We start from the raw sequence: 57671 nt of genomic DNA on the forward strand, positions 1-57671 counted from the left end.
AGTACTCTGAACATAACCCTCACTCTTGTATCCCGCATATCCGGGATTGATATGAAGACCGTTGAACATGTACTGGCTGAACTGGGGCAGCTGCTGCCCCTCAGACAGATTCGGAATTGCCAAAAACAACACCGAAATAAACAAAATACTAAAAATCTTTCCCATCTCTTTCTATCGGTTTATTTGATGAATCAAGACCAGGCAGCATTTCAAATTTGTTTGCCTAAAAGCAGGATAGTTTTACTTGAATTTTGGATTGTTAAGCAGTCAGTAAAAATTCTCCTATTCTTCTTTTTCGGTCTATTCTCTCTAAGTATTTGAAAACCAAAGTTAACAAATGCTTATTTTTGCTGTAAACATACACTTTTTTGATTTTCATGTCAAGCATATTTGAAAAAATATTTTTTATTAAATGCATTTTTTATGTTTTGAAATGCTTTTTAATGGATTTTATTGGGTTTTTACAGCTAAAAAATGACCTGGCGGAGTGTTTTGCTAAATGATTGAATTAAAAAAGGGCATAAAAAAAGGAGCGTTTAGCTCCTCTTCGTTTTACTTAATTTTTCTGTTTTGATTTTTTTGAGGTATTCTTTAACCAACCTCATCCTTTGATTATCTCCCAAAATTCCTTGGGGAATAATCCTTTCCAAACTCCACTGCATAATCTTATTTGTTAGGGTGATGGTAAAATAACGAGTGTTAACACCAAATGGTTTTAAAATTAGGACAATCAAACTAAACAAAAATTTCAAGCTAACAAAATTTGTACTAAATTGAAAGGACAGAATTTTAAAGCATTATCACATATGGAGCAAGTCAGTCAAGAGGTCAAACACACAGGAATCGATGAAGTATTCAATTTGCAAAAGACACAATCCTTGAAAATGCGGCAAAGTCCAGCTATCCAGAGGATTGCCCTATTAAAAAAACTGCAAAACTGGATCAATGAACATCAGGAAGATATAAGGAGAGCCATCTTTGCTGATTTCAAAAAACCCTATCCTGAAATTGATATCAGCGAAATTTTTGTGGTCAGCTCGGAAATCAAACATGCCATCAAAAATCTTGAAACCTGGATGAAACCCAAAAAGGTAAGCACGCCATTGACCATGCTGGGCAGTAATTCCTATATACATTACGAACCTAAAGGGGTTTGCCTGATTATCTCACCATGGAATTATCCCTTTAACCTGGCAATGGGGCCTTTGGTATCTGCTTTGGCTGCGGGCTGTACGGCCATCATCAAACCCTCTGAATTGACCCCGCACACTGCTGCCCTGATCAGAAGGTTGGTGGAAGAAACATTCGACAAAGCCCAAGTGGCGGTCTTTGAAGGTGAAGTGGAAGTTGCCCAACAATTACTTGCCAAACCATTTGATCATATCTTTTTTACAGGTAGCCCATCGGTAGGAAAAATCATCATGAAAGCGGCGGCAGAAAACCTGAGCTCAGTTACACTGGAACTTGGGGGTAAATCTCCAGCTATCATTGACAGGGAAGCTGATATTCAAGATGCTGCAGAAAAAATTGTTTGGGGGAAATTTGTAAATTGTGGCCAAACCTGCATTGCTCCAGACTACATCTTGGTCCAACGGTCAATTCAGCCTGCATTTGCAGAAGCACTAAAAGTTCAGGTTGCAAAAATGTATGACCCCTCTGGCAAGGGTGTAGAAAAGTCGAAAGATTATGCCAGAATTGTCAGCGTCAAACACTTGAAAAGGCTCAAGCATCTCTTGGCAGATGCAGAGCGTAAAGGGGCTCAAATATATTGTGGCGGCTATGTGGATGAGAATGAATGTTTTTTTGAGCCGACCATATTGACTACTGTAGAAGACAATATGGAAGTAATGCAGGAAGAAATCTTTGGTCCCATCCTTCCCATAGTGACCTTTGATGAGTTGGCTGAAGCCATTACATATATCAATGCCAGGCCCAAACCACTGGCGCTTTATGCATTTTCCAAAAACAGTGACACAATCAAGCATATATTTAAGACCACTTCTTCGGGTGGGGCAGTTTCCAATGACTGTGTCCTGCATTTCCTTCAAAATGAACTGCCTTTCGGAGGTGTAAATAACAGTGGGCTGGGTAAGGCGCACGGGCATTTTGGCTTTTTAGCTTTCAGCAATGAAAAAGCGGTCCTACAACAAAGAATAGGTTTTACAGCTTCAAAACCCTTATTCCCCCCATATGGATTTACGGGCAAAAAAATAATTCAAAGCCTCATCAAGTGGTTTTGATGTGAAAATCGAAAAAAAATGGTTCTAAAATTCATTATTCCTTCTCTTCTTCTCTTGACCATGATGCAAGCTAAGGCCCAAAATAGAGCCCGCGATTTTGGTATTCAGATCGGTGTTATGGAACCCGGCTATTATAACAATATTACAGATGTCGCCGGCGTAAAAGTAGCTCATGTAACCAAAATAAAGGGAGAAGATATCCGGACAGGAGTGACTGCCATTTTGCCCCATGAAGGAAATCTCTTTCAGGAAAAAGTCCCTGCAGCAGTTTTTGTGGGAAATGGTTTTGGAAAATTGGCAGGGAGTACCCAAATCGAAGAGTTGGGAAACCTGGAAAGTCCAATCGTACTGACAAACACCCTCAATGTTGCCACTGGCCTCCAAGGAATCATCACATACACCTTATCCCAAGCCGGCAATGAGGCTGTTCAATCTGTCAATGCCGTGGTGGGAGAAACCAATGACGGGTATTTGAATGACATTAGAGGTCAACATGTAAGCATAGAAGACGTGATTGCTGCGATTCAAAATGCCAAGTCAGGAATGGTGGAAGAAGGCAATGTAGGTGCAGGAACTGGTACTGTCGCTTTTGGATTTAAGGGAGGTATAGGCAGCTCTTCCCGAAAACTTCCTGAAAACCTCGGTGGATTTCATGTTGGGGTGTTGGTACAGAGCAATTTTGGGGGTGTGCTGCAAATTGATGGCGTACCTATCGGAAAATTATTGGGCCAATACAGTTTCAAAAATCAATTGGAATCTGCTGATGGATCTTGCATGATCATCGTGGCTACAGATGCCCCTGTAGACGAAAGGAACTTAAAGCGCATGGCCCAAAGGGCTATGATGGGACTTGCGAAAACCGGCGGTATTGCTTCCAATGGCTCCGGTGATTATGTGATTGCTTTTTCAACCTATGAAAAAAACAGGGTAAAGCACAATGAAAAGTCCCTAAATCTGGAAGAAAGATCGCTTTTGAGAAATGATGACATGTCTCCTTTATTTTTAGCAACCATAGAAGCTACTGAAGAGGCCATCATCAATTCCCTCTTTGCAGCAAAAACCATGACAGGCAAAGAGGGAAGAACTGTACAAGCCTTACCATTGGACGAGGTGATCCAAATGATGAAAAACCACAACCGTATACCTTAAATTATAGGGACTCTATATTTTCCAAATAGTAGTCCGCTTGTTTTAGGATTTCTTCCTTGTCTTTCATTTTGGCCCAAGTCCTGTACATCATACCAATCCTGGGATTTTTGGTAAGTTTGTCCTCATGCCTATGGTAAAAATGCCAGTACAAGCTATTAAAAGGACAGGCCTTTTCCCCTGTCTTTTTTTGTTTGTTATAAAAACAGCCCGAACAATAATCACTCATTTTGTCGATGTAATTGGCCGAACTGACATAGGGTTTGGTACCTACAATACCTCCATCTGCAAATTGACTCATGCCTCTGGTATTGGTGATTTCCACCCATTCAATGGCATCAATATAAATACCTAAGTACCAGGCATCCACTTCATCCGGATGAATCCCTGCTAAGAGCATGAAATTTCCAGTAACCATCAACCTTTGGATATGATGGGCATAAGACTTTCCCAATGATTGTCCGATGGCATGCTGGAGACAATTCATCTTGGTATCACCTGTCCAGAAGTATTGGGGAAGCTTTCTTTTGTGTCCAAAGAAATTCATTTCCGCATATGCAGGCATTTTTGCCCAATATACGCCCCTCATGTACTCTCTCCAACCTATGATTTGCCGGATAAAACCCTCCACTTGGGCTATATCTACCGCATCCTGATTTTCCAACCAATACTTTTCAACCTTTTCCACAACTTCCAAAGGAGCAAGTAATTTACTGTTCAACAAAAAGCTCAATCTACTATGAAAAAGAAATGCATCACCGGTAAACATGGCATCTTGATACATTCCAAAATAGGGAAGCAACTTGCTACAAAAATAATCAAGTACCTGAAGCCCTTCCTCACGGGTTACCGGCCATTCAAAGTTCTCTTCTTGAATGTCACCAATGGTAGCTACGCCTTGAGCCCTGAGCAGTTCAACCAAATCTGTAACATCCCTTCTGAAAGTTTTTGCAGGTTTTAATAAAAGTGGATCTTTTAATTTATTTCTATTGTCATGATCATAGTTCCACTTACCTGTCAAAGGCTCTCGCCCATCCATCAAGATATCATACTTTTTCCTCATTTCCCGGTAAAAAGACTCCATCAAATAGGTTTTTTTACCTTTGAAAAATTCTCCTAAAAATTCCCGTGAGCACAAAAAGTGCTCTGTATCATAAACCCTCACTTGGGTGGAAGAATGGGCGGAAAAAATACTCAACTGCTCATCCAACCTATACTCATCCGGCAGTTGGTATTCAAACAGGTCAATATGGTTTTCCTTAATAATACGGGAAAGGTTTTTATCCAAACATTGTTGATTATCAGGATGATCTAGTGTTAAATACAGGACATGATGGCCTTGGGATTCCAACCATTGGGCAAAATTCCTCATGGCCAGAAAAAATCCTATAACCTTTTGGATGTGGTGATTCACATAATCTGTTTCCTGACGCACTTCCATCAGAACATACAACACCTTATCGTTTTTTTGTCGGAACCAGCTGTGCTGCCTGTTAAGCTGATCACCTAAAATCAATCTCAAAATCTTGGGCATAATTAAAGGGACTATTGTCAAATAATCCCTTTCACTGCTGATTGTTTAAAAATAAAAATTTAACCCTAGAAAAATCAATATTTAAAGCAGGGTAGCATGCTTGCCTTTCTCCCGGATTGTTTTGCATCACCCGCCAGGAATGAAAGTCTCATAGAAACTTCATGGGCTCCCCCAGTATTGGCCTGACCCAATTGGGATAAAGTAAAATCATAACTGTATCCTATATCCAAGCCATTCCCCAAAGAAACTCCTAAAAGCCCAATCAGGGATTCATTATTAGGCATGGCATTGCCAAAAGAGGGTAACCCTCGATACCAAAGGCCAAGCACAATGGGTTGTAAATGAATCTGTGCTCCTACATCCAGCTGATTAAATGGGTCCTGATGTTTATAATTAAAAGCCAAAATCAATTCTCTTTGGTTTTGGGTATTATTCATATAATTGCTAGCCCCTCCATTAGACAGATCAAATTTCAATCCTCCATGTGCAGAAAGTTTCATGGGCCACCTGGAAATCTGGTCATCAACAAAAGATACATTAGGTTGTGTGACATGATGAGCTGAAATGCCAAACCATCCAAACTCATTGTTAAACAACATCCCAAAATGATAATCCACATACCTATGCCTGCTATCAGGACCAAATAATTCACCGCTGAAATCTCCAATGGCCCCTGTACCGCGGTCAATCTGACTTCCGAAGACAAATTGGTTGAAATTGGCATCCCGAGAAAAGAAGCTGGCCTGTCCACCCAGACGCAAGAAACTGTTGAACCCCAATTGTAACCTGTAGGAATAGGCCAGGCCCACCTCGGAGGTACTTAGTCCTGCCATGGTTTCATTCATACCGTTCAAGATAAGTCCTACACCCGAATTAAGATTGAAAAAATAGTGATCAAAATATGCAGAATAAGCATTTAGACTGTGGTCCAATCCTGGCCACTGATTCCGGTAATTTACCCCAAAACGGGTCATCTCCGAAGACCCGGCAAAAGCAGGATTCAAAAAAATGGGCGCAGCATAAAACTGGGAAAATTGAATATCCTGAGCCTTAAGCAAGTTGGCTGATAACAAAAAGGTTAATATCAAAAATAATTTCTTCATAGAATTAACGCACTAAAGTCATGGTCCCAGTTTTCTGTACCGTTTCACCGCTGATGGTGGTATATTGAATTTTATACACATAATTACCCCTGGGCAAAAGTTGGCCTTTGTAAGTGCCATCCCAGCCTGCAATCTCCAGTCCTTTGGAAGTATAAAGGTGTTCTCCCCAATGATTAAAAATATCCATTTCAAATTGGGTTAAACCCCTAATTACCGGCTGGAATACATCATTCAACCCATCTCCGTTAGGTGTAAAAGCATTGGGTATAGTGACCCATTCCTCCTGATTCAACACATTAACTGTCCTGCTCTGTAAGGATGAGCAACCATAAATATCATAAGCCCTAAGTGTAACATTGAATTCTCCTGGATTATTGAATATGTGTACAGGGTCTTTCTCCATGGCTTTAGAACCATCCCCAAAATCCCATTCCCAGGCTATAAAATCTTCGGAAATTTCGCTTTCAAAAACCAAAGGTTCCAAAACATGCACTTCTTTTTCAGAAGAAATAGATAACTTCCTTACATTAAAATCTATCCGATTGGCTATGTTGTGGTCAAAAGGAAAGGATACCCTCACTTTTTCACTTACCTTACATCCCGCATCATCAAAAACCTCTACTGTAATTTCTCCAGATTGCCTGAATTCAATCTCTTGCTTGCCCTCTTCTCCATTACCCCAAAGAATGGTATAGGGAGCTTCTCCACCTTGAATGCTTACCCATGCGAAGCCTATTGCTTCTCCGGACTCACAGTCCAAATCCAAGGCTGTTTCGATTCTTGCTGAAAACTCCTGCGGTTGCGCTATTTCAACCACGGTTTCTATGGTACAACCTAAAGCATCGCTTACATTTAAGGTATAGGTACCTCCTTTCAGCCTGTTCAGGTTTTGCGTTTTCGCACCATTACTCCAAGAAAAGGAGTAGGGTGCTTTACCTCCTTTTACCTCAATTTCGATTTCTCCCTCCTCTGCACCAAAGCAATGGTTATGCTCCACCCTGGCGACTGTCACTTCAACTGCCTCAGGAGACTGAACTTCAAAAGATTTTGTGATCGAACAGCCAACTTGATCTTTGACCGTAACTTCATAAGTCCCTCGCTCCAGATCAAAAATATCTTTGGTAGTTTGTCCATTGGACCAGGCAAATGTAAAAGGAGCAGTTCCCCCTGTAACATTCAGCACGATAGACCCTAGAGTACCCTCTGTACAACTTGCTGTTTTGATTTCTTCACTAAGCTCAAGTGATGCCGCATTTGACTTGATTTCAAAACTCAGGGTAGCATCGCAGTTATACATGTCTATCACCCTAACGGTATAATCCCCAGGCAATAATTCTGTGGCCACCAATTCATCCTCCAAGCCATGGCTCCATATGATTTTATAAGGCTCTCCTCTCCCAAAACGAATATTTAGTTTGGCCATTCCATCCGGTTTACCCGAGCAAGTAGCAGGTTCAACACTATCCATTTCAATGATCAATGGAAAGGGGGGCTGAATAACAATTCTTTCTTCATGCCTTTGTCCTTGGCTGTCTTTAATAAAAACAGTGTAGGTTCCTGAGAAAAGATTGTATCTGTTTTGACTCTTATCGTGATTGTTCCATGTAAAGTCATAGGGGGGAACTCCACCTGTAACCTCAAGTATAATATGTCCACGGTCCATGTGGTGACAGAGTGCCAGCTTCCCTGAAACCTTGACTTCTATTTCTCCTGAATCACTCCCTTCCATCAATAAGCCAAGGCTTTGGCTCTTGGTATCATATCCCCAAAATCCGCTTGGCAAAGACATGGCTGTTACCTGATGCTGAAAAATCAGCATCAAACACATAACCCATATTTTCCAATTGCCTGACATGATATGACGTTTGACTTATAGTTTAGCCTAGCATAAATTGCCTTTTAAAACAATGATTTTGTATTTCATTTTTTAAAATAAAATTTTATGCTATTTGAATAAAACAAAACGATATAGCTAACAGTGTTTGTTTTTTATTAATTTATCAAATAAAATATCGAAAAAGCAAGTATTTGATACTCTGAGCAAAAATGAAATTCTACTTAAAAAAGTTTAATTTTTCTCTATATAGTACAATATTCAAATTTTGTTAAGTCTCCTGCTTTTTTTCAGATTTGAAATGCAATAGGACCAAAAATGGTTGTCTGAAAAAAAATTAAAGAAAATACTGTTTTTTGCAGGATTTGGTCCAAAGAGGTATAAAAAAACCGGAAAAGAAACTTTTCCGGTCATCAATTCAAATAAATGAGATCACAAGCCAATATCAACTTGATGCTTGAGGATATCCTCAAAAGTTTCTCTTTCTCTGATCACGTAAGCCTTTCCATGAAGCAATAAGACTTCAGCTGGCCTTAACCTGGAATTGTAGTTAGATGACATACTGAATCCGTAAGCTCCGGCATTTTTGATGGCAATAATATCTCCCTCTTGTACTTCTTTCAACTTCCTATCTGCGGCAATAGTGTCGGTCTCGCAAATGTAGCCTACAATGGTATAAACCCTTTCCGGCCCTTCGAGTTTGGAGATGTTCACTACGCCATGATAGGCATCGTACATCATAGGTCTGATCAGGTGGTTCAACCCGGAATCAACCCCAACAAAAGTAGAGGCAGGGGTCGATTTAATTACATTTACCTTAACCAATAAGTAGCCCGCTTCAGAAACAAGAAATTTACCTGGCTCAAACCAAATTTCGAGATCGGTACCATACTCCTTACAAAATGCTTTAAAGGCTTTGGATACTTTAATTCCTACATCCTGAATATCAGTGGCAATATCTCCCGGTTTGTAGGCCACTTTAAAACCTCCACCAAAATCCAAAAATTTCAATCCTTTAAATTCTCTTGCAGCATCAAACAGTATTTCAGCACCTTTCAAAAAAACTTCTGCATCCAAGATATCAGACCCAGTATGCACATGAAGCCCAATAATGTTAAGGTTATAGGCCTCAACTACCTTCAAAACGTGCTTAAGCTGAAGGATAGAAATGCCAAATTTACTGTCTATATGTCCAACGGAAATTTTGGCGTTTCCTCCTGCCAGAATATGGGGATTTAGCCGGATGCAAATGGGTACTTGATTCCCATAATATGTGCCAAAATGCTCCAACATGGGAATGTTATCAATATTGATCATTACGCCTAGCTCAACCGCCTCCTGGAACTCATCAAAAGATACGCTATTGGGCGTGTACATGATTTCATGCGGCTCAAAACCAGCATGTAGACAAAGTCTAACCTCCTCTATAGACACCGCATCAACACCTGTCCCAGCTTTTTTCATCAATTTCAAAATATTGATGTTTGACAGAGCTTTAGTGGCATATTTGATTTTCAGATTTACAGTAGAAAAAGCATCCTGCAGGCGCTTGACCTGTTGCAGGATCTTCTCTCCATCATATACATAGAGCGGTGTTCCGTAATCTTTGGCCAGCGCAGCAAGTCCTATGCCCTGAATTTCATATCGATTGTCCTTGATTTCCATGAATTGTATCTTAAACCGCAAAGATAAGGATAGCAAGCCAATAAAAAAGGGAGATATTGATCTCCCCTTTTTGCTTTTATAGTGCTTTTGTAAATTTAAGAAACAATTCAAACACCGAATTTAAAGCGAATTAAGGCTATCTTTATATATAAGTGTGGATTAAGCCTGTTAAAAATTGTTAAGCTCCCAAGCGGTCGGCGATTATCCTGTAAATTTGTACCATGTCTAAATCCCAAATGAAATTAATCATCTTACTCATGTCCATTGCCAGCATTGGACTGATAGGATTTCAATATTATTGGGTAAACAATGCCTTGCGCATCAACGAGGAAAACTTTGAACAGAATGTATATCAGGCACTTTCCTTAGCCATGGAGCAACTTGAAAAAGAGGAAACCAGTGATATTTTTCTATCCTATCTGGCCAAAGATACTTTGGCTCAAAAATTATTATTCCAAAAAATAGAACCCATTGACGTGATAGTCCGACAACGTCCCATCAATAGAAGAAGACCTTCTGTGACTGACTCTATCATGCAGCAACCCATGCCTACAGTAAGCCAAAGGTTTAGAAGATTGGTGGAGTCCAGGGGTTATGACCTGTCTCTTTTCACTGATCTGGATAATTTCTTTACATATTTGACCCCACAAATCGCTTCCTCTATTTTTACCCCTGATGAAATGGAAATACTTTTGCAGGAAAGGGAAAGACAACTGCAGTTTTTCAACCAAATGGAGGGTGCTGGAAATACCCCTGGAAGGTTTCCTCTAGAACAGGAATTCGAAGAGGTATACAATATACCCAGGGATGCCTTAGGAAAAAATACGAAGGACCAATATGAAAATTGAAGCCATGAACCAGGTCTTGGAAGAATTACTGGAAGGTCAAAAAAACATACTGGATCGTGTAGATACCACCCAAATCAAACCCCTAATCAGAAACCATTTGAAAGAAAAAGGCATCGAGCAGCCTTTTGACCTGGCCATTATCAATGACCAAAACCAAATGATACCTATTGGGGCAATACAGAACACAGAAAGGATGGCTACTGGTATACAAGCAAAACTATTCCCCAGCGATCTACTAGGTAAAGAAAATGCCATCTTGATCCATTTCCCCAATAAACGGCTCTTTATACTCCAACAAATCTGGCTTCCTGTACTGAGTTCAATGCTTTTCATCGGCATTGTAATCTTCTGTTTTATTTATGCGATCAAGGTGATAATCAAACAAAAGAACCTCTCAGAAATCAAAAATGATTTCATCAATAACATGACCCATGAATTCAAAACCCCGATCGCAACAGTTAGTCTTGCAGTAGAAGCCTTACAAGACCCTGAACTCGTCAATCAGGATACTTTTAGAAACAGGTATATAGGCATTATAAAAGATGAGAATAAAAGGCTGGGTACTCAGGTAGAAAAAGTGCTTCAAGCAGCGACCCTTGAAAAAAAAGATTTCAAGCTGAATATGGAGTGGTTGAACCTGCACGATATTTTGGAATCGGCCAAGGCACATGTACTGCTGCAGGTAGAAAACAAAGGCGGGCAGATTGATCTGGAAACCCGATTTTCAGACCCCAACCTGGAAGCAGATGCTTTTCATTTAGCACACATACTCAATAACCTCTTAGATAATGCTATCAAATACTGTAGTGCAACACCCTTAATCAAGTTAAAAGCATGGGATGAAAACGGTTTTATATTCATATCCGTTACCGATAATGGGATTGGCATGTCCAAAGAAGCAGTCAGGAAAATATTTGATAAATTCTACAGGGTACCCACAGGAAATGTCCATGATGTAAAAGGATTTGGATTAGGATTAGCATATGTCAAAACCATGTTGGAAGCCCATCAAGGTGAAATACAGGTCAACAGTGAACCAGGAAAAGGAAGTACATTTACCATAAAACTCCCCAAAAAGCAATGAGCAAAGCAAGACTTTTAGTAGTGGAAGACGACCCTAACTTAGGGGACATCCTTCAGGAGTACCTCAGCATGAAAGGTTATGAAACCATATTGTGTCGTGATGGAGAAGAAGGTTGGTCAAAATTCAAAAAAGACAAGTTTGACCTTGCAATTTTGGATATCATGATGCCCAAAAAGGATGGATTCACACTTGGGAAAGAAATTAAAAAAGTCCAGGAAGATTTACCTATCATTTATCTGACAGCCAAAAACCTGAAAGATGATATCATAGAAGGACTCAAAATTGGTGCCGATGACTACATCACCAAGCCTTTTAGTATGGAAGAACTCTTGCTGAGGATCGCTGCAATCCTGAGAAGAACCCAAAAAAGCAGCGAAATTCAGGGCCTCAAAGTGTATAATTTTGGAGACTTTGAACTGCATTATGACGAACAATATATCAAAAGTCCATCAGGAACACACAAATTGACTTCCAAAGAAAATGAGCTCCTTCGCTTATTGGCTTCTGAAGTGAATAAATTGGTCAATAGAAGCCATGCCTTGAAACAGATATGGGGAGATGATTCCTATTTCAATGCCAGAAGTATGGATGTTTACCTTAGCAAAATCAGGAAAATTTTAAAAGAAGATCCGAAAGTCCAAATAATCACTGTACATGGGGAAGGCTTTAAACTGGTCGTATCGGAGTGATGGGGGAGGTATTAAACACTAGGTGGACTGCTCTGATCTTTTTGGTCTCAATTATTGCTTTTCTATCCTGTAAAGAAAAAACTTCAGACTTTCATTCTGAATCCGCTCTATTCAAAAAGGGCCCCGAAATAAAAGCTATATCTGCTGACATACATTTACCACACCTTTTCGTATCCCAAGACAATATTTATCTCTCTTGGGTAGAAAGTGCACAAGGGTACAACCAATTCTTTTGGGCTATTCTGCAGGAAGATGGATTGGGTGAAAAAAAATTGATTCAGGCAGGAGAGGATTGGTTTGTCAACTGGGCAGATTACCCACAAGTTAATTTCTTTAATGATGGCAGTTTGATGGCTACTTTTCTCAGAAAAAGTGGACCTGGCACTTTCGCATATGACATTTGGTATACTTTAAGCCCCGATACACATAACTGGACTGAACCTAAGGTATTACATGATGATCAAACCCAAACTGAACATGGATTCATTTCTATGAGTCCTTGGAATGAAAATATGCTCATCACCTGGCTTGATGGCAGAAATACAGCTTCTCAACATTCCCACAACGGTCATGAGCATGAACATCATGGACAAATGACCCTAAGGGCAGCACTGCTCAACGCTGCAGGAAATAAATTAAATGAATGGCTGTTGGATGATAGGGTTTGCGATTGCTGTCAAACAGGAACTACAGTGACTGATAAGGGGCCTATGGTGATTTTTAGGGATAGATCAGAAAGTGAAATCAGGGATATCGGTTTCGTTAACTGGCGTGATGGCCAATGGAGCGATCCACATCCTGTATATATGGACCTTTGGGAAATCGCTGCATGTCCTGTCAATGGTCCCCGCATTTCCAGCTTTGAAAATCAATCGGGAATTGCATGGTTCACCGCTTCAAAAGGGCAACCTGAGGTCAAAATCATTTTCTCGGGAGACCAAGGAAAAACCATGTCAACACCGGTACGCTGTGACTTAGGCAATCCAATTGGAAGGGTAGCTATAGAAATGTTAGATCTTCAAACAGCGTTTGTCGTATGGATGGAGGATCAAAGGATCTTGGGCAGGACCGTGAGTACCTCAGGGAAATTAGGACCTCCATTGGAACTGACGAAATCATCAGCAAATAGATCCAGTGGCTTTCCTCAATTAAAAAAAGTAGATGATAGGTTATGGTTGGCTTGGACAGATGACAGTAACGAACAAAAAGAAATAAAAACTTTATCTATTAAACTGGATAAATGAAAAAATAATCAGTATTGCCCCACTCCCACATCAAGTACAACAATACCAAGCAACATTTCCATCTTCTCTTTCATGTCGGCAATCCTTGAAGAAGGATAGAGATAAGCAGCTTTAACCAACTGTATGTAAGAGGCCTGATAGGCTTTTTGGTTAAATTTCAGAACAGCATCGTTATAATATTGCAAGCCTGCCAATTCTTTAATACCAATTTTGTTGAATATAACTGAAGGCTTAGTATCGTCATTTATTCCCCCCAATACACTTGGCATGCGAACACCTTCTTGTGAAAGCGCGGTGGTAAAAAATTTCTTTTCGAACTGTAATATTTCACTTTCACCCAACAGCAGCCCTTTCAAAGGAAATGTACTTTCCATAATAAAAGGGACACCATTAAATTTTCCTTTCAAATATACATGCTCCTCAGTTTCGATTATGGAATAGGGAATTTCATAACGCTCTAACAATAAAGCATACAACCCAGTACCAGTAACACAATCATAAATCCCGTCAGTCAATGTAGTGGAAAAATTGACATGTGTTTGGTATTGATGCAACACCAACTGATGGGTGATGTAAAAAATATCCGACAGCAAACGGACCTCACCCGTATTTTTTCTAAAACGTCTATCTAATTTCTTTAAGAGTTTATCCCATTTTTTGTAGGATTCACTTTCAATAGGCTCAAGCGCCTGAAGTAAATAAAATGGATCTGATTTATACTTCTGAAAATATTCTTTCTCCTTAGCGTCCTCAAAAATATTGAGCTGAAAAGTCACAAAGTTATCCTGCGCCATGGAGAAATGACTCCAAAGCATAACAATTGCTCCTATCACCACAATCCTTGACATCTAATGAGTTTTCAAGCATTAAAGATTATTTTACATAAAATTAACAAAAATTTAACATAAGGAAAATTTTAATGTGATTTTGTTAACATTCCCTTAACATTGAAAAATGGACACTTGTCCCGGAAAAAAGTGAAAATTCTTTTTTTGAACTTAGGAAGCTTTATTGATGGTGATAAGGTTCGTTCCTTAAAATAGTAAATGCACGGTAGAGTTGTTCTACAAAAAATACACGGACCATTTGGTGGGAAAAAGTCATTTTTGATAAAGATAACTTTCCATTGGCTCTTTGAAAGACCTCTTCTGAAAAGCCATAAGGCCCACCAATTACAAATACCAACTGCTTAAGACCAGCATTCATTTTCTTTTGAAGAAATGTTGAAAAATCTATGGAGCTATATGACTTACCATTTTCATCCAACAGAATAAGTTCATCAGATGGCATGACCCGCTTTAAAATCAACTCCCCCTCTTTTTCTTTTTGAACAGTTGAACTCAGGTTTTTGGTATTTTTGATATCCTGAATGAGCTCCAATTCAAACTTGATATAATATCCCAAGCGCTTGCTGTATTCATCCATCAATTGCTGAATGGCGGAATGATCTGTTTTCCCTACAGCTAAAAGTTTGATTTGCATCCCACAAAGTTAAGCGGCCTGCGGAATTTTGCCAAAAATGAGTCAACTACGGCTACCATTCATCATATTTTTTTGGCCCAACCCTCTTAATTTGTAGATCAACTCCAGAATATGGTAGTTCAATGAATCACTAAAAAAATTATTAATCTACTGAAAAACAAATGGATAGCATTTAGACTTTTATTAGTATACTAACCAAAACTATTATTCAAATGAAAAAATTATTGACCTTCGCCATGTTGGTTACATTTTTTGTAACCTCCGCATTTACTGCAAACAAAAACGCTACCATCTACGATGAAAATGACATTGTTGATCTAGCTGTTCAAACTGATTTTCTATCCACTTTGGTTGCTGCAGTTCAGGCAGGTGACTTGGTAGATGTATTAAAAGGAGATGGGCCATTCACGGTATTTGCTCCGACCAACGAAGCTTTTGCCAAACTTCCAGCCGGAACTGTTGAAAACTTATTGAAGCCAGAAAACAAGCAGATGTTAGTATCAGTACTTACTTATCATGTAGTGCCTGGAAAAGTATACGCTAAAGATTTAAAGGATGGCATGAAAGCCAAAACAGCTCAAGGTGCAGAGATTACTATCACCTTGAAAGATGGAAAAGCGATGGTGAATGATGCCACTGTATCTACAGCAGATATTGAAGCTTCCAATGGCGTGGTACATGTCATTGACGCTGTCATTCTACCTCCAATGTAATATAACTGTGTTTTAAAAAAAAAGAGCCTGGAATGTTATCCTGGCTCTTTTTTTATTTAAGCAATTCTTTTCTCCTCAAAATGGTTTCTACAAATTTCTTGTCATTTTCAGAATTGAATATCTTAAAGGGCAAATGGATAAACTGGGCTTTAGACATGGTCAAGATGAAAGCATCCTTGTTCAGTTCTGCATTTTTGATCATATCCCATTTTATTGGCATCCCTTGCTTAGTGTTCAATTTCATCAATATCTGACGGCTATCTATTTCATAGGCCATTTTTTCAAAAATCACTTTATTCTGCTCCATTTGGGTAACGCCTGCAAATTGGATAACCCAGAACAACCAATATAAAACATAGGCCAAAATGGCCATGCTGATCCACCACCACGATGGAATCCAAAAATACCCACAAGCTATTGCTACAGCAATCAATCCTACCCACCATTGCTCTTTTAAGATATTGATCAACCCTAATTTAATATAGGTACCTGTTTCTAACTGATATTTCTTTGTCTTTACTATCATTACTGTTTTTTATTGCGTCCGCAAATATCAGATTATATCCATTATTTCACAAATTCAGCGCGATTGGTTCAAAAAAAATTATCTTTTCTCTAATCAAAAATGGATCTTATTGGTTAAGACATTGACTTCTAAGTACAAAAGTATTAACTTAAGGACAAATTCGATGTATTATGAGTAGCCTAGTAGTAGATTTGGTTTTGTGTGGTTTCGCCTACGTGGTGTTGATTTATTTTGTGGCTACTATGACAAAATCAAAAATTTCAAGAAAAAACGGTAATAATGATGATGGTGATGGCGGTGTAGAAGATTTTTCCCCACCAAAAATTGATTTACCCCCAGGTGTAATTTGGCCATCAGATGGTCCTAAAAGTAAAAAGCCAGCAGAGCCTGTTGAAATTTAGTTGCATTGATTACAGATTCCTGTAACCAATAGATTCACCTCTTTATTTACATATCCAGCTGGCAAATTAATTTGGGGCAAACTTACTTCGTCGATGCATATGGTACGTCCACATGATTCACACTTGAAATGTACATGTTCATGATCGTGTGAATGAGTTCCTTCATGTCCGTGAGCACAGAGGGCATATTTGGTTGCCCCGCTATCATCCAGCACCTTATGAATGAGATCGGTTTCCAAAAAAGTCTTTAGTGTACGGTAGATGGTTACCCTGTCAAAAGCCTCTTGTAACACGGCTTCTAGATCAGCATGCGAAAGTGCTGATTTTTTTTCAATAAAAGTCCGTAGTACTTCTCTGCGGCAACTCGTGATTCTAAGTTGATGATCCTTAAGAATTTTGACAGGATTTTGGCCCATTTTGATATAATTTTTACACAAATGTAAAAATAGGGATATTTTTCATAATGAAAAGTAACCCTAGGCAGGCCCAAAACCAAAATCCGGTGACCAACCCACAACCAAGCTATTGCATTTTAAGGTTCAGTCACCGGATAATTCACTGTTATAAACTTATATTATAGGGAAATTATGGTTCTAAGATTGCTTTGATCCTTTCAAGGCTATCCTCTAAATGTATTTTTGATACCCTATCGCTTGTTCTTGGAATGGCAGCTGAAATCTGACGCTGAAGCGTCTTCAACTCTGCCCTTGCCATGGGCCGTATGTCAGATTGGGACGCATTGATCTGAGGGCCTACCCTTGAGCGGAATTGGGCAGGTACATTGGGTTCATTTCCTGTCAAAAGCAATTCAAGCCGCTCAATGTGCGCCCTTTGCAGACTTCTTCTATGCACGTCAATTTTCTTACCGGCTTGCAGTTCTGTCCAAATTCCCGCTCTCAGATCATCGAAAAGCTCAACCATACTGTAGGCTTTATTTCCATTGATGGCTTCATTTTCAATCATTCTGCCTAATCTGCCCCACTCCAAAATACCGTTCAAGCTGTTAACCTGTACACTTCTGATCCTTTCCAGGTTACCAAAATCACCAATTCTGCTGATAATATCATCATCCATCAACCAGCTTGGGGTGGCAAACAATTCTTTATTCAAGAACTGCACAGCTCTTTTTTGGGTAGATTTATCCACGTGAGCATATACCGGTTCACCCTGCCCGGCCGATTTGTATAATTCATAAACACCGCCAACATTTGTTCTCACATGACCCATATAACGGTTGTACTGACCAATCACCTGACCGTACATTTCGTTGAGGTCGCTGTAATCTTTAAAAGGCTTATCTTCCTCTGCAGTCCAATCCATTAAATTGGGCAGAATTAATTTTAAGTTCTTAATTCCATAATCAGAAGCCTTCATGGCATCATCACCCAGGTCTTCGCTTTGAGCACTTGGGTCATAAGGGTTTCCCTGTCTTCCAAATCTATATATGGGGTCATCTTGCTTTGCCAAAATCCATTCATCCAAAACAGGCTGTTCATCTTCAGGTGTTTTAGCATCCAAAATCGGCTTATATCCCCACATGATAGAATATTTATCATAGGGGCCCACATCAGGCATCAACGATACCCCCTCATCCTCAGGCTGGGCGATGTAGTTAAATCGGGCATAATCCATGATGGAAGGTGCTGTGCCAAATTTATGAGTAAAGCTTGCCGAACGTAGGGAGTCTACCGGATATGCATGTGAAGAAGCGAAATTGTGCGGTAAACCTAATGTATGACCAACTTCATGGGCCGAAACAAAGCGTATCAACCTGCCCATCACTTCATCACGGAAATTTACCCCTCTGGCTTCAGGATTCACTGCGGCTGTCTGGATGAAGAACCAGTTTCTCAATAAATTCATCACATTGTGATACCATCCAATATCGGCTTCAATGATTTCTCCTGACCTCGGGTCAGATACGTGTGGCCCATAGGCATTCTGAATATCTGAAGCAAAATAACGGATGACAGAGTATCGGGCATCCTCAGGGCTCCATCCTGGATCTTCCTCCGGAGAAGGAGGGTCCTTGGCTATAATGGCATTTTTAAAACCCGCCTCTTCAAAAGCAACATTCCAATCCTCTACACCCTGCTTCAAATACGGTATCCATTTTTCAGGAGTCGCAGGATCAATGTAAAAAACAATTGGCTTCTTGGGCTCCACCAATTCGCCATTTCTGAACTTTTCGTAATCTTCCTCCTTGACTTCCAGTCTCCATCTATTGAGATAGGTACGACGGCTGGCCCTCTGTACATCCAAACCATAATCAATGACTGAACGTGTAAACCAACCCACTCTTCTGTCAGCAAGACGCTGCATCATAGGTTCCTCAGGCAATAATACCATGGAGGAGTTCATCTCCACTGTGATCAAGCCAGTGCTGCCATTGGATGGTGGCTCTGTAGCAGCATAAGTCATCACATACCTAGCCTCAATATTCATTGGGTAAGGACTGATTCTATCTATATAAGAACGATCATTGTCCAATCGGGTCACTTTAAATTGGGTCCTCCTGTTTCTTGGTAATCCCAAAGCCTGTATATCTTTGCTAAACAAATCTGTTACCTCAATCACTACACCTTCTTCATCTTTTGACTTTGCTTTAACGTCAAACTTTTGTAAGATGGGTTCAAGATTGGAATTCCTAACAGCAGTAAAAATAGGCAAAGAGTCTGATGCCGTATTACTGTAAGAAACAACTTTAAGCAATATATTATCCCCATTTCGGTCCCATCTTACCAACAGCGTGTTGGTTCTTTCCCCGCCATATCCAATGCCATCTGCAGTCTTGGCAATGGTGGTCACGATCAACATTTCTCTGCCCATAAGGCTATCCGGGATTTCATAAAAGTACTTCCCCTCGATTTCATGCACCTTAAAAAGGCCTTCTTTTGATTTGGCTTTAGCGGTGATCACTTCCTGATAAGGCTTAATGCCATTCCTCGGGCTTGCAGGCCTAGCAGCCTGTGGGCTTGCCTGAGCAGCTGCAGGTTGGTTTTTTTGGTCTCTTTTCTTTTTTCTCTGGGCCATAGCATCTTCACTTGCCATCAAAAACCCTAGAAACAAAAGAAAAAGAAACCCAACTTTACGTCTCATTTGGGTAAACTTCTTCATAACTTAACGGTTGACTATTATATTAAACTTTTGAAATTAACTCTTGAAAACCGCTTCTTCTTAAAATAATACAAGCAAATTTGATGAACGGCTTATCTTTCGAATAAAAGGCATACATGGGTAAACATCAATGGGACATCATCGTCATCGGAGGCGGGCTTGCAGGAATCATCGCTGCCCATCAGTTGGCTAAAGCAGGAAGAGAAGTCCTCCTGATTGAAAAAAAACAATACCCTTTTCATCGGGTATGTGGAGAATACATTTCCAATGAGGTCCGTGACTTCTTAAAACAGGAAGGTTTATACCCAAATGAAATCATCCCAGCTGAAATCTCAAAATTCCGCCTCACTTCTGTAGAAGGGCAGCTTGCTGAAATGGCGCTGGATCTCGGTGGATTTGGTATCAGCAGGTATTACCTGGATGAATTTCTATTCCAAAAAGCCCGTTTGGCCGGAGCCGAAAGTCTAATCCAAACACAGGTAGAGTCCGTCAATTTCAATAAAGATGAAAATCTTTTTGAGGTAAAAATTCAGGACGGAAGTATGGTTTTTGCCAAGCATATACTGGGAGCCTTTGGCAAAAGATCCAAAATTGACAAGGCATTGGACAGGAGTTTCATGAAAGAGAAATCTCCATTTATAGGTGTCAAATACCACGTAAATATCGATTACGATTCAGACCTTGTTGCACTGCATAATTTTGAAGGAGGGTATTGTGGCATCAATCGTATTGAGGACAACAAGTTTAACCTTTGCTACTTGGGCTCAAGGCAACAGCTCAGGGAGTTTGGCAGTATCCCTGAGATGGAAAAACAAGTCCTTCACAAAAATCCACATTTGAAGCGAATTTTTGAAAACGCTTCTTTCCTTTTCGAAAAACCAGAAGTCATCAATGAAATCAATTTTTCTCCTAAAAAACCTGTAGAAGACCATATTCTCATGTTGGGTGATGCTGCTGGTCTGATCACCCCACTCTGTGGTAATGGCATGGCCATCGCCATACATACGGGAAAACTTGCAGCAGAAGCTATTGTCCAAAACCAAGATAGAATGGCCATAGAAAGACAATATGCCAAGGCCTGGACCGGACATTTCAAAAAAAGGCTTTGGGTGGGAAGGAAAGTCCAGTGGTTATTCGGTTCTCAGGCTGTATCCAGCTTTTCTGTAAGTTTAATGCATCACTCTAAATTTATGGCCAGTGCCATCATGAAAAATACCCATGGAAAACAAATTGCCTGATTATAAAACTTGAAGAATCTGGGTATTTTCAAGAAAATACCAAATGAAAAAGGCATTAAGTGATAGTCCTGAAATCCTGTTCATCCACATGGCCCATGAATAATTAGCAAACCTTTTTTCGTCCTTTCTGACAAATACAAACCATATACTGAAGTACAATATCACCGGCAACAAGGCCAGTAAAAAAGCATAAAAAGCATCGATCTGAGCCCTTGAAGAAAAATACCATGCAAAACCTATTCCTGCTACCAGAAACCAAATGGCGGAAAAAGAAAATGTTCCCTTGACCCCAAGCTTCAAACTCAAAGTATTATCTCCCCTTTTTGCATCTTCTTCGTGCTGATATATCTGGGTCAAAGGGTAGGAACCCCATAACATCAGAGAGGTCAGTAAACCAGGAACTAATACATGGGACTTATAAAATACATCCCAACCAAAATCACTAAGTCCGGCATAGGCCATGCAAAAGGTAAAACAACCCTGAAAAAATCCAGCAATGATCCAGCTTCCATAAGCATATTTTTTCAATCTTATAATAGGATGGCTGTAGGCCATTGAAACCAGACCATAAACCAACAGCATGCTGGCAAACTGCCAATTGATCAGCCAACCCAGCACCAGGGCAACAATAAAGAAAAGCAGGGACAAGTAATACAGGCCCAGTGATACTTTGGGCGGCTTCCTAAGACCACCGATACTTTTTTCATCTTTATCAAAATAACTGTTGTATCCATTGCTGGAAGGATATAAAAATAAATGCAATGCCAAAAAAACCAAAAAAAGCCGCTCTGGGTTATGATTGGGCGTCAAAGCAAGTGCAAAAAAGAAAACCGGCATCAGATAAAAAGAAAAGGAAATCCTTAAATGCAACCAATTAGACCATTTAAACATAAATGAAAATTTTATTTTTAACTTTTGCTAACAGTAGATGTTTAATCTACGCATCCCAATTTAGAAAAATAAGTTTAACTTGATTCAATGAACAATCAAATACTAAGCATCGGTACAGCCAATCCCGGCGAAGCCATTCCGCAAATGATGATCAGCGATTTTATGAAAATTGCACATGGCCTCGAAGAACGGGATTCAAGGGTACTGAATTTTGTATACAAACAATCTGGCATTAAGCAGCGTTACAGCGTCCTTGATGACTTTAGATATGATAATCCTGAAAATTTTGTGTTTTTCCCAAAAAACAAGATGCTTAACCCGTTCCCTGGAACAAAACAAAGAATGCAGGTATTCCAATTCTCCGCATTGAATTTAGCCAAAAATGCCATCTTGGAATGTCTGAAGAATGGATTGGTTTATCCGAATGAAATCACACATCTGATTCTGGTATCCTGTACCGGCATGTTTGCTCCAGGGCTGGAATTGAAAATCATACATGAGATGGGATTCAATGCGAACATTGAAAGGTATTCGATACATTTTATGGGCTGTTATGCTGCTTTCAATGGTCTTAAACTGGCTGACAAAATTTGTAGTTCCACCCCAAAAGCAAAGGTATTGGTGGTTTCTGTGGAATTATGCACCATTCATTTCCAAAAAGAATACACGGAAGATAACCTTCTTGCCAATGCGATTTTTGGTGATGGAGCAGCTGCGGCTTTGGTAACTCGGGAATCAGAAGGTTTACAAATCAAAAAATATGATTCCCAGCTCTTCAAAAATGGAGAGGAAGATATGGCCTGGTCCATCGGGGATTTTGGATTTGAAATGCGGTTGAGCAAATATGTGCCCGACTTGCTTTTCCAAGGACTGCATCAAATCCAAAACCATTTGGAAAATGTCTTCCAACTTTCTGAAATTCGCAACTTTGCCATACATCCTGGGGGAAAGCAAATCCTACAGAAAGTAGAAGAAGCATTTGGCATCCATACCGAAAACAACAGGTTTTCGCATGATATTTTAGAAAACTGTGGAAACATGTCTTCTGCCTCTATACTTTTTGTCCTTAAAAAGTGGTTGGAGGCGGATGAGCGTTCTGGACCATTATTGGCTATGGGATTTGGACCTGGACTGACTTTGGAAACCATGTTACTGGAAAAATGATGACCCTGTTTTCCAGAAGAAGCGTGCAAAAAGAATGGATGGATGATCTCGGGGCAGAGGGGGAGGTTTTAGAACAAACCTTAAAAGAATTAAAAACGATCAATCGGTTATTGGGTGGAAATTATGTTACAACTTCTGCTTTGCAAAAAATCGTTGAACATTACCCCAAAGGCCGATATACCATAGCAGACATTGGATGTGGTGGTGGAGATATGATCCGAATTATGGCTAATTGGGCCAAAAAACAAGGGTTAACCTGCCGATTTATCGGGATTGACGCCAATCCCAACATTATCCGAACGGCCAAGGAAAACCTTAAAGACCTTCCCAATGTGGACTTTGCTTGTCAAAATGTGTTCGACGATACTTTTTTAAATGAAAAAGTTGATATCATCACCTGCACACTTTTTACCCATCATTTTACCGATGAAGAGTTAGAATTGCTCTTCAAAAATTTCAAAAACAAATCAAATTTATGCCTGATAATCAATGATTTACACAGGAACCCCTTAGCCTATTACAGTATCAAAATACTTACGCACTGGTTTTCCAAATCCCCCATGGTGAAAAACGATGGCCCCTTGTCGGTATTAAGGAGTTTCCGCAGAAATGAACTGAGTCATTTGATTAAAACTGCAGGATTCCATAGTTTTGAGATACAATGGAAATGGGCATTTCGATGGAGGGTCATCGCATTTTCTGCAGGTAAATGAATTTTCTTATTTATTATAACCATTAAAACATGGAAGAACTAAACCTTAACGATCTGTCAAAAATTCAGGAAAAAGCCATTGACATGGCCTTCCAATTTGGACCGGTCTTATTGAAAGCTGTCATACTCCTACTCGCGGGTAGGTTTGTGATCAAAATGCTCATCAGGCTTCTTACAAACGCACTTAGTAAATATGAGGTTGATGCATCTTTAGCCACTTTCTTTAAAAGCTTTTTATCGGCCTTATTATGGGTCCTTTTGATCATATCCATAGCTACCACCTTAGGCATGCAAATGACCTCCTTCATCGCCATACTTGGTGCAGCAGGTTTGGCAGTTGGTCTGGCACTTCAAGGATCATTGGCTAATTTTGCGGGTGGTGTCTTAATCCTTGTTTTTAAACCTTTCCGGGTAGGAGATACTATTGAAGCTCAGGGAACTTTGGGGTCAGTGGAAAGTATTGACATCCTTTACACTAAAATCAGAAATTTTGATAATAAAGTGGTCACAATTCCCAATGGGGCACTCGCCAATAATGCGATAACCAACTTTTCTTTAAAACCGACCAGACGGGTCGATATGAGTGTGGGTGTAGCTTATGGCACAGACTTGAAAAAAACCAGAAAAGTTATATTGGATATTCTCAATAAAGATGAAAGGGTTCATGAGGACCCTGCTCCAGTAGTTTATTTTGGGAATTTCGGGGATAGTTCATTAGACCTTACCATCCGGTGCTGGACAGATGCAGCAGATCTTTGGCCAGTATACTGGGACAGTATGGAAGCCATCAAAGAAGCTTTTGAAGCCAATGATATCGAGGTACCTTTCCCACAAAGAGATGTAAATCATTACTATCCGGAAGGGAAAAAATAAACCGCCAACCTATATAAAAAAGGCCGGCATTTGCCGGCTTTTTTATTGCTTCTTATTTTGATCATCGGTTTTTGATTTACTGTCTTTCTTTTTTCTGTCCGAAGCACAACCAAGATTATGCTTCAGGTCAATTTCTTCGGGCAGTCCTCCAAAACCATCACTGAAGTCCCATTCCTCAGCTTCATCTTTTTCGATTTTAGTAGGCTTTTGTTTTTTCATCTATTTATCTAAAATCAGTTCAGCATCCAATAAAATGAAATTGAGTTCCTCAATGTCCTCTTCATTTAGCTTCAACCTGCCTTTAATCTTAACGATTTCATCCATTTTCACCCGCCTGCTGGGCTTTTTCTTTAAATAGCCTACTACGATGCTTTCTGGTCCCGCACCACCACAAAAAAAACATTCAGCATTGGGAAACTTGGACACCACAGCAATTTCACTATTGTTCATTTCCAATGGTATGTAAAAACCTGACATCGTCACCAACTTGCCCTCAAAAGCCTTCAGCTCATCAGGAAATTTGGGGTATAAAAAATACATACCAAACTCCCTGTTCAATTTTTCTACAAACCTGGTTTTGGCAAATAAAGCCCACATATTGTCCTCTCTTAGCGTAAATGAACTGGCCAAAATCAGGACTGCAAGACTTCCAATTAGTAATTTTCTCATCATTATATCAATTATTGAACAAGACTTCAGATCAAATGCCAAAGTCTATTATCAACCACCATCATTCAATTGAAGAGAACACGATATGAATGAGATAGTTCAAAGGTAAACATATTTCTAACTTAAATGCAACATTATTGCATAAATAATTCTTCCCAGGATGTCTAACTTATATATATTTAAAACATGAAACTGCCTCAAATCTTATATCCTCTGCCAAAAACTTTACAATCCATCGGGAAAAAGTCGGCCCTTCTTGCGATTTCCAGACTATTGCTCTTTTTTACCATGCTGGCTTTGCTGATTATAGGCTTAAGTGATAATCCTCTTTTCTTAATTCCCTTGCCGTTCTTGACTTTGCTATTTGCGGCTTTGATCAATCGGTTCAATCATTACAAAGACTTAAAGGCATTCATTTTGGAACTTCAATTGATAGAATCAGAGGAAGCGCAACGTAAAAGCCGCGTCCTTCACGATTTTGACCCTGGTATTGAGTTTTTGGAAAAAAGCCACCCCTTCTGCAATGACTTGGACCTCTTTGGGCAGCACTCATTATTCCAGCTTCTCAACCGAACAGTATCGGTTGGAGGTAGGGCTCTTCTTGCCCAGAGCATGAAGGCACAAATAGCGCCAAATCTTGCTAAAAAACAGTTTAAAGCCATTGAGGAATTAAGAAAAAGTCCTGAATTACTTCAACATTTCCAAGCGGCAGGCAGGGCCTTTTTCAAAGAGGAAAAAGATAAAAGGGGATTTTACCAATGGTTAAAAGAACCGGAAAATTGGCACCCTTTCTATTTGGCCTTGATGCTTATAGGACCAATTGGTGGCATCACATTAATGTCTGGGGTTTTATTAGCGGATTGGCCTGCTGCCTGGTTGGGCTTGTGGGTATTGTTTGGGACAGGCCTATTATCTCTTGTGTATAAAAATTTAAATATAGCCACAAAGATTTGGCCAAGCGCAGGAGATATAAAGACTTTCCGGATCTGGTCAGAATTTTTGGAAAAAGAAACTTTTACTGATCCAAAGTTGCAAGAAATACACCTCCAGTTTGCTGATGGGCAGTTTTCCAAGGCCATTAATTCATTAGAACAGATTTCTTTTTTGATTCAAAACAGGCTTAACTTGGTTTATGTCATCCTAAACTTTTTGTTTTGGCTGGACTTTTTCCTCTTGTGGCAGCTCAAGGGTTGGAAAAAGAACCATGGAACAGACCTTTCTAAAATCGAAAAAATCTTCGAACAATGGCAGGTTTTGATTTCACTTGCTGCCTTTTCCAACAGCGAAACCCTGCAGGGAAGGTTGGAATGGACAAATGCTGATCAATTTGAATGTAGCAACATCAGACACCCCTTACTCAAAGCCAATCAGGCCATTGGCAATGATTTTGTCCTGCAGCATTACAAAAAAACAGTATTGCTGACAGGGGCAAACATGTCAGGGAAAACCACTTTTATGCGTACGCTTGGCATCAACTTGGTAATGGCTAATCTTGGCCTGAGGCCCATGGCTGAATCCATGACTGTAGGAAATTATTCTCTATATACCTCAATGCGCAATACGGATAACCTTGGAGAAAGCGTCAGCTCTTTTTATGCTGAACTATTTAGAATCCGACAGGTTCTTCAGGCAGCAGAAAAAGGAGAGTCCGTTTTTTTCCTTATGGATGAAATCCTTAAAGGAACCAACACAAAGGACCGAATTCTTGGCAGTGAAGCCTTGATAAAACAGCTTGCGGCTTCAAAAGCCAAAGGCATTATATCTACCCATGACATTGAACTCAGCGACTTAGAAAAAGACTTGGCTTACCTCGTCAATTACAGTTTTCACAGCGAAATTTCAGATGATGAAATCCTATTTGATTATAAACTAAAAACCGGTCCCTGCCCAAGTTTTAATGCCCATAAACTTATGGAATTGATGGGTGTAAGGTTTTAATAAATATTGGCGTTTGGCACAATCATTGCGCTAAATTGATTGTAAACCAATTATTTAACTAAAACCAAACTACCATGAGCTCTTTATTGTATTTGATAGCCTTGATCTTAATTGTGGGCTGGATTTTCGGATTCTTTGTTTATAGTGTGGGTGGACTGATCCATATTTTATTGGTATTGGCTGTCGTATCTGTATTACTCAGACTGATCGGCGGGAGATCCGTGTAGCATCTTATCCTGATATATTTAAGAACCCTTTTACAAGGGTTTTTTTCATTATTTACCCAAAGTTTCTGCATGCTGCATTTTTCTCTTATTTTTGAACAAACAACGCTTTAGGCAGTGCAAAAAAATTACCAGCAAAAAACTTTAGGCATTTTGGGAGGTGGTCAACTTGGCCGCATGGTCATCCAATCTGCCATCAGTTATAATATTGACATTCACATTTTAGATCCCGACCCAGAGGCTCCCTGCAAATCGATTTGCCAAAAATTCACACGAGGAAGTCTTACCGATTTTGAAACAGTCTATGCATTCGGCAAAGATTGTGACATCATTACCATAGAAATTGAAAATGTCAATACCGAGGCCCTTGAAAAACTGGTAGAGGAGGGCAAAGAAGTTTTTCCCCAACCCCAATTGATCCGGTTAATTCAGGATAAAAGGCTTCAAAAGACCTTTTATAAAGAGAAGGGGATTCCGACGGCAGACTTTATACTGACCGAAAATAAAGAAGAAGTCAAACACCAGGCTGCATTTCTTCCTGCGGTGAACAAATTGGGAAAGGAGGGCTATGACGGCAGGGGCGTACAAATCTTAAAAACCAAAGATGACCTCGACAAAGCATTTGACAAACCAGGGTTATTGGAAAAATTGATTGATTTCGACAGGGAAATTGCAGTCATTGTGGCTAAAAACCCAAAAGGTGAAATCATAAGCTATCCCTCTGTAGAATGTGCCTTCCATCCTACAGCCAACTTGGTGGAATTCTTGTTTGCTCCGGCGGAGATTCCTGAAGCCATTGAAACCAAAGCCCAGGAAATTGCTAAAAAAGTAATCCAGGAACTTGGTCTTATCGGTATCCTTGCCGTAGAAATGTTTGTTACCAAATCAGGGGAAATTTTGGTCAATGAAATTGCTCCCCGGCCCCACAATTCCGGCCACCACAGCATAGAAGCTAATTTTACCTCCCAATTTGAACAACATCTCCGCGCAGTCATGAATATGCCCCTTGGAGATACCTCATTAAGAAGCCCTGCAGCTATGGTCAATTTATTGGGAGAAGATGGCTTTCAAGGGGAGGCATTTGTAGAAGGCATGGATGAGGCTATGAAAGAAAAAGGAGTCTATATCCATTTATACGGTAAAAAAATAACCAAACCATTTAGAAAAATGGGACATGTGACCATTTTGGATGAAAATATGGATAGCCTCAAAAGCAGGGCTGTTAAAATCAAAAATATCATTAAAGTTAAAGCCTGAATACCATGAGCACACAAGTAGGAATCATCATGGGCAGCCAATCTGACCTGCCTATCATGTCAGAAGCAGCATTAGTTTTGGAAGAACTGGGTGTACCCTATGAACTTACTGTTGTTTCGGCCCATAGAACTCCGGAAAGAATGGTGTCGTATGCCAATGAAGCCAGAGAACGAGGTCTAAAAGTCATCATAGCAGGAGCCGGTGGTGCTGCCCATTTACCAGGAATGGTGGCCTCTATGACCTCTTTGCCGGTAATTGGTGTACCCATCAAATCCTCCAATTCGATTGATGGATGGGACAGTATATTATCCATCCTACAAATGCCGGGAGGTATTCCAGTGGCCACAGTGGCTTTAAATGGGGCAAAAAATGCAGGAATTCTAGCAGCTTCTATGATCGGTGCATTTGATCCTGAAATAGCAAAGAAGCTGGATCAGTATAAAATAAACCTCAAAGAAAAAGTTGAAAATTCTGCTCAAGAAATTGAAACAAAAGGCTGGAGGCTCACGTTAGGGATTTAGACATTTGTAGAAAGTTTACTAGATTGATTGGTTGGCGGGCCCCAAAGGCCCGCTTTTGTCGTTTTAAACTAAAAAATGTAATGGATCTTAAAAGAATCATCAAGTTCAAGTTGGGGTCAGAAGACTGGGAAATGCCTTTGGGCGTATTGCTCTTATTGGGAGGCATAACCCTTGTACTCATGATCGCTGGTGCTTATTTGGGTTTTGCATTCGGTGAAAGACAGTTTGGAAGCAACACCCCATAAAAAAGAGGCTGTCTTATAAATAGATCTTCAGATTTATTGCCTTAACAAAATTCCGTTTCAGAATCAATCCCTTTGTGACTAAGTGGCTTTGTGGCTAAAAATGCTGCCAAGGCTATAAGACACAAAGTTTCACCAAATAAACACCAAATAAAATTTGGGCAATTTTTTGAGGCATTTACTTATGAGACATCCTCAACTTTTTAACCCGGATTATGCATTAGTTTTCGTAGTAGCTTGTCCCGACTATCGGGAAGAGTTAAAAACACAAATCAAGCATTTAGCTCATTCACCATCCCGTACGCACGGGATGGTGAATGAGCTAAATACAGTGAGGCGATTGATTATGTCCGCCGCGGCGGATAAGCTCGTAATAACCTGTGCGCCGTGGCGTAGAATTCATAATGCATATTTCGGGTTTAAATTAAAATGGTAAAATATCGTCAGCGCTATCGTCAGAAAAACTGGTAACATCAGGCATCTGGCCTGAAGCCTGGGCCTGTGAACTACCGGCACCACCTGCCTTTTCCATTTTCCAAACTTTTACATCTGTATACCATCGGCCATTGTACTCCCTACTTTCAATATCTATGGAAGCATTGACCTGATCCCCTTGCTTGACGCCAAATTGGTCAATGTTGTCTCCCCAAACTACCATACACACCTTTTTGGGATAATTGCCCGCTGTTTCTAGTATGTATTCCTGCTTTCTCCACTGTCCGTTTTTACCTGTGCCATTGATTTCAGGCATTACCTGAATTATTTTTCCACTTATTTCCATAGCGTAATTTTAACTTTAAAAACGAAGGTAAGGAATTGCTAAGAAAATGCCTTACACCATTACCCTTAAAAAAATACCAAAATAAAAATTGACTTTCCACAACTTGTGGCACAATAAATGCTTTATTTTTCGTTAGTTTCCCAGTCTAATTTTTGTTTTACAACCTCCTTAAAAAGACGGTTGGAACAAAATATTATTTTATTTTTAAAGGCTTTAGTCCAATCTAATTTCATTTTATTTATTTATTTCCATAATTTTTATAAAAAAATCAAATTGATTATTGCATGTCTCTTTGGGAATGAATACATTTGAATTCAGCGAAATTATATTGTTTCACCCCAAATCATATACTATGGCATAAACCTCTACGTTATTTAACAGTCTATTAGTATGAGTAAAAAGTTAGGTCCTAGAGACGCTGAACTGATTTCACAGTACAGAAGCGGAAATGAAGCCGCATTTGAAACTTTGGTAGACCGGTATAAATCAAAGGTTTATACCACCATCTATCTGATCGTAAAAGATCAAGGTGTTGCAGAGGATTTATTGCAGGATGTTTTTGTCAAGGTAATCCACAAGCTTAATGCCGATGGTTATAACGAAGAGGGTAAATTCCAGCCATGGTTAATGCGCATTGCGCATAATCTAGCTATTGATTATTTCAGGAAAGCCAAACGGTATCCCACCATTGTAATGGAGGACGGTGCCAACCTGTTTAATACGCTCAGGTTTGCAGATCAAACCGTAGAAGATCAGAAAATCAAGGAAGATACCTTGGAACTTATCCGGAAATTGATCGATGAATTGCCGGAAACGCAGAAGCAGGTTTTGATCATGCGACACTATATGGACCTGAGTTTTCAGGAAATAGCAGAGCAAACCGGCGTGAGTATCAATACAGCTTTGGGAAGAATGCGTTATGCGTTGATCAATATGAGAAAAAAAATGAAACAATTAAATTTTGCCTATGACAAAACCTTTTACCCAAAATGACCTGATAAGATACGTCTATCAGGAAATGAATGAGGGAGAGCATGAACGATTAGTGCAGGCCTTGCATGAAGATGTTGCTTTAATGCAAGAATATTTAGAACTGCTGAGCACAATCGACCAATTGGACCAACTCATACTCCAGCCTTCTGATAAAGTAGTAAAGGGCATAATGAAAAAAGCCAATTCTACGGGACTCGAAAAAATCAAATCGTTTTAGAACAACGGTAAACCTGAAAGCAGTACTTTCAGGTTTTTTTATAAATGTTGATTGATAAAATCTTCTATTTTTTGAATCATTTCCTTGTAAATACGCTCTGTAAAACCATGACCTTGACCGGGATAATACTCAAAAAACTTGGGCACTGCATTTTCCCTCAATTTTTCCTCCAACTTAAAGCTTTGCGCAATAGGTACAATGTCGTCTTGGTCCCCATGAAAAAAGGCAGTCGGAACTGATCCCGCATCTATAAAATTGATCGGGGAAGAAGCCAAATAACGTTCTCTGTCCCGCTGAGGATCACCGACCAATCTTGATAATAGAAATTCAATTAAATTGTTGCCGTTGCCCAAAGTCAAAAGATCCGTAGGTGGAAAAATAGCTACAGCCAACTTTACCATCCCGGCATTGTTATTTTTATAACTGTGCAACAAACTCAAATGACCGCCAGCACTCCCACCGGCCAAAATCACCTGCTCTGAAACATTCCACTCCTTCAACTTGGATTGAATAAAGTGCAGGGCTTTTTGAATATCTTCTTCCTGATTGGGAAACCTATTGGTACCAGTGACAAGATCAAAAAGGCGGTAATTCAAAGAAATGTAGGCATAATCACTTTGAACAGCTTCAAACCATGGCTTGAAACCACTGAACTCTGATTTGTCCCCATCTACCCAAGCCCCGCCGTGAATCCAGATCAACACCCTTGTATTTTGAGTGCTCCGATTGGCTGGAAGGAACACATCCATTTTTTGACGGTCAAAGCTTCCATAGGAGACATCTAGTAATTCCAATGGTTTACTGGGGTCCGCTATGGGTTCAGTAACTTTTTCATCATGACAAGAAGATAACAGAAATACCCCTATTAAAACCAGACCACTCCAAAAGTTAAATTTTTTACTTGAGTACAAATCATTCAGCCTATTGATGCGCATATCCAAACAAACGTTTAATGCAAATACTTGTTATTAAGTACTAGGTTAAACTTTAATTCTTTAAAATTGTAACCATAAGTCATCAATTATCATGCTTAAAAAAGAAAGGTACACCGCTTTTATCGATTATTTTTCCAACCACATGCCCGTGGCTGAAACAGAACTCTTCTATGAAAACCCCTTTCAGTTGCTCATAGCAGTCGTCCTATCCGCCCAATGCACGGATAAAAGGGTCAATATGCATACTCCTGCCATTTTTAGGGATTTTCCTACCCCGGCGCATCTGGCTGCCTCCAACTTTGAAGAATTATTCCCGTATATAAAGTCCATTTCCTACCCCAATAACAAAACCAAGCACCTGCTAGGGCTGGGAAAGAAATTGGTAGAGGAGTTTAACAGTGAAATCCCCTCAACAGTAGAAGAACTGGTCAAATTACCAGGTGTTGGCAGAAAAACTGCCAATGTCATTACCTCCGTGGTTTGGAATCAACCTAATATGGCTGTGGACACCCATGTATTTCGGGTCTCCAAAAGATTGGGACTTGTTCCCCAGAATGCCAAAACACCACTGGAAGTAGAAAAGCAGCTGGTCAAACACATCCCTAAAAAACATATTCATATTGCCCATCATTGGCTTATTCTTCACGGCAGGTACACTTGCCTTGCGCGAAAACCCAAGTGCCTGGAATGCCCCATCACACATTTTTGTAGGTATTTTGAAAAAAATAAAGTACAAATCCTGAACCTGGAAAATAATAGCGCGCTTTCCAAAACCTAATATGTGCGGAATCAATGTAATCATAGGAACTGACCAGGAAAAAGAAATCCAATCTATGATGCAGGCCACCCTGCACAGGGGACCTGATCATTCATCATGGTGCCAGGTAACTGAAAACTTATATTTGTCAGGAAACCGGCTAAAAATTCTGGACCTAAGTGAAAATGCTAATCAACCGCTATGGACTAAAGAGAAAGATGCCGTACTTGTTTGGAACGGCGCATTATACAATTATCAGGATCTAAGAAATGAGCTTTTGGAGCTTGGATATCAGTTTCAAAGCAATTCCGATTCGGAAGTATTGATTTACTGGCTAAGGCATCATGGAGCACAAGGCATACATGCCTTAGAGGGAATGTTTGCCCTGGCATTTGTGGATCTGAATAAAAAATCACTGCTAATCGCCCGAGACCCATCAGGAGAAAAACCACTTTATTACTCCAAAATCAATGGAAAATGGTATTTTTCATCGGAATCAAAAGCCATACAGCAGGCACTCCTCCCAAAGCCATGCATTGACAGCCAACAATTTTCTTACTATTACTTTCTGAGACACGCCCATCCCTCAGCCAGTTTTTTTGAAGGGATCCGACAATTTCCAATAGGAACCTACAGGACCATAGATTTGGTTAAGGATGAGGAAAAAACCTGTACCTGGTCTTCAAAAGCTGTTTCAAAGGAAAGCCGCCAAGCAGACGCTTTGGTTGAAATCCTCAAAGATGCTGTTTTGAAAAGTTTCCATGCCGAAAGACCAGTGGGAACCATGCTCTCAGGTGGAGCTGACTCAAGCTTGATCTATGCCCTATGGTATGAGGAAACAGGAGAACCCCTACCTGCTTATACCATCACTTACCCCAAAAACCTTCGGAAAAAATATGCCGATCCGAATTTTGTCCAAAGCTTAAATAAACATTATCCATTGCTGTACCGTCCTGTCGAGTTAACCTTAGAAAAAGTTCAGGCCAATTGGACGGCATACATACAAAGCCTAGATCAGCCCATAGGTGACAGTGCAGGGTTTTTGACCTGGATGCTGGCCAAAGAGGCCTCTAAGGACATCAAAGTATTGATATCAGGAGCAGGAGCAGACGAACTTTTTGGGGGGTATAATAGGCACATTGCCTTTGCTTCTTACCTCAGGCATCCACGGATATGGTTGTCCCTCAAAAAATTGGGGCTCCATAAATTTATGTCTGCAACAGCCTTCAAATTCATGGAAAGTATCATGGAAGACCCTATATCAACTTTTATCCAGATGGCTGCCTTGGAAAAAGTTCCCGGCCAACTGATTAATGAATTGATAAACCATTATCCACAGCAAGAGGGAGAACTCAAGAGTGCTTTGGAATGGGACCGGACCTGGTATTTGGTTAATGACATTCTAAAAATCCATGACAATGCCTGTATGGCTCATGGTGTAGAAGGAAGGGCTCCCTTCCTGGACAATCAATTGATTTCAATTTCCCAAAGTATGACGGAAGACCAACACAGGGAACAATTGGGAAAAAAATGGATCAAAACCGCACTGGATCAGCGGGGGCTTCGTTTTATTTCAAAAAGAAAAAAATTAGGCTTTGGACTCCCTTTGGCTGAGTGGATGCCAAACAGGGCTTTTCAGGACTGGACCTACCCTACCATTATTAATATGGCGAAAGAATGGGGTGACCATTTACCAGATGAAATGCGTAAATTAGCTGCTGCTCCTCAAAAAGCAAAAGGAAGACAGTTTCTTCAGGTATGGAACCTCTTTCTCTTGGCTTCCTGGATTGAGCATCAAAAAACATGAACATCATTTACATCCATCAATATTTTTTGACCCCTGAACAAGGAGGTGCCACCCGTTCTTACCACCTGGCCAAAGGCTTGGTAGAACAAGGAATAGGGGTAGAAATGATCAGCACGCACAACAAACCCTTTTACGATTTAAAAATCATTGATGGGATAAGGGTACATTACTTACCAGTAGCTTATGATCAGAATTATGGCTTCATAAAGCGAATTTGGGCTTTTTACAAGTTTGTGCTAGCTTCTAAAAAATGGATCAAAAAGTTGCCAAGACCAGATTATCTCTACATTACCTCCACACCCTTGACTACCGGTTTGGTTGGGCTTTGGGCCAAAAGAAAATTTGCCCTGCCCTATATTTTTGAAGTAAGAGACCTCTGGCCGGATGCGCCTATTCAAGTAGGAGCCATCCGAAACCCATTTGCCAAAAAGTTACTTTATGCCTTAGAACAAAGGATTTACCAACAAGCCTTAAAAATAGTGGCACTCTCCCCTGGCATAGCAGACAACATCAGGAAAAAATGCCCTCAAGCTGACCTGCATATCATTCCAAACTTTGCAGATACAGAGATTTTCAAAAAGGAAAAAAAATCTGAGCCCCTCCTTGAAAAATATGGACTAAAAAACACCCTGACCATCACTTATTCCGGTGCTATTGGAAAGGTCAATGCAGTAGAAGAAATTCTTGATTTGGCCAGAATAGCCAAAGCTCAGGATCTACCCTTTCAGTTTGTAGTGATGGGCAAAGGCTCCAAGCTTCCTGATTTACTGAATAAGGCGAAAAAGCTACATCTTGAAAATTTTCATCATATTCCTTTCGGATCCAAAAGAGCAGTAAATGAGGTATTGAATCAATCAGACATTGCATTTATCAGCTTTGATCATTTACCTGTATTAAAAACCAATAGCCCCAATAAATTTTTCGATGCGATCGCTACCGGAAAAGCCATTTTTGTTAATCATAAAGGCTGGGTTCATGACCTGGTAAAGCATTTCCAAATCGGTTATTATTATAATTCCAAAAATCCCAATGACGGGATTGAAAAATTAAAATTGCTTGCCAGTGAACCTCACTTATTGAATGAAATGCAAAACAACGCCAAAAGCTTATCCGAGGAATACTTCACAAAGGAAATTGCTGTCTCCAGGTTATTGTTTGTTCTATATCCTAAAAAATTTGGTGGTCGGACTACCGACGAGGTCTATATCCTGACTGCCTGAAGATTTTTTCCGTATCTGACTCCAACATCATTTCCTGAAGGGAGAATTTATTGTTAAAGCGGTAATCATCCACAATATTCCAACCCAACCACCTACCTATTCTCCCCGGGGCATCAGGACTGATGGCATCAGTAAAAGGTGCCTCGCCCACATATTTCCTGATCTCAAAAGGATTGGTGATAAAGAGAAGGTCATTTTCCACAAAATGAGACCAAATCATTACCTCATTTGCAAAACAAGCAGCAACTTCTTCAGGTGTATACCCAATGATAAACTCATCTGCTGTACAGGGCAGGATGCTTTTTGTAAAATGATAGGATTTTCCATAATAAATCATTTCTGCCAACAAAGTATTTTGAGACATATCCGTACGGTTAAACTGTGTGCTTATGGCTTTGACCACCATAGGCACTAAGTATTCCCGCTCATAACGTTTGGTAATATATTGTGGTAAATCAGGAGGTTGAAAACGGTGTTCAAAGGGAAGATAATAATCCAAACCAATTACCAAAATATCTTGATCCAAATAAATATCTGATCCAAAACCTGTAACAAAAGTATACACTTTAGGTACCTGAAACTCCGGATAATGATATTTAATGTGTTTGAAAGCAGTCCTAAGATCCAACTCCAACGCACTAAAATCTGAAAAATAATTCTTCACTTCTTCGTACAACTCATTTAATAGCGTATCCTGATTGGCCCACATGAGTTCATCCAATAATTCCTCCCTTGATGGATAAGTCCCAACTTGAAGATAATTCTCGGCAAAAAGTGGATAGGCATCAAGCAAGCTAGAGAAATCTTCCTTGGTCTCAGCTTCAAAAAACAAATTCTCCAACCTTTCAAGCTGAAAATCAAGCTGTATCCCTAATACCTCTTCATCCAATACACATTCCTGACCTTTCTTTTTACAAGAAGAAAACAAAAGTATCAAAAAACAAAAGAATGAAAGAAGGTGGATAAATCTTTGCATAATGTTTACCATTCAGTTGTAAAGCAAATACAAATTAAACCAATCTTTTTTAAAGGTTTTCAAATTAAACACCCTAAAGCCTCTGACTTAAAATTAAATGATATACTTAAAACGTTATCAATGTCTATACAATTATTTGAATTGTGAATTTTAACATTTAATCACCGATTAAATTGTTTTCATTACATTTTTTGAATAAAAACCCCAAAATCATGAAACCTTAACAGATTAATTAAGTTAATATGAGGTGTTATTATCACTAAACCAACAATTATTATGAAAAAGAAAAGTATTTTCAACTCCCTTTTAACTATTCCCTTGATGGGAGCATTTCTGGCATTAGGATTCTCATCTTGTTCGGACGATGAGGGTCGTGTACCTGATATTCCCACACCGAACATCGTGGAAATTGCAGATGCGACACCTCAATTCTCTACTTTAGTTGCTGCTGTACAAACAGCCGGATTAATTGAGACCCTTTCAAGTCCAGGGCCTTTTACAGTTTTCGCTCCAACGAATGATGCTTTTGAAACATTTTTAACTGAAAATAATCTAACAGCAGATCAATTATTAGCTAATCCGAATTTGGGAACCATACTTACTTATCACGTGGTCGGTGCTTCAGTTCCTTCTTCTGCTGTAGGGCCTGGTAGTGTAAATACAGTTGCAGATTTACCGTTTTTCATCAGTGAGGCTCCAAATGGAAACCTTTGGATCAATGGAAATACAAGGATCATTGATACAGATATCAACGCTTCCAATGGAATCATTCATGTATTAGATAACGTAATTACTCCTCCTACCCAAAATATTGCTGAAATTGCCATCGCTGCGACAGAAGCAGAAACACCTGAATTCACTCAATTGGTGGCCGCGCTGGTTAGGGCAGAGCTTGCCGGTGCTTTTACAGGAGGTTTTGAGGATAACTTTACCGTTTTTGCACCAACTGATGCAGCGTTTGAGGAACTATACACTGCTCTTGGTGTTGGAGGAGTTGATGAAATTCCATTAGAGACCTTGACAAATGTGCTTCTTTATCACGTAGTTCCTGCAAGGGCATTTTCTCAAGATTTAAGAGAAGGTGCTGAATTGCCGACATTATTGGAAGACGCTACGTTAACTGTTAATTTGTCAGCCTTGCAAATCAATGAATCCGGATTGGTTGCGGATATGTTAAACATTCATGCCACCAATGGTGTGATCCACGTCATCGATTCTGTTCTATTACCTTAATAAAAATTTGAAATTCAATTTAAGAGGCTTGGCAAAAATGTCAAGCCTCTTTTGTTTTTAACCTGAAATTGATTAATTCAAACTGTGAAAAACAAATGGATAACTGTTTTAGCTTACATTAAGCATCTAAACATGAAGAAAGCTTACAACTTTTTTCTGTTATACTTTTCCTTTCTACTCAGCAGGGCCGTCAAAAAACCTATCATCTGGGGCTATCCCAGTACTTTGTCCATTGAACCGACTACCAGCTGTAACCTCAGATGCCCAGAGTGTCCCAGTGGACTCAGAAGTTTCAGCCGGCCTACGGGCATGCTTTCGGAAACGCTTTTTGACCAGTTAATCGAGCAGACCAAAGACTACCTTAACTATTTGCATTTATATTTTCAGGGAGAGCCCTACCTGCACCCTAAATTTACCCAACTCATCTCCAAAGCCAATGAAGCAGGCATCTATACTTCTACCTCCACCAATGCTCATTACCTCAATGAAAAAAATGTAAAGCAAACACTTGAGTCAGGTTTAAAGCAGCTAATTGTATCCATGGATGGGATCACCCAAGACGTATATGAAGATTACCGGGTCGGAGGCAAGCTTTCTAAAGTACAGGAAGGATTGCAGCTATTGCTTCAAAAAAGAAAAGAAAGCCAATTGCTTTACCCAAGAGTAATCCTTCAATTTTTAGTAACCGGGAAAAATGAACATCAAATCCCAGCATTGAAACAATGGGCAAAAACAATAGGAGTTGATGAGCTTCAGTTAAAAACTACCCAAATCTATGATTATGAAAATGGCTCTGATCTTATCCCTAAAGATTTGGGCTATTCCCGCTATATCCCTGATGGAAAGGGAAAGTGGAAACTTAAAAAAGAAATAGAAAACAAATGTTGGAGAATGTGGCAGGGAGCCGTCATCACTTGGGACGGCCGTGTGGTTCCCTGTTGTTTTGACAAAGATGGCACCCACGTAATGGGCAAAGTGAAAGATGAACCCATCAAGAAAATTTGGCAAAACGAAAAATACAATGCTTTTAGAACCCAGCTCCTCGAAGACCGTAAACAGATTGAAATCTGTAAAAACTGTTCCGAATAAAGGCCCTGACTGCAATTTACTTTGAGGAATATTTCTTTCCAGCTGGGAATAATTATCTTTACGCTGATTTTATTCTGTTTAAAGTGGAAAAAATGCCAAAATCCTTTTTGCTGGCGTTTGAATCGTTGAAGAAAAGGCGGTGAAAATTATATGAAAAACCATCCTTCCAGAACCCATAGACCAATGCCTGCTTTGCTGCAATATGCAGTCATAATAATGCTTGGCCTTCTTTTCTTTTTACAATTGCCTCAGGATGCCCAAGGGCAAACCCTACCAGATATTGCTACCATCAAGGTGGATGAACTTTCCGATGATCAAATCAGGGAATTAATCAGAAGGGCATCTGAAGCTGGTATCAATGAAATTGAATTGATCCAAATGGCAAGATTAAGAGGTTTACCAGTTAGAGAGGCCGAGAAGTTGCAAAAAAGGATCGAGCAACTGGAAATGTCTACTATCGGCCAAAGGACGAGGACAACTGCTTCCAAAAGGGAGCCCAGAAAACAGGTGGACTTCAATGAAATCAGTCAAGGTATTTTTAAAGTACAGGGGGATTTTGAAGGAATAGATGAAATACCCTCCAATATTTTCGGTGCCGATCTTTTCTATAATAAAAACAGAAGGCTCAGTTTTGAACCCAATCTAAATATTGCCACACCAAAAAACTATATACTTGGCTCAGGGGATATGGTCTATGTGGATATTTACGGAGAATCAGAGCAGTATTATGAGGCCAATATCAACCCCGATGGGTTTTTAATCCTGGATAATATTGGGCCGGTGAGTGTCTCTGGAAAAACCATTGAAGAAGCTACAGGAATCATTAAAAACCGATTGGCCACTTACTATCCGGGGATTAGGGGTAATAACCCCAGTACTTTTGTACAGGTGACTTTAGGTAATGTTCGCGCTATTCAGGTCCACTTGGTAGGTGAAGTCAGACTACCAGGAACTTTCACTTTAAGTGCCTTCAGCACTGTTTTCAACGCCCTTTATGCAGCAGGCGGGCCCAATGAAAACGGATCCATGCGTAACATCAAAGTGGTCCGTAATGGCAAAGCAGTAGCCTCCGTAGATGTATATGATTTTTTGGTTGAAGGGAAGGCCAACCTAGACCTTAAACTGCAGGACCAGGACCTGATTTTGGTGGAACCTTTTATCGCCCGTGCAACGGTCAAAGGAGAAGTCAAACGTCCTAAAATCTTTGAAATCAAAGAGGGTGATACCTTTGAAGATCTATTGCGTTATGCTGGAGGTTTCACCGATGAGGCATTTAAAGACCGCATCAATGTCACCAGAATTACTGGAAAAGAGCGGGCTGTTTCTGATATTTTCAACAATCAATTTGGTCTCTTCTTAGTCAAAGGAGGCGATGAGTTCCAGGTCGGACGTGTATTGAACAGATTTACCAATAGGGTCCAGGTCAAAGGGGCTGTTTTCCGTGAAGGCAACTATGCGCTAAGCGAGGGTATGGGACTAAGGCAGTTGATCGATAATGCCGAGGGACTGAGAGGGGATGCTTTCATGGAAAGGGCCAGCATACTGAGGACTTATGATGACCTAAGTACAGAGGTTTTGACGGTCAACCTCAAGGCCATCATGAGTGGTACTGCCTCTGATGTCTCCTTACAACGGGAAGATGTGGTCAGAATTGCCAGCATATATGATCTTCAAGAAGAATTTTATGTACAGATCAACGGTGAGGTGAGAAATCCGGGCACCTACCCCTTTTCCAAAAACATGGCTGTAGAAGAGCTGATCATTATGGCGGGAGGGCTGAGAGAAGCGGCCAACATACAGGATGTAGAAATAGCCAGAAGATCGGCTACCACAGCTGAGGGAAACTTTTCAGATATCATTCCGGTAAGCCTCAATGCCAACCTTAGCCCGGATAACCAATCAGCTATCCTGGTACCATATGACATGGTGTTAGTCAGAAGAAAATCCAACTTCAACTTGGACAAATTGATAAAAGTAGAAGGCCAGGTGAATTCCCCGGGCATTTTCCCCATCAAAAATGCAGAGGAAAGAATTTCTGATGTCATCAAAAGGGCTGGAGGTCTTACGGCATTTGCCTACCCAAAAGGTGCGACATTGATCAGAAGAACTGAGTTTTATGAAACAGAGTCCGAGCAATTGCGAAGACAGCGTAACCTCTTGGATTTGCAGCAAAAACTCTTGATGGACCCTAATAATACAGAAGCGCAGGAGCTCCTATTGGAAAGGTTGTTCAGGGACTTAGGAAATGATCCTGAAGTGATTGGGGAAGGATTGGAAGCAGCTGCTACCAAGCGGGAAGTTATTACAGGCATTACGGAAAGCAAAGCAGATATTGCGCCTGTTAAAATCAGGCAAACTGAGGCAGTAGCCATTGACCTGGAAGCCATCATAAAAAATCCGGGATCTGACCTGGACATGATTTTGGAAGAAGGTGATATCATTTCCATTCCCCGTCAATTACAGACTGTAAGACTAAGGGGCGATGTGGTTTATCCGGCAACGGTGCGGTTTGAAAAAGAAAAAGGGATGAAATATTACATCAACCGAGCCGGTGGATTTGATATCCGGGCCAATAGGAAAAGGACTTATATTGTCTATGCCAATGGAGAAGTAGCCCGGACCAAAAGCTTTTTGGGCATGAGGGCCTATCCATCAGTAAGACCGGGTTCAGAAGTAATTGTACCCACCAAAGGCCCTAGGGTCCCTATCCGTCCAGGTGAATTGGTAGGACTTGCGACAGGTTTGGCCACCTTGGTTCTTGTTGTCACCCAAATCAATAACAATCCATAATGGCAGAGCAAAAACATATCGTTGATGACAAGATTACTTTGAAAGAGGTGATCGAGCGACTCAAATACTGGCTGTTTTTCTTTATAGGCCAATGGAAAGTTTTACTTTTAGCGGGATTGATCGGAATCGCCTTTGGTGCTTTGGCCTCTTTCCTAAAAAAGCCTGTTTTTCACGCGGAAACCACCTTTGTTTTGGAAGAAAATGACATGTCGGGTCTCAACCAAATGTCAGGCTTGGCATCCTTGGTGGGGGTTAACTTAAGTTCCCTCGGTACTTCGAGCGGTTTGTTTCAAGGCGATAACATCATGGAACTTTACCGCTCTGACAATATGCTCGGGAAAACCCTACTGAGTCCTTTTGATGATGCTAGCCTTTTGGTTGACCGCTTCATAAGCTTCAATAATTTGGATAAAAAATGGAAAAGGAAGGTGGATTTAAACGCTATGGACTTTTCTATTCCAAGGGAAGATTTTTCAGTCAAGCAAGATTCCGTGATCAAAGAAATCAGTAAGTTGATCCGGGAAAAGCACCTTTCCGTAGAGAAGCCCAACAGGAAGCTTACTATCATACAAGTTAATGTGGCAGCAAAGGATGAGCCATTTGCAAAAATCTTCAACGAGCACCTGGTGGAAAATGTCAATTCCTTTTACTTTGAAACCAAGACCAAAAAAACAGCTGAAAATGTAGCTATTTTACAATCCCAAGCCGACAGCGTCAGGTCTATATTGGACGAAAGCATCCTGGCCTATGCCAGCAGTACGGACCGGGTGCCTAACCCAAATCCCATCTTGCAGGCGGCAACAGTTGAAGCCAGAAAGCGACAAGTGGACGTGCAGGCTTCAACGGCCGTATATTCGGAGATTGTAAAAAACCTGGAAATTGCCAAAGTCAATCACCGCAATAATTCTCCTTTAATTCAGATCATTGATTCCCCCAGATTTCCCTTAAAAAGGTCGGAAATAAGGCTATTAAAAGGAATGGTTTTTGGGGCTTTGATTTTGGGCCTTTTGACCTTCATTTTGCTATACTTGAGGCAACTGTATCGGCTTCACGTCAGTAACTCCGAGGCATAGCCTTTTTCGCACATGTTTGACAAAATTCTTTCTTCTTCTTACGGCAACCTGATTCGGAGCAAATCGATTCAGAATTTTATTTTTTTGGGTTTTATTCAGGCCTCCAACATTTTGATTTCGCTGGTTTCCATGCCTTTATTGATCGACTCTATTGGTGTGGATCAATTTGGACTGGTCAATTTATCCCTATCTGTCATTATCTTACTCAATATATTGGTCGGCTTTGGTTATAACCTCAGTGCACCAAGGGAGGTGGCGATCAATCAAAAAAACCCAGCCGTACTTTCCCGGTTGGTTTCCAACATCATTTCCAGTAAAACTATCCTGGCTTTCATCGCTGCCCTGATCATTTTGATTGCGGTTTTTGGGCTCAACCTTTTCAGGGAATACCAAGTGATTTTGGTTTTTTCCATTTTGCTGCTTTTTTCGGAAGCCACCATACCCCTTTGGTTTTTCCAAGGTTTGGAAAAAATGAAGATGGTTTCTGTGGCCAATGTATTTAGCAAATTGCTCTACCTTTTGGGAATTGTCATGTTTATCCATCAACCGGATCAGGCCAAATGGGTGAACTTTATCCTTGGTGGTTCAGGATTAATGATGAATATATTTATCCTAATTTATATACACCATCAATTGGGTATCCGTTTTTTCAAACCTAATATTCACCAGGTTTTTGAATCACTAAAGGAAAATATACTCCTTTTTTTCTCCAACCTGGCTTCCCATATTTCCATCAATGGGGGCCTGATCATCCTCAGCTTCTTTGCCACAGCCGAAACACTGGGTATGTTCAGTTTAGCCGAAAGGATCACCATGGTCCTTCGCATGCTGCCGGCTTTGGTAATTCAGGCCATTTATCCAAATGCTTCCAAACAATTTGAGAAAAACAGATCCGGTTTTTTCCGCTTTCTTAAAAGGGCTTACTTAAATGGCCTCTTTATGGGCTTCTGCTTGTCTTTATTTACCTACTTTGCTGCTCCTTTTATCATTCAGGCCCTTGCCAAATCCCGCTTGGAAGACTCCATCGTTTACCTGAGACTATTGGCTTTTGTACCACTTTTAGCCTGTTTAAATATTGCAAATGTACTTATCTTCCTGGTGACAGATAGAAAAGGGGAAATGTTCAGGTCTTCCTGGTTGATGTGCCTATATATGGTGAGCGCTTCTTTGGTGCTTACTTCTAAATTTGGTGGTGTGGGACTTTGCTATGCGCTCCTTTCCACAGAAGTGGTTATTTTTATGATCAGTACTTATTTGATTTATTCCAAAAACAAAGACATGTTCCATGGGTTCAAAACCTCCCTTTTCGGTAGCAATAATCATCATTAATTGGAATGGCTATGCCCTCAGCAAAAGGTGTCTTTTATCCTTGGAAAAGGTCAGCGGTCCAGCCCATCAAATCATTATCGTGGACAATGGTTCAGTGGATGGCTCCTTGGAAAAACTCCAAAAAGAATTCCCAAAACACATTTACCTGAAAAATGAAAAAAACCTGGGATTTACAGGTGGCAATAATATCGGAATCACCCATGCACTGGAAAAAGGATTTGATTATATCCTGCTGCTAAACAATGATACTGTCGTAAGCCCGGATTTTCTGGAAGAGCTTTTAAAGGCAAAAGACAAGCTTTCCAATGCAGGTATGCTACAACCCTTGATCCTGTTCCTCGACAGCCCGGATAAAATATGGAGTGCAGGGGGCAAATACCTAAAAACCTTCGGGGTTGCCAAAACCTTGGGGGATCATGCTGTTCTGGCCAATTACAGCCTTCAAGATAAAAAGCTGGATTGGGCTACAGGTTGCTGTATGCTGCTACCTGCAGAAGTGATCAAAAAAGTCGGGTTATTGGAAAATGCCTATTTCGCCTATTTTGAAGATGTGGATTGGTCCCTCAGAATCAGAAATGCAGGTTATAATATCTACCTGGCTTCCCAAAGTACCATTTACCATGAGGGAAGCGCTTCTTCAAAAAAGGCCCATGACGAGGGAACACTAAGTCCAACAGTGTTTTACCTGCATGCCCGAAATCAGCTTTTTCAATTGAGAAGACATAGCAAGGGACTGCACATCCTCACGGCATGGTCCTACCATTTGCTAAAGTATTTTGCTTGGATGTCTTATTTTTGCCTTCGAGGCAGGTTTAAAAAAATGAAAGCCGTTGGTAGGGGCATCCTCCATGGGCTTCGCCTGGACCATACACAAGCTGACCCCTTATGTCCCTGATCTTCTTTTCCATTATTGCCTTATTGATCCTAGTACTCCTTTTTTGGGTACTCAACAGGATGATACTGCATGGTAAATGGGAGTATGTCATCTTCTTTTTGGCATTTTTTTTACCCTTTTACATCACAGTTTTAAGCCTGGCATACCTTTCTACCAATTCGGTACTGATTGTCAATATTTTTCAGTTCCTCAAGGAAATCGTTGTGCTCTCAGCCATTATCTCCTTTATTTTTTACCAAAAGAACATATTTGCCTACCCATTCAGGCTGCATACAGTAGACTACTTGTTCCTCGCATTCTTGGGACTGGCTTTCATTTATTTGTTTCTTCCGCTTGGAGAGGCGAGTTTAATCAATAAAACACTTTATTTTAAAAATATGCTGATCCCTGGCTTGGTGTATTTCTTGGGGAGAAACACCAAGTTTGAGGATAAAGAAGTACAATTGCTGTTCAAAGGTATCTTTTATATTGCTATTGCTGCCTTTCTGATGAATCTATTTGAAAGGGCCATAGATACGCATTTGCAGTCCTTAACAGGTTATGCCCTTTTCAATCAGCAAATCAACGACATTGATCCTACAGGGCATTTTGGGCTGACATGGACTTTTGAAACCCAAGCTGTGACCAAAAGACTGGCCTCCTTTTTTTCAGATCCCCTGGAACTAGCCAGTTCGGTACTTCTTGGATTTTCAGCAGGATTGATTTGGTTTTTAACCAGCAAAAGAGCAAATGCCACACTGGCAACTTTCGTCATGTTATGTGCCATGGGCAGCCTGTTTTTTGCAGCCTCCAGGGCAGCCTTCTTGGCTTTCTTTGTGATGATCTTTTTTGTAGCCATCATTTTTAAACTGTATAAATTGATCCTTTCAGGTTTTTTTGTAGTCCTGCTTTTTATTGTATATGTACTATTTTTCGCCTCTGAGGATTTCTATTATTTTGTAGTAGATACCATAACTTTTGAAAACACTTCCAGCTTGGGTCATTTGGTGGAATGGTTATTGGCGTTGGATTCTATGATCGCCAACCCACAGGGAATTGGATTGGCCATGAGTGGCAATGTAGGCAGCGTAGAGGATGAACTCAGGGTGGGCGGTGAAAACCAGTTTTTGATCTATGGTGTACAGTTGGGTTGGTTGGGTATGTTCCTTTATATCCTCATCCTTTATTTCGGCATCAAAATCTCACTGAAGGTATTTAACCAAACTGATGACCTGATGACGGCAAGGATTGCATTCGTGGCAGCCTCTGTAAAATTTGGATTACTCCTTCCACTATTTACGGCCAATGCAGAAGTATATACTTATGTATCTTGGGTCAGCTGGTGGATGGTAGGTTACAGCGTCTTTGCCTATCAGAGAATCAGGTATGCTAAATCTTCCATCACATGAAAAAGAAAACTGTGTATGTCGACCTTTTTTATTTGAATACAGCCCTAACCGGCATCAAAACCTATATGTCTGAATTCTGTGAGGCGGTAGAGGAAAACACCTCGGATGAAGTATCCTATATTTTCTCTCATAATTTCCGGCAGCAAATGGCCAGCAATTTTTACAGGGGGAATGTCGCTTATTGGAAAAAACTGTTTTATCATATTTACTATTTTTTTTGGAAGCAATGTCTCCTTCCCTTGAAAGTCAAAAAATCAGGTGCTGATGTCCTGATCTGTTTTGACTTCATTGCACCCGCTTGGCCCCTTAAGGCTAAAAAGCTTGTAGTAATCCATGATGCCTTTTTCTGGCAGATGCCACAAAATTACAACAAGTTTTGGCGGGCTTATTTTATTCCCATGATCCATTCGGGGTTAAGGGGGAAATGTACTGTTGTTACTACCTCATTCACCGCCAAAAAGGCCTTGGAAATATACTCGGGCATCCATAAAAATATTGAGGTTATCTATCAGTGCCCCAAACTCCTTCCTGAGCATACCCAAACCGAAGGAAATACACTGGAAAAATTCGGCATTCAGCCAAAGCGGTATTTTCTTCATGTGGGTAGCTTTGATAAAAGAAAAATGATCCAAACCCTGGTGGATGCCTTTGGGGTGATTGAAAAAAAATACCCTGGGAAATACAGCCTAGTCCTGGTCGGTGAACGTGGCCTAAGTCTGGCACTGGATGATTATGATAATGTTGTTCGAAAAATAAAGGATGAAAATCTCACCGCTCAAGTGAAATTAACCGGATTCCTTCCTGATATAACAGTAAAAGAACTCTATCAAAATGCCTTTGCCTATGTATTCCCTTCTTCAAATGAGGGCTTTGGCATCCCCGTCATTGAGGCCATGAACAATCATATTCCAGTGATCATTTCCAATCAGGACGCTTTGATGGAAATAGCTGCAGAAGCAGCCCTGATACATGAGGTAGGAAATGCTGAAAGTTTGGCGACAATGATGGAGCGATTAATCGAAGATCCCACACTTATTGAGGAATTAATTGAAAAGGGAAATAGAAGATGTGCACACTTCAACCGTTCATCATTTTTCAATCGCTTTGAAAAACTCATTAAACAGCCATAAAAAAATAATAAAACAACCTTTAAATATTATATTTTACATTTCACCATATATAAAAAGCAAAAAGTTTATTTGAAAACAACTGTAGGTTTTTGGTTTTTGATAAATTCACAATACATTTAAAAGATTTATATGATAACCTGCTTGCCATTCATCTAAAATTCAGTGGCAAAAATACCTTTGCATGACCGTTTCAAAGTTACTATATGCTGATCAGGAAAAAATCCTAAAAAAACAGCTAGAGCTTCAACAAATTCTGATTGATATATCTACCAAGTACATCAATATGGATCCTAAAGATCTTGATAAAAATGTACAGGGATCACTAGGACAATTGGCGAAATTTGTAGAAGCTGACAGGGCTTATATTTTTGAATATAATTTTGAAACATATACCGCATCGAATACCTACGAATGGTGTGGCACGGATATTTCCTCCGAAATCGAAAACCTTCAGAATCTTCCCATGGATTATATTCCAAATTGGGTAGAAAAGCATCAAAAAAGAGAAATTTTTGGTGTACCTGAGGTAGGAGCTTTGAAAGAAGGTCCACTTAAAGACATCCTATTGCCACAGGGAATCAAGACCCTTATCACCTTCCCCATGAGCTACAAAAACCAGCTTTTGGGATTTGTGGGTTTTGATTGGGTAAGAGAAGTTCACCCTTACTCGGAAACCGAACTGCAATTACTCCTGGTCTATGCCGAAATGCTCGTCAATATTAAAAAACGGGCCGAATTGGAGTCTTTCCTGATCCAAGCCAAAGAAGAAGCTGAAGCCGCCAATAGATCTAAATCTGAGTTTTTGGCCAATATGAGCCATGAAATCCGAACCCCCCTCAATGGAGTTATCGGTTTTACAGATTTACTTATGAACTCTGACCTTTCAAATGAACAGCGGCAATATGTACTCAGCGCCAATATTTCTGCCCATTCATTGCTAGGATTAATCAATGACATACTTGATTTTTCAAAGATTGAAGCAGGGAAACTGGAAATCGAGCAACTGGAAACCGATATCCTTGACCTCGCCGAAGAAACCGCAGATATCGTTAAATTCAATACCGCCAAAAAACAAATTGAATTTTTGCTGAATATCCCCCATGATATACCAAGATATTTTCAAGTAGATCCCATACGGTTAAAACAGATTTTGGTCAACCTTCTGGGCAATGCCATCAAATTTACCGAAAAGGGAGAAGTAGAGCTGAGCATTTATTTTAAAGAAATTCAAGGCGCTGATAATGAAGGGCTGTTTACCTTTTCTGTAAGGGATACGGGTATTGGGATATCTGATGAACAAAAACCCAAACTTTTCAGGTCTTTTTCTCAGGCTGACGCCTCCACCACCCGTCGTTATGGAGGTACGGGACTTGGTTTGGTCATTTCACAGATGCTGGCAGAAAAAATGGATACCCAGATAGCGTTTGAGTCTGAGTTAGGCCGAGGCTCTAGGTTTTATTTTACCATCAGAAGCCCTTTTAAGCGATCTGACCAACCTGAGAAGTCCTTTGATGTGAGTAAGGTCCTCATCATTGATGACAATAAGAACAACAGGAACATTCTAAGGGATATTTTAGCCAATTGGAGTATCTCTACAGCGGAAGCTGGAAATGCCATTGAAGCACTGACGCATTTAGAAAAAAATCAGGACTTTGATGTGATCATTGTTGATTATCACATGCCCTATATGGATGGAATTTCAACCATCAGAGAGATCAAGAAACTTTTTGCAAGAAAACCTGAAGTAAAGAGTCCGAAAATTATACTTTACAGTTCCGCGGATGATATGCGTTTGGAAAGTGCCATCAAAGAACTGGGTATAGATGCCAAATTGATCAAACCTGCAAAAGTTTCAGAACTGTTCCATTGCCTTCAGCGACTGAGTCATTCAAGTGCTAAACCTCAGGCACTGCCGCAGAACACAAAAGATATTTTGGAAGAAACCAATCAGTCTAGTTTTAATATCTTAATCGCAGAAGATGTGCCTCTAAATATGCTGTTATTGAAAACCATCATTTCTAACAAATACCCGAAGGCCAAGATTACCGAAGCTTTCAATGGGCAAAAAGCAATAGATGCATACAAAAAAGAAAAACCGGATCTGATATTTATGGATGTTCAAATGCCTGAAAAAGATGGGTTTGAGGCAACTTTTGAAATCAGGGAACTTGAAAAAGCGTCCGGAGAATTTACGCCAATTGTGGCACTTACGGCAGGCGCTCTGGAATCTGAAAAGCAAAGATGCCTTAATGCAGGAATGAATTACTTTTTGACCAAACCCATCGATAAGGAAAAACTGGCAGAAGTTTTGGAGATAGCATCAGGCAAATAGATAGGAGGACGGTTTATTCAAATACACAAAAACGTTTTTCGTTTTTGTTAAAAAGTTTATTTTAACATGAAGATATATCTAGGTCCAAGATCTGAGATTTTTTGGCTAAAAACTGTTAATTTTCTGAATTATTTGCGGGAATTATGAGGCAAGAACAATGCCCCGTTTGTGGTGCAGAGGATAAAAAGGAAAACAGAAACTTTTCTCTTATTTTATGTAAAAAATGCGGGGTTACCTGGACTCTAATCCAATCCGATTTGGATATGGCAGCCCTATACGAAGATGAGATATATACTGTTGTGGACAACAGAAACTCCATTTTTGAAAAAATCATTTTTCAGGAAGCTTCCAATGTAATCCATACGGTAAATAGACTCCTTCCCGACATTTCTCCTTTGCGTTGCCTGGACTTTGGTTCAGGTAAGGGTCAATTTTTGTTCCAGGCAAAAATTGCAGGTTGGCAGGCAATGGGTATAGAAACAGCTCCTGAGCGGGCCCGTTTTGCCCAGGAAAAATATGGCGTAAAAGTACAGACAGAACAATACAGTAAAGGCAAAATTGATTCAGGTAATTTTGATGTACTTACGTTGTTTCATGTACTTGAACACCTGCCAGCTCCTTTAGCAATGTTAAAAGAGCTCTGCGATAACAATCTAAGAAAAGGGGGGATTCTAGTCCTTGAAGTCCCCAATATAAAAAGTTGGCAGCACCAGTGGGCAGGTGATAAATGGATGCATTTGGACATTCCCAAACACCTCAGTCACTGGCACGAAACCCAATTGGCTGAAAAGGTAGAAGCACTTGGCTTCAAGCGGGTCAAAAGTCAATACTTTTCCCTACATTTGGGTGTTTTGGGCAATTTAAGTGCCCTTTTAGGAAAATTAGGTTACGGGGGAAATATCATTTATGACCTCAAAAACAGGAAAAAACCCCCCATGCTTTTAGGGGTCGGCCTTATTTTCCCATTATCTTTGTTGTTGGAAGTTTTTGCCTTGCCTTTCCGGAGAACGGGAATCGTCAGGTTATATTTTAAAAAAAATGAGTCATAAAGGGAGAGTAATTTTTTTACATAGTTCTTCGGAACTTTACGGAGCATCTAAAATCCTGATCTACGTGATAGAAATATTCAGGAAACTGGGCTATTCCACCCTTTTGGTACTCCCAGGTGAGGGTCCCTTTCGGGCGGAAGTGGAAAAGAGAGGCATAGAAGTGGTCATTGTCAACCTGGGTATCCTTCGGAGGAAGTATTTTAGTCCATTCGGAATAGTCAACAGGGGCAGGAAATTTTTGAAAGCTTATCGGTTTTTGAATAAACTTCATAAGGAAGAGCCCATAAAATTGGTGTATTCCAATACTTTAGCTGTAATAGTTGGTGCAATTTTTGCCAAGAGAAATAAAATCAGCCATATTTGGCATATTCATGAAATTATCAACTCGCCGAGGTTTTTGGTGCGGTTTTTGGCTAGACAAATCAATGGTGTTCAAAGGAGACCTGTAGTGGTTTCTGAATCCGTCGCCCAACATTGGGCCGGCTTATTGAACCTAGAGCCTGAAGTAATTCATAATGGCATAGATTATGAACCCTTCTTGAATGGCAAAAAGGATGTTTATGCAAAAACCGGACTGCCAGAGGACAGAAAGATTGTAACAATGATTGGGAGGGTCAATCCCGGAAAAGGACAGTTGTCTTTTTTAAAAATGGCCAAAGAAGTAATCAGGGAGCATCCCGACGCACTCTTTTTGTTAGTGGGTGATCCCTATCCTGGCTATGAAAATTTATTGGAGGAAGTTGGGGACTTTATTCAGGACAATGGCTTGGGCAAGCACGTCATGGATTTGGGATTTAGATCAGATGTTCCTGAAATCCTGAAGTGCACTAATGTTTTTGTGCTGCCATCAGTCTTACCGGATTCTTTCCCTACAGTCGTACTTGAAGCTATGGCTTCTGCACTTCCTGTAGTGGCGACCAAATCAGGGGGGGCAGTAGAGATGTTGGAAGAGGGCCAATCTGGCTACCTGATCGAAATAGACGATATTGTTATGGGCAGTCAGCGGATTAATTACCTGCTTTCCCACCCGGAAGCGGCCAAGGCAATGGGTAAAAAAGGAAGAGACCGAGTATTAAATAATTTTAGTTACGGGCAGTTTGCCCAGAAAATGGAAGAATATATATGCCAGATATTCCCGGAAACGAGAAATTAAAAGTAGCCATCCTTGGCGCAAAGGGTTACCCATACGTGTATGGAGGCTACGACACCTTAGTCAAAGAACTGGGAGAAAGGTTACAAAAACGAGGAGTAGACCTTAGGGTCTATTGCCACCGTGCACTTTTTAATGAAAAGCCACCAATTGTCAATGGCATCAAATTGATTTATACCCCAGCTATAGAAACCAAAAGCCTGACCCAATTGACCCATTCTTTCATTTCCATGTTACATGCCTGTCTGTCGGATGTTGATGTCATTTTTGTGGTCAACAGCGGTAATGGTCCTTTTGGTGTAATTTCGAGGTTTTTTCGAAAACCTACTGCCATCAATGTGGATGGGCTGGAATGGCTTAGGCCCAAATGGAGAGGTTTTGGTTCCAGGTATTTCATTTGGGCTTCCCGAATGGCTACAAAACATTATGACCGCATCATCAATGATTCGGATGAAATGCACCGCATTTACAAAGAGATGTTTGATGTGGATTCCACTGTTATAGCATATGGGGCCAATCCTGCAGAAACCGCCAATCCCCAAAAAATAGAAAAATGGGGACTGGAAAAAGGCAGCTATTTCCTTATCGTAGGCCGATTGGTACCCGATAATAATGCCGATCTTTTGGTTGAAGGATTCATTAAATCCAATTCAAAAAGAAAACTGGTCATTGTAGGTGATGTACCTTATCGGGATGAGTTTGAATCCAAGCTGAAAAAAATCCCTGATGACCGTTTGCTTTTTACTGGTTATGTCACAGATCCGGAAGAACTTAAATCCCTATACATCCACTCTTTTGCCTATTTCCACGGGCATGAATATGGGGGTACCAACCCTGCCATGCTCAAAGCACTGGGTTTTGGCTGTGCAGTATTAGCCCTGGATACGGTTTTCAATAGGGAGATGCTTCAGGATGGCAAACATGGCTGGTTCTTCGAAAAAAATGCTGAGGCCGTCACAGCATGTGTGGAAAAAGCGGAACAACAACCTGAATCCATGAGGTTTTTGAGAGAAACGGCAAGGGAAGGTTTGATCGACCGTTATAACTGGGACGTTGTGACTGACCAATACTTGCAGGTTTTTGAGGAATTGAAAGAAAGTAAGAAAAAAGCAAAACTTATCCTTTCAGAGTAAAACGGTGGATTACCTCCCACCTGCCTGCTGTCCTTTTGAGTAAAGCCACATCTTTTGCAGAGTAACGGGCAGAAAAGCGCTTTTTCCTGAAATGATCCCAATAGCTATCAAAGTTTTTTGGTTTTAGGTCTTTAAAAGCAATGGTCATGTGCGGGTGGAAAGCACGGTCACTGAGTTCCTTCACCAATTTAAGCTCTTCTTTGCAAAATGTGGCAAGCGATTCCTGAAGATTATTCAAAGCCTCCGAAGGTCTGAGTGCTACAAAAATCACCCTTTTACCAAATCGGTCAAAGCCATGGAATGACAGGTCAAAAGGTGAAAAACCTGCTAAAAACTTTTCGAGTTTGGCAATTAACCTGTCCTCTTTAAACCCATTGTAGGTAAAAGGCATTTTAATCGTCACATGGGCTGGAGATTTTAAGGCATATTTTACGCCGAACAGATCCCGCATTTCCTCTTTTAGGGCTGTTGCTTCAGACTGTATATTCCCTTCAGGAACCAACGCAAGAAAATATTTTTCAGCTTGGGTTGCCATTTAACACAAATATATCCGATTTCAGCTGCTTTTGGCTTTATTTCAAAAAGCTTTCCTTTAAATTACAGCTAGAATTTTCTAAAACTTACTTTAATAGCGTAAATTAATAACAAATAACACGATTTCGGTTTAAAACCTTATTGAGCACCAAATTATGAAGCATTTCACCAAGGCAATGGTCGGGCTGGATTTCAGCAAAATGGACGAGATCCTTACCCAAAAGGTGGCCAACCTCTCGGAAGTATTGGGAATTGAAAAACTATATTTTATTCATGTTGCCAAAGACCTTTCTCTTCCCGAGGAGATACGCGAAAAATATCCGGACCTCGTGGTCCCTACTGATGAAACCCTTAAGGCAGAAATCAATACCTTAATCAAAGCACAGGGTTTTCCAAAAGAAACAGAAATCGAAATTATTGTTGAAGAGGGTAAACCCATGGAAACGGTATTACGCTGGGCAAAAATCAAAGATGTGGATGTGCTGATCATGGGCCGTAAAGAAGAACTGGAGGGAAGTGGCTCTCTTGCCAAAACCATGGCACATAGAGCGCCATGCTCAGTACTTTTTTTCACCGAAAAAAGCCCAATAAAAACACCGCAAAAATTATTGGTACCGATGGATTTTTCTGATCATTCCGTGATGACACTGGAATTTGCAGACCGGCTGGCCAACGAAATCGGAGCGGAAGTGTTGGGAATGCATGTTTATACCATACCCTTGGGCTATTATAAGACCGGTAAGAGCCATGCGGAATTTGATGTGATCATGAAGGAATTGGCCATTAAAGATTATAAGAAATTCCTCCATAAACATGGGTTGCCGGAATATGATTGCCTTTTTTTGCTAAAAGAAGAAGGAAACGAGGGGCGCTTTATCATCAAAACAGCCAAAGAAAATGCGGCTGATATGATTTTAATGGGAAGCCGTGGCCGAACAGCCTCTGCCGCAGTCCTTTTGGGAAGCATTGCAGAAAAATTGGTCAATGTCAACAATGAAGTGCCTACCTTAATATTTAAGAAAAAGGGAGAAAACATGAGTTTCTTAGATGCCTTGATGCGGATCTAATCAGACTCAGACTTAACAAAATAAAAACAAACCTGATCACCAAGGCCCTGTTGGTTGTACAACAGGGCTTTTTGTTGCCATGCTTTCAGTGCTGCTTCCGAAAAATATTGTTCGCCTGCCTTACTCAAAGGTATTCCCTCTTTATATAATGCTGTCCCCCAAAACTGAAAGGCTGTACTGTCAAAATCCATTGCTTTAAGTTTAAAACCCAACCTTTCAGTTAAACTTTTTATACCTGCAATACTGGGAATATGTAAGTGACGGGGCACATCCAACTGAACCCAATTAACACCTTCTTCTTCCCATACCCTGGCATCTGAAACAGGAATCCTGATCAAAAGAACACCTTTTTTGCTCAGCAAGCCCTTACATTTCCGAAGTATTTCTTCAGGGTTTTCCATATGCTCGAGCGCGTGGTGCATCATGATCAGATCAAAAGTACCTTCAATCTGCGCCAAGGGTTTCTTGAAAAGTTTGAGACCAGGTGCTATGACTTGGTCGCCTGGTATAAATGGATCATACCCCTCCAAATTGCTAAAGCCTGCAACATGCATTTCATAAAGCAACTGACCATTACCGCAACCTATATCCGCAATTCTGGCAGAAGTGGCTGTCTGTGAACAAAGCATCCATTGACCAAAAATAGGCCGGAAAAAACTTAGGCCGGAAAGAAAAAAACGATATCGCCATCTTTTCAACAGTTTTTTGACCGGTCCTGAAGTGACCAAAGTATTTAATGAATAATAATTGGGAGGATAATACGGAGATAAATCATCAGGAATATCCAACAAATGAAGGCTACCACAGACTTGACAGGAACCAATATTAAAAGTTTCACCCGTTCCAAACATCATTTCTTTAACCTGATGCTTTTCGGGAGGTCCATCATGCCCGCAATATTTGCAAACTAATACCGAATCAATAGACATTTTCCCGATTATAGATCAATTCATGGCATGTTTGAACACAAATCTTTAAGTCCAGCCAGATTGACCAGTTTTTAATGTAAAAATAATCGAGTTTGAACCGTGAACGTATCTGATAAGGGTTTTCTATTTCACCCCTGAACCCCCTTACCTGAGCAAGACCGGTGATACCAGGCTTGATCATATGACGGGAATTATATTTTTCAATTTTAGTCTTAAACTCTTTATTCATGGGAACTGTGTGGGGCCTTGGACCCACAATAGACATGTCGCCCATTAATACGTTGAGAAATTGTGGCATTTCATCCAAAGAGGTGCTTCTTAAAAAAGCGCCTATCCGGGTTACCCTTGGATCCCCTTTCTTAGCCTGCTGCTCATCAGCATAATCATTAGGGGTCATGGAGCGGAATTTCAAACAGTTGAAAACCTTGTTATTGAAACCGTTGCGTTCCTGAATGAAAAATACAGGCCCCTTGGATTCCAATTTGATCAATAAACCCACCAAAGGAATCAGCCAACTCAATATAAATACTGTTACAAATAAGGAAAAGACCACATCAAAGGCCCTTTTCATAATTCTATTGGCCGCAAGATCCAAAGGAATCTCATTGACATTGATTACAAATAGATCACCATAACGGGAAAAAGAAAGCTGCTTTTCCAGTTGCAGGGCATTGCCAGGGATTACTTTTACTTTGATATAATGCTCATCGGCAAAATCAATTAGCTTTTTTACCACTTTAGCATCCCTGAGCTCTTGTATGTATATGATATCTATTTCTTTGGCAACCGCCTCCTCAAAAAATTCCTTTAGCCGGTCCTTGTCCTGTGTAATCTCCGGACTGAAATCATAATGCCCCATAAACCGGATGCCAAAATCCCTGCGCCTATGGAGTACCTCTGCCAATTTACCGCCAATCTGCCCATTGCCCAAGATTACAGCATTTCTAAAGTTGAAGCCCTTGGAACGGTATTTACGGAGTACAAGAAAAGTACCTACCCTATAAAAGGATAGAAACAGAAACAATGTAAAAGAAAGGGTAGAAAAGAATAAAAGGCTATTAACCTCTTCCAAAACAGGAACCCACAAAATGGCTACGATCACAAGAAACCAAAGCAAAGAAACGATCAATTTACCAAATAATGCATCTATCTGGGAAGTTCTTTCCCATCTGTAGTCTTTTCTTAAGATGGTAATTACCATCCATACCATGATGAATATACTAAAAATAGCACGATCCGGACCGTTATAATAGCCAAAATCCCCCATCAAAAATGAAAGCAGGATGATTGAGAAACTCATCACTGCCAAATCTCCTATAACGAATAACCAGGGGAAAATCCTGTCAAAACGTTTTTTCATAAAAATAACAATCTAAAATCAAAGACATTAACGAAGACCTACCCTTAGACGTTGGGTTTTTAGATATTAATAATTAATTATAACTTTGCCCCTGAATGATGTAAAATTAACAAAGATTCCTAAAGCGGACTTGATTTTGTAGCATTTAA

54 protein-coding genes are annotated in these 57671 nt (G+C 40.2%); 35 read left to right on the forward strand and 19 right to left on the reverse strand.

The genetic code is table 11. From position 1 onward, the window contains the following. A partial coding sequence (locus B879_RS22050; protein ID WP_157231500.1) for a type IX secretion system membrane protein PorP/SprF occupies positions 1–165 on the reverse strand: 165 nt, incomplete at its 3' end. 641 nt (positions 166–806) lie between these two features. Between B879_RS22050 and B879_RS02440 the strand changes: the two genes are divergently transcribed. Together B879_RS02440 and B879_RS02445 are read left to right on the forward strand one after the other, a co-directional pair. Next, positions 807–2240 carry an aldehyde dehydrogenase family protein gene (locus B879_RS02440; protein ID WP_009183551.1) on the forward strand — a complete coding sequence of 478 codons (1434 nt, stop codon included), beginning with the start codon at positions 807–809 and terminating at the stop codon, positions 2238–2240. An 18-nt stretch (positions 2241–2258) separates the two neighbouring features. Then, complete coding sequence (locus tag B879_RS02445) at positions 2259–3389, forward strand: DmpA family aminopeptidase (RefSeq protein ID WP_009183552.1); 1131 nt, start codon at positions 2259–2261, stop codon at positions 3387–3389. Between the two features lies 1 nt (position 3390). Here the strand turns inward: B879_RS02445 and B879_RS02450 are convergent, their stop codons facing one another. The 4 genes from B879_RS02450 to lysA all read right to left on the reverse strand — a co-directional run bounded on the left by B879_RS02450 (position 3391) and on the right by lysA (position 9522). After that, on the reverse strand, positions 3391–4920 hold the full coding sequence (locus tag B879_RS02450) for a cryptochrome/photolyase family protein (protein ID WP_040400142.1): 1530 nt from the start codon (positions 4918–4920) through the stop codon (positions 3391–3393). A 74-nt stretch (positions 4921–4994) separates the two neighbouring features. Continuing rightward, a complete protein-coding gene (locus tag B879_RS02455; RefSeq protein WP_009183554.1) occupies positions 4995–6023 on the reverse strand; it encodes a PorP/SprF family type IX secretion system membrane protein in 1029 nt (342 codons plus the stop codon). 4 nt (positions 6024–6027) lie between these two features. Further along, the gene (locus tag B879_RS02460) at positions 6028–7878 is read right to left on the reverse strand and encodes a T9SS C-terminal target domain-containing protein (protein ID WP_009183555.1); all 1851 of its coding nucleotides are present in this window, start codon (positions 7876–7878) and stop codon (positions 6028–6030) included. A gap of 411 nt (positions 7879–8289) precedes the next feature. After that, a complete protein-coding gene (gene lysA / locus B879_RS02465) occupies positions 8290–9522 on the reverse strand; it encodes a diaminopimelate decarboxylase (RefSeq protein ID WP_009183556.1) in 1233 nt (410 codons plus the stop codon). Positions 9523–9758: 236 nt separating this feature from the next. Between lysA and B879_RS23485 the strand changes: the two genes are divergently transcribed. Genes B879_RS23485 through B879_RS02480 form a run of 4 tightly spaced genes read left to right on the forward strand, consistent with a single transcriptional unit; the run spans position 9759 to position 13387 of the window. Next, positions 9759–10370 (forward strand): hypothetical protein, encoded by a 612-nt coding sequence (locus B879_RS23485; RefSeq protein ID WP_009183557.1) that lies wholly within the window; start codon positions 9759–9761, stop codon positions 10368–10370. Then, positions 10360–11454 (forward strand): sensor histidine kinase, encoded by a 1095-nt coding sequence (locus B879_RS23490; RefSeq protein WP_306413686.1) that lies wholly within the window; start codon positions 10360–10362, stop codon positions 11452–11454. Before B879_RS23485 ends, B879_RS23490 begins: the two co-directional genes overlap by 11 nt. After that, entirely contained in the window at positions 11451–12143 is a 693-nt protein-coding gene (locus B879_RS02475; RefSeq protein WP_009183559.1) for a response regulator transcription factor, read from the forward strand. The genes B879_RS23490 and B879_RS02475 overlap by 4 nt, the downstream gene beginning before the upstream one ends. Positions 12144–12184: 41 nt before the next feature. Next, positions 12185–13387: an exo-alpha-sialidase gene (locus B879_RS02480; RefSeq protein ID WP_193786157.1), complete on the forward strand. Its 1203-nt coding sequence runs from the start codon at positions 12185–12187 to the stop codon at positions 13385–13387. Between the two features lie 8 nt (positions 13388–13395). Here the strand turns inward: B879_RS02480 and B879_RS02485 are convergent, their stop codons facing one another. Both B879_RS02485 and rlmH read right to left on the reverse strand, forming a co-directional pair. Then, positions 13396–14235, reverse strand: coding sequence for a hypothetical protein (locus B879_RS02485; protein ID WP_009183561.1), 840 nt, complete (start codon positions 14233–14235; stop codon positions 13396–13398). A 160-nt stretch (positions 14236–14395) separates the two neighbouring features. Continuing rightward, the gene (gene rlmH, locus B879_RS02490) at positions 14396–14869 is read right to left on the reverse strand and encodes a 23S rRNA (pseudouridine(1915)-N(3))-methyltransferase RlmH (protein WP_009183562.1); all 474 of its coding nucleotides are present in this window, start codon (positions 14867–14869) and stop codon (positions 14396–14398) included. 212 nt (positions 14870–15081) lie between these two features. On the opposite strand from rlmH, the gene B879_RS02495 reads away from it, so the two are divergent. Beyond that, positions 15082–15582: a fasciclin domain-containing protein gene (locus B879_RS02495; RefSeq protein WP_009183563.1), complete on the forward strand. Its 501-nt coding sequence runs from the start codon at positions 15082–15084 to the stop codon at positions 15580–15582. A 52-nt stretch (positions 15583–15634) separates the two neighbouring features. Here B879_RS02495 and B879_RS02500 read toward each other — a convergent pair whose 3' ends face one another. Then, positions 15635–16108, reverse strand: a complete 474-nt coding sequence (locus tag B879_RS02500) for a YcxB family protein (RefSeq protein ID WP_009183564.1) — start codon at positions 16106–16108, stop codon at positions 15635–15637. A gap of 170 nt (positions 16109–16278) precedes the next feature. Between B879_RS02500 and B879_RS02505 the strand changes: the two genes are divergently transcribed. Continuing rightward, positions 16279–16509, forward strand: coding sequence for a hypothetical protein (locus B879_RS02505; RefSeq protein ID WP_009183565.1), 231 nt, complete (start codon positions 16279–16281; stop codon positions 16507–16509). On the opposite strand, the gene B879_RS02510 is transcribed toward B879_RS02505, so the two are convergent. Beyond that, positions 16506–16925: a Fur family transcriptional regulator gene (locus tag B879_RS02510; protein ID WP_009183566.1), complete on the reverse strand. Its 420-nt coding sequence runs from the start codon at positions 16923–16925 to the stop codon at positions 16506–16508. The genes B879_RS02505 and B879_RS02510 overlap by 4 nt on opposite strands. A 169-nt stretch (positions 16926–17094) precedes the next feature. Next, positions 17095–19626, reverse strand: coding sequence for a zinc-dependent metalloprotease (locus tag B879_RS02515; RefSeq protein ID WP_009183567.1), 2532 nt, complete (start codon positions 19624–19626; stop codon positions 17095–17097). Positions 19627–19742: 116 nt separating this feature from the next. Between B879_RS02515 and B879_RS02520 the strand changes: the two genes are divergently transcribed. Continuing rightward, complete coding sequence (locus B879_RS02520; protein ID WP_009183568.1) at positions 19743–20864, forward strand: NAD(P)/FAD-dependent oxidoreductase; 1122 nt, start codon at positions 19743–19745, stop codon at positions 20862–20864. On the opposite strand, the gene B879_RS02525 is transcribed toward B879_RS02520, so the two are convergent. Beyond that, entirely contained in the window at positions 20865–21755 is an 891-nt protein-coding gene (locus B879_RS02525; protein WP_009183569.1) for a UbiA family prenyltransferase, read from the reverse strand. It abuts the gene before it with no gap. Positions 21756–21842: 87 nt separating this feature from the next. On the opposite strand from B879_RS02525, the gene B879_RS02530 reads away from it, so the two are divergent. Genes B879_RS02530 through B879_RS02540 form a run of 3 tightly spaced genes read left to right on the forward strand, consistent with a single transcriptional unit; the run spans position 21843 to position 24504 of the window. Then, positions 21843–22919: a type III polyketide synthase gene (locus B879_RS02530; RefSeq protein WP_009183570.1), complete on the forward strand. Its 1077-nt coding sequence runs from the start codon at positions 21843–21845 to the stop codon at positions 22917–22919. Beyond that, positions 22916–23632 (forward strand): methyltransferase domain-containing protein, encoded by a 717-nt coding sequence (locus B879_RS02535; RefSeq protein ID WP_009183571.1) that lies wholly within the window; start codon positions 22916–22918, stop codon positions 23630–23632. The genes B879_RS02530 and B879_RS02535 overlap by 4 nt, the downstream gene beginning before the upstream one ends. Before the next feature lie 29 nt (positions 23633–23661). Continuing rightward, positions 23662–24504, forward strand: a complete 843-nt coding sequence (locus B879_RS02540; protein WP_009183572.1) for a mechanosensitive ion channel family protein — start codon at positions 23662–23664, stop codon at positions 24502–24504. Between the two features lie 42 nt (positions 24505–24546). Here B879_RS02540 and B879_RS22865 read toward each other — a convergent pair whose 3' ends face one another. Both B879_RS22865 and B879_RS02545 read right to left on the reverse strand, forming a co-directional pair. Beyond that, complete coding sequence (locus tag B879_RS22865) at positions 24547–24723, reverse strand: hypothetical protein (protein ID WP_009183573.1); 177 nt, start codon at positions 24721–24723, stop codon at positions 24547–24549. Then, on the reverse strand, positions 24724–25176 hold the full coding sequence (locus B879_RS02545; protein WP_238542070.1) for a hypothetical protein: 453 nt from the start codon (positions 25174–25176) through the stop codon (positions 24724–24726). A 183-nt stretch (positions 25177–25359) separates the two neighbouring features. On the opposite strand from B879_RS02545, the gene B879_RS02550 reads away from it, so the two are divergent. The 5 genes from B879_RS02550 (at position 25360) to B879_RS22870 (ending at position 29358) form a co-directional block, all read left to right on the forward strand. Then, on the forward strand, positions 25360–27111 hold the full coding sequence (locus B879_RS02550; RefSeq protein WP_009183575.1) for a MutS-related protein: 1752 nt from the start codon (positions 25360–25362) through the stop codon (positions 27109–27111). A 74-nt stretch (positions 27112–27185) separates the two neighbouring features. After that, positions 27186–27338, forward strand: a complete 153-nt coding sequence (locus tag B879_RS22555; protein ID WP_009183576.1) for a lmo0937 family membrane protein — start codon at positions 27186–27188, stop codon at positions 27336–27338. A 114-nt stretch (positions 27339–27452) separates the two neighbouring features. After that, entirely contained in the window at positions 27453–28592 is a 1140-nt protein-coding gene (locus B879_RS02555; RefSeq protein WP_009183577.1) for a 5-(carboxyamino)imidazole ribonucleotide synthase, read from the forward strand. A gap of 5 nt (positions 28593–28597) precedes the next feature. Next, the gene (gene purE, locus B879_RS02560) at positions 28598–29113 is read left to right on the forward strand and encodes a 5-(carboxyamino)imidazole ribonucleotide mutase (RefSeq protein WP_009183578.1); all 516 of its coding nucleotides are present in this window, start codon (positions 28598–28600) and stop codon (positions 29111–29113) included. A gap of 80 nt (positions 29114–29193) precedes the next feature. Further along, entirely contained in the window at positions 29194–29358 is a 165-nt protein-coding gene (locus tag B879_RS22870; protein WP_009183579.1) for a hypothetical protein, read from the forward strand. Positions 29359–29779: 421 nt separating this feature from the next. Here the strand turns inward: B879_RS22870 and B879_RS02570 are convergent, their stop codons facing one another. Continuing rightward, positions 29780–30136, reverse strand: coding sequence for a DUF3127 domain-containing protein (locus B879_RS02570; protein WP_009183581.1), 357 nt, complete (start codon positions 30134–30136; stop codon positions 29780–29782). 390 nt (positions 30137–30526) lie between these two features. Here B879_RS02570 and B879_RS02580 point away from each other — a divergent pair, with 390 nt between their 5' ends. Together B879_RS02580 and B879_RS02585 are read left to right on the forward strand one after the other, a co-directional pair. After that, on the forward strand, positions 30527–31129 hold the full coding sequence (locus tag B879_RS02580) for an RNA polymerase sigma factor (protein WP_009183583.1): 603 nt from the start codon (positions 30527–30529) through the stop codon (positions 31127–31129). Further along, positions 31104–31346 (forward strand): hypothetical protein, encoded by a 243-nt coding sequence (locus B879_RS02585; RefSeq protein ID WP_009183584.1) that lies wholly within the window; start codon positions 31104–31106, stop codon positions 31344–31346. Before B879_RS02580 ends, B879_RS02585 begins: the two co-directional genes overlap by 26 nt. 38 nt (positions 31347–31384) lie before the next feature. On the opposite strand, the gene B879_RS02590 is transcribed toward B879_RS02585, so the two are convergent. Further along, positions 31385–32281 carry an alpha/beta hydrolase gene (locus tag B879_RS02590; protein ID WP_009183585.1) on the reverse strand — a complete coding sequence of 299 codons (897 nt, stop codon included), beginning with the start codon at positions 32279–32281 and terminating at the stop codon, positions 31385–31387. A 91-nt stretch (positions 32282–32372) separates the two neighbouring features. Between B879_RS02590 and nth the strand changes: the two genes are divergently transcribed. From nth to B879_RS02605, 3 genes are read left to right on the forward strand one after another with little or no spacing between them, the layout of a single operon-like run. After that, the gene (nth, locus tag B879_RS02595; protein ID WP_009183586.1) at positions 32373–33059 is read left to right on the forward strand and encodes an endonuclease III; all 687 of its coding nucleotides are present in this window, start codon (positions 32373–32375) and stop codon (positions 33057–33059) included. 1 nt (position 33060) lies between these two features. Further along, the gene (gene asnB / locus B879_RS02600) at positions 33061–34845 is read left to right on the forward strand and encodes an asparagine synthase (glutamine-hydrolyzing) (RefSeq protein WP_009183587.1); all 1785 of its coding nucleotides are present in this window, start codon (positions 33061–33063) and stop codon (positions 34843–34845) included. Continuing rightward, entirely contained in the window at positions 34842–36065 is a 1224-nt protein-coding gene (locus B879_RS02605) for a glycosyltransferase family 4 protein (RefSeq protein WP_009183588.1), read from the forward strand. Before asnB ends, B879_RS02605 begins: the two co-directional genes overlap by 4 nt. On the opposite strand, the gene gldB is transcribed toward B879_RS02605, so the two are convergent. Then, entirely contained in the window at positions 36034–37041 is a 1008-nt protein-coding gene (gene gldB / locus B879_RS02610; protein WP_009183589.1) for a gliding motility lipoprotein GldB, read from the reverse strand. The two genes, B879_RS02605 and gldB, sit on opposite strands and share 32 nt — an antisense overlap. Positions 37042–37317: 276 nt before the next feature. Here gldB and B879_RS02615 point away from each other — a divergent pair, with 276 nt between their 5' ends. From B879_RS02615 to B879_RS02670, 12 genes are all read left to right on the forward strand, one after another. Continuing rightward, positions 37318–38274, forward strand: coding sequence for a fasciclin domain-containing protein (locus B879_RS02615; protein WP_009183590.1), 957 nt, complete (start codon positions 37318–37320; stop codon positions 38272–38274). A 132-nt stretch (positions 38275–38406) separates the two neighbouring features. Beyond that, on the forward strand, positions 38407–39363 hold the full coding sequence (locus tag B879_RS02620) for a radical SAM/SPASM domain-containing protein (RefSeq protein WP_009183591.1): 957 nt from the start codon (positions 38407–38409) through the stop codon (positions 39361–39363). 150 nt (positions 39364–39513) lie between these two features. Continuing rightward, entirely contained in the window at positions 39514–42153 is a 2640-nt protein-coding gene (locus B879_RS02625) for an SLBB domain-containing protein (protein ID WP_009183592.1), read from the forward strand. Further along, positions 42153–43226, forward strand: coding sequence for a GumC domain-containing protein (locus tag B879_RS02630; RefSeq protein WP_009183593.1), 1074 nt, complete (start codon positions 42153–42155; stop codon positions 43224–43226). Before B879_RS02625 ends, B879_RS02630 begins: the two co-directional genes overlap by 1 nt. Before the next feature lie 12 nt (positions 43227–43238). Continuing rightward, positions 43239–44555: an oligosaccharide flippase family protein gene (locus B879_RS02635; protein WP_009183594.1), complete on the forward strand. Its 1317-nt coding sequence runs from the start codon at positions 43239–43241 to the stop codon at positions 44553–44555. Then, entirely contained in the window at positions 44512–45450 is a 939-nt protein-coding gene (locus B879_RS02640) for a glycosyltransferase family 2 protein (protein WP_009183595.1), read from the forward strand. The genes B879_RS02635 and B879_RS02640 overlap by 44 nt, the downstream gene beginning before the upstream one ends. Then, complete coding sequence (locus tag B879_RS02645) at positions 45441–46838, forward strand: O-antigen ligase family protein (protein ID WP_009183596.1); 1398 nt, start codon at positions 45441–45443, stop codon at positions 46836–46838. The genes B879_RS02640 and B879_RS02645 overlap by 10 nt, the downstream gene beginning before the upstream one ends. Next, positions 46835–47968, forward strand: coding sequence for a glycosyltransferase family 4 protein (locus B879_RS02650; RefSeq protein WP_009183597.1), 1134 nt, complete (start codon positions 46835–46837; stop codon positions 47966–47968). Before B879_RS02645 ends, B879_RS02650 begins: the two co-directional genes overlap by 4 nt. 181 nt (positions 47969–48149) lie before the next feature. After that, complete coding sequence (locus B879_RS02655; protein WP_009183598.1) at positions 48150–50300, forward strand: GAF domain-containing hybrid sensor histidine kinase/response regulator; 2151 nt, start codon at positions 48150–48152, stop codon at positions 50298–50300. Positions 50301–50563: 263 nt separating this feature from the next. Beyond that, positions 50564–51349, forward strand: a complete 786-nt coding sequence (locus tag B879_RS02660) for a class I SAM-dependent methyltransferase (RefSeq protein ID WP_238542071.1) — start codon at positions 50564–50566, stop codon at positions 51347–51349. Continuing rightward, positions 51339–52502, forward strand: coding sequence for a glycosyltransferase family 4 protein (locus B879_RS02665; RefSeq protein WP_009183600.1), 1164 nt, complete (start codon positions 51339–51341; stop codon positions 52500–52502). The genes B879_RS02660 and B879_RS02665 overlap by 11 nt, the downstream gene beginning before the upstream one ends. Further along, positions 52472–53632, forward strand: coding sequence for a glycosyltransferase (locus B879_RS02670; RefSeq protein WP_009183601.1), 1161 nt, complete (start codon positions 52472–52474; stop codon positions 53630–53632). The genes B879_RS02665 and B879_RS02670 overlap by 31 nt, the downstream gene beginning before the upstream one ends. On the opposite strand, the gene B879_RS02675 is transcribed toward B879_RS02670, so the two are convergent. Continuing rightward, positions 53616–54167 carry a 2'-5' RNA ligase family protein gene (locus B879_RS02675; protein WP_009183602.1) on the reverse strand — a complete coding sequence of 184 codons (552 nt, stop codon included), beginning with the start codon at positions 54165–54167 and terminating at the stop codon, positions 53616–53618. The genes B879_RS02670 and B879_RS02675 overlap by 17 nt on opposite strands. A gap of 154 nt (positions 54168–54321) precedes the next feature. Here B879_RS02675 and B879_RS02680 point away from each other — a divergent pair, with 154 nt between their 5' ends. Further along, positions 54322–55233 (forward strand): universal stress protein, encoded by a 912-nt coding sequence (locus tag B879_RS02680; protein ID WP_009183603.1) that lies wholly within the window; start codon positions 54322–54324, stop codon positions 55231–55233. On the opposite strand, the gene B879_RS02685 is transcribed toward B879_RS02680, so the two are convergent. Beyond that, complete coding sequence (locus tag B879_RS02685) at positions 55230–56162, reverse strand: class I SAM-dependent methyltransferase (RefSeq protein WP_009183604.1); 933 nt, start codon at positions 56160–56162, stop codon at positions 55230–55232. The genes B879_RS02680 and B879_RS02685 overlap by 4 nt on opposite strands. Then, positions 56152–57522, reverse strand: coding sequence for an exopolysaccharide biosynthesis polyprenyl glycosylphosphotransferase (locus B879_RS02690; RefSeq protein WP_009183605.1), 1371 nt, complete (start codon positions 57520–57522; stop codon positions 56152–56154). The genes B879_RS02685 and B879_RS02690 overlap by 11 nt, the downstream gene beginning before the upstream one ends. Positions 57523–57671 lie beyond the last annotated feature (149 nt).

It is taken from the genome of Cecembia lonarensis LW9, from assembly GCF_000298295.1.
GTDB classification, from domain to species: domain Bacteria; phylum Bacteroidota; class Bacteroidia; order Cytophagales; family Cyclobacteriaceae; genus Cecembia; species Cecembia lonarensis.

Bases quoted from the DNA above. Each gene is read 5' to 3' on its own strand.
- B879_RS02440 (WP_009183551.1), top strand. From the start codon at position 807: ATGGAGCAAGTCAGTCAAGAGGTCAAACACACAGGAATCGATGAAGTA.
- B879_RS02445 (WP_009183552.1), top strand. From the start codon at position 2,259: ATGGTTCTAAAATTCATTATTCCTTCTCTTCTTCTCTTGACCATGATG.
- B879_RS02450 (WP_040400142.1), bottom strand. From the start codon at position 4,920: ATGCCCAAGATTTTGAGATTGATTTTAGGTGATCAGCTTAACAGGCAG.
- B879_RS02455 (WP_009183554.1), bottom strand. From the start codon at position 6,023: ATGAAGAAATTATTTTTGATATTAACCTTTTTGTTATCAGCCAACTTG.
- B879_RS02460 (WP_009183555.1), bottom strand. From the start codon at position 7,878: ATGTCAGGCAATTGGAAAATATGGGTTATGTGTTTGATGCTGATTTTT.
- lysA (WP_009183556.1), bottom strand. From the start codon at position 9,522: ATGGAAATCAAGGACAATCGATATGAAATTCAGGGCATAGGACTTGCT.
- B879_RS23485 (WP_009183557.1), top strand. From the start codon at position 9,759: ATGAAATTAATCATCTTACTCATGTCCATTGCCAGCATTGGACTGATA.
- B879_RS23490 (WP_306413686.1), top strand. From the start codon at position 10,360: ATGAAAATTGAAGCCATGAACCAGGTCTTGGAAGAATTACTGGAAGGT.
- B879_RS02475 (WP_009183559.1), top strand. From the start codon at position 11,451: ATGAGCAAAGCAAGACTTTTAGTAGTGGAAGACGACCCTAACTTAGGG.
- B879_RS02485 (WP_009183561.1), bottom strand. From the start codon at position 14,235: ATGTCAAGGATTGTGGTGATAGGAGCAATTGTTATGCTTTGGAGTCAT.
- rlmH (WP_009183562.1), bottom strand. From the start codon at position 14,869: ATGCAAATCAAACTTTTAGCTGTAGGGAAAACAGATCATTCCGCCATT.
- B879_RS02495 (WP_009183563.1), top strand. From the start codon at position 15,082: ATGAAAAAATTATTGACCTTCGCCATGTTGGTTACATTTTTTGTAACC.
- B879_RS02500 (WP_009183564.1), bottom strand. From the start codon at position 16,108: ATGATAGTAAAGACAAAGAAATATCAGTTAGAAACAGGTACCTATATT.
- B879_RS02505 (WP_009183565.1), top strand. From the start codon at position 16,279: ATGAGTAGCCTAGTAGTAGATTTGGTTTTGTGTGGTTTCGCCTACGTG.
- B879_RS02510 (WP_009183566.1), bottom strand. From the start codon at position 16,925: ATGGGCCAAAATCCTGTCAAAATTCTTAAGGATCATCAACTTAGAATC.
- B879_RS02515 (WP_009183567.1), bottom strand. From the start codon at position 19,626: ATGAAGAAGTTTACCCAAATGAGACGTAAAGTTGGGTTTCTTTTTCTT.
- B879_RS02520 (WP_009183568.1), top strand. From the start codon at position 19,743: ATGGGTAAACATCAATGGGACATCATCGTCATCGGAGGCGGGCTTGCA.
- B879_RS02525 (WP_009183569.1), bottom strand. From the start codon at position 21,755: ATGTTTAAATGGTCTAATTGGTTGCATTTAAGGATTTCCTTTTCTTTT.
- B879_RS02530 (WP_009183570.1), top strand. From the start codon at position 21,843: ATGAACAATCAAATACTAAGCATCGGTACAGCCAATCCCGGCGAAGCC.
- B879_RS02535 (WP_009183571.1), top strand. From the start codon at position 22,916: ATGATGACCCTGTTTTCCAGAAGAAGCGTGCAAAAAGAATGGATGGAT.
- B879_RS02540 (WP_009183572.1), top strand. From the start codon at position 23,662: ATGGAAGAACTAAACCTTAACGATCTGTCAAAAATTCAGGAAAAAGCC.
- B879_RS22865 (WP_009183573.1), bottom strand. From the start codon at position 24,723: ATGAAAAAACAAAAGCCTACTAAAATCGAAAAAGATGAAGCTGAGGAA.
- B879_RS02545 (WP_238542070.1), bottom strand. From the start codon at position 25,176: ATGATGAGAAAATTACTAATTGGAAGTCTTGCAGTCCTGATTTTGGCC.
- B879_RS02550 (WP_009183575.1), top strand. From the start codon at position 25,360: ATGAAACTGCCTCAAATCTTATATCCTCTGCCAAAAACTTTACAATCC.
- B879_RS22555 (WP_009183576.1), top strand. From the start codon at position 27,186: ATGAGCTCTTTATTGTATTTGATAGCCTTGATCTTAATTGTGGGCTGG.
- purE (WP_009183578.1), top strand. From the start codon at position 28,598: ATGAGCACACAAGTAGGAATCATCATGGGCAGCCAATCTGACCTGCCT.
- B879_RS22870 (WP_009183579.1), top strand. From the start codon at position 29,194: ATGGATCTTAAAAGAATCATCAAGTTCAAGTTGGGGTCAGAAGACTGG.
- B879_RS02570 (WP_009183581.1), bottom strand. From the start codon at position 30,136: ATGGAAATAAGTGGAAAAATAATTCAGGTAATGCCTGAAATCAATGGC.
- B879_RS02580 (WP_009183583.1), top strand. From the start codon at position 30,527: ATGAGTAAAAAGTTAGGTCCTAGAGACGCTGAACTGATTTCACAGTAC.
- B879_RS02585 (WP_009183584.1), top strand. From the start codon at position 31,104: ATGACAAAACCTTTTACCCAAAATGACCTGATAAGATACGTCTATCAG.
- B879_RS02590 (WP_009183585.1), bottom strand. From the start codon at position 32,281: ATGCGCATCAATAGGCTGAATGATTTGTACTCAAGTAAAAAATTTAAC.
- nth (WP_009183586.1), top strand. From the start codon at position 32,373: ATGCTTAAAAAAGAAAGGTACACCGCTTTTATCGATTATTTTTCCAAC.
- asnB (WP_009183587.1), top strand. From the start codon at position 33,061: ATGTGCGGAATCAATGTAATCATAGGAACTGACCAGGAAAAAGAAATC.
- B879_RS02605 (WP_009183588.1), top strand. From the start codon at position 34,842: ATGAACATCATTTACATCCATCAATATTTTTTGACCCCTGAACAAGGA.
- gldB (WP_009183589.1), bottom strand. From the start codon at position 37,041: ATGCAAAGATTTATCCACCTTCTTTCATTCTTTTGTTTTTTGATACTT.
- B879_RS02615 (WP_009183590.1), top strand. From the start codon at position 37,318: ATGAAAAAGAAAAGTATTTTCAACTCCCTTTTAACTATTCCCTTGATG.
- B879_RS02620 (WP_009183591.1), top strand. From the start codon at position 38,407: ATGAAGAAAGCTTACAACTTTTTTCTGTTATACTTTTCCTTTCTACTC.
- B879_RS02625 (WP_009183592.1), top strand. From the start codon at position 39,514: ATGAAAAACCATCCTTCCAGAACCCATAGACCAATGCCTGCTTTGCTG.
- B879_RS02630 (WP_009183593.1), top strand. From the start codon at position 42,153: ATGGCAGAGCAAAAACATATCGTTGATGACAAGATTACTTTGAAAGAG.
- B879_RS02635 (WP_009183594.1), top strand. From the start codon at position 43,239: ATGTTTGACAAAATTCTTTCTTCTTCTTACGGCAACCTGATTCGGAGC.
- B879_RS02640 (WP_009183595.1), top strand. From the start codon at position 44,512: ATGGGTTCAAAACCTCCCTTTTCGGTAGCAATAATCATCATTAATTGG.
- B879_RS02645 (WP_009183596.1), top strand. From the start codon at position 45,441: ATGTCCCTGATCTTCTTTTCCATTATTGCCTTATTGATCCTAGTACTC.
- B879_RS02650 (WP_009183597.1), top strand. From the start codon at position 46,835: ATGAAAAAGAAAACTGTGTATGTCGACCTTTTTTATTTGAATACAGCC.
- B879_RS02655 (WP_009183598.1), top strand. From the start codon at position 48,150: ATGACCGTTTCAAAGTTACTATATGCTGATCAGGAAAAAATCCTAAAA.
- B879_RS02660 (WP_238542071.1), top strand. From the start codon at position 50,564: ATGGCAGCCCTATACGAAGATGAGATATATACTGTTGTGGACAACAGA.
- B879_RS02665 (WP_009183600.1), top strand. From the start codon at position 51,339: ATGAGTCATAAAGGGAGAGTAATTTTTTTACATAGTTCTTCGGAACTT.
- B879_RS02670 (WP_009183601.1), top strand. From the start codon at position 52,472: ATGCCAGATATTCCCGGAAACGAGAAATTAAAAGTAGCCATCCTTGGC.
- B879_RS02675 (WP_009183602.1), bottom strand. From the start codon at position 54,167: ATGGCAACCCAAGCTGAAAAATATTTTCTTGCGTTGGTTCCTGAAGGG.
- B879_RS02680 (WP_009183603.1), top strand. From the start codon at position 54,322: ATGAAGCATTTCACCAAGGCAATGGTCGGGCTGGATTTCAGCAAAATG.
- B879_RS02685 (WP_009183604.1), bottom strand. From the start codon at position 56,162: ATGTCTATTGATTCGGTATTAGTTTGCAAATATTGCGGGCATGATGGA.
- B879_RS02690 (WP_009183605.1), bottom strand. From the start codon at position 57,522: ATGAAAAAACGTTTTGACAGGATTTTCCCCTGGTTATTCGTTATAGGA.